We start from the raw sequence: 57671 nt of genomic DNA on the forward strand, positions 1-57671 counted from the left end.
GCGACAAACGAATAAACATCCCTCAAAATACTTTATTTACCTATCCTGACATATCGATTTATTGTAATGGATTAAAACACAGCGAAATTGATAAAGACACCTCAATTTTACCCACAGTAATTATCGAAATACTATCTCCCTCAACCAAAAGCTACGACAAAGGCAAAAAATTTAACCTCTATAAAGATATTCCTTCATTAAAAGAATACATTATGATCGATTCGGAATCGGTATCAGTGGATGCTTATCATATTGATCAGGAGAAAAAATGGCTTTTGAATCGATACGGGAAAATTTCTGATACATTAACACTTGTTTCGATGGGATTTACCTTGTGTTTAACCGATATTTATGAATATGTCCGTTTTACGAAAACGTAATCAAGCTTAATTATTAAAGAAGTCAAGTTTTTTTCTGAACCCGCCGATTAAACTTGACTTCTTTGAATTTTCCAGCGAAATTTTTAATCAAAAGAAGTCAAGTTTTTTTTCTGAACCCGCCGATTAAACTTGACTTCTTTGAATTTGCAAGCAGAATATCAGCCAGTTATTTATTTTTCTCTTTCTTTTTCCCGTATCCCCACGGACAATGCTTGCATTTATTTTTGCAACAATAGCCTCGTTTTAAATGGTAGTTTTCGGTAAAAACCATTAATCCATTTTCATTTAAATAAAAATCTTCGCCTTCTTTCATATATATACTTCAAGATCATGAAACAAGTTCAGGATAAAGGATATTCTATCTTAAAAACAATCAAACGATTTATAATTGCTAATTAAGTATTTTTACTTCAAGTTTATCTGCAAAATAATTTTTAAGCTGTTTACCGTCGCCATGCAATGTCCACACTTGTTTTGGTTTAACTTGCTCAATGGTTTCTAAAATTGCATCCCAATCGGCATGATCTGAAATGTAAAGTGAAATTCCATTTTGCTGCTGCAGGTTTTTCCATCCTGAGGCAAAAGCACGTACCACATTAATGGCCTTATGGTAACTGTGAAAAACCATCGGTGGCACAATGTAAACCTGATGCTCATGGTTATTTTTCATGACCTTTCTATCGTACATTTTGTAGTTCCCTAATTTTATACCATAATCTTCATAAATTTTAACGAAAGGCATAATGCTATGGTGAACCATAATGTTCTTGCCAGCACAATAATCATTTAATAGCTGAATAATACGCTGACTTTTCCCCAACGCATAAGCTCCTAACATGATATTTGAATTTGTTTCATTCAGTTTTCTAATCTCATCAACTGGGGAAGGATGTTTTGTGTCAGGATTTGCGAATGTACTCTCAGTGATCAGCACATCTGCTTCAACAAATTCGAAAGGCTCACAGGTAGCATCCGGCTCAATTTTATAATCACCTGTGTATAAATACCTCACTCCTTTATACTCCATTAAAATCTGTGCAGAGCCCAAAATATGCCCGGCAGCAAAAAAAGTTAGGCTAACATCTTTTATTTTAAAGGTTTCGTGGTATGTTTTTGTAAAAAAATCAACGGCTGCAAATTTACGGTAACGGTGTTTCATAAAAGTTGCTGTGGCAGCTGTACAATACACATTCTGGCTTCCGCCGATGGCATGGTCGCCATGTGCATGCGAAACCACTGCTTCTTTAACAGGTTGTTGCGGATCGAGATAAAAATCGCCATAAACACAATATAAACCTGTTGGGGTAATGGTAATAAAATCTGCTAAAATCATGATTGGATGAAAGAATTTAAAGAGAATGATTTAAGTAGATTAGGCCTGGATTCCGTTAGCTTGTCTGGCTGCAAGAAGAAATTGCTGATGTAAAGCCAAAACTTGCTCAATAATGGATTGTTGTTCGTCATTTAAGATAAAATGATTGGCTAATTTTACCTTTTCCTCATCGCTCAATTGTTTATCCATCCGGGCCTTCACTTGTTCAGCGGTAACACCATCGCGCTGCATTACGCGGTTTATTTTAACTTCATATGGGGCAGTAACCAGAATTGTGGTATCACACATTTTATACGAGCCACTTTCAAACAAGAGGGCTGCTTCCTTTAAGGTATAAGGTGTAGTGACCGGGATAGTATCTTCCCAAGCATCAAAAGCCCTAAAAACCGCAGGATGAACCAATGCATTGAGTTGAGCCAAAGCTGTTTTATTGTTAAAAACAATGCCTGCAATATGCTTGTTATTTAATTTTCCATCTTCAAAATAACTTTCTTTGCCAAAGGCAGTTTTTACACCTTCTACCAATAAAGCATCTTTACACATAATTTCCTTGGCAACAGTATCTGCATAAAATACAGGGATTCCCAACACTTCAAAAACCTTACAAGCAGTAGTTTTACCGCTTCCTATGCCACCTGTTATACCTGCTTTGTACATTATTTTTCTACAATGAAATCTATTTTGGAAGGAACTACTTTTACCAGCTTACAATAATCCGGAAATTCGGTTATTTTCACTGTGAACTGCCGGTGATGTAAATTTTGCCACTCATCTACATCAATTGTAGCGGTAATAAAACTCTCATCAACCTGATCGTAATTGCTTAATGCCACTAAAAACGAAACCTTTACCTTTTTTGGATAAAGTTTAATGCTATTGTAATTGCGGTTATTTAAAACCTTTAAAGGCACTTCGATGGTTTTCTCGGTAAACTCATCTACTGGCAATTTAACTTCTACCGACGAGGGATAAATACTTACATTTTTATGAATACTATGTTGTAAAGCAATGCGCGTAGTGCTGCTGTTCTGTATTTTATCCTGTTTGAGTGTATCGGTTGGCCAGAATTTTATTTTTGCCAATTCTTCCGTCGGGCCGGCAACCTTAATGTATTTTGGGTTGAGGATGATCTCGCTCGAAATGCCATATTGCTTTTCAAAACTCAGCTTATCAATCAGTTTTACAGGAACTTTTTTAACTACGCGCTTTGTAAAATCGAAATATAGGGTATCTGGCTTAACTGATATTACTTTCTGGGTGCTTTCTAGCTGCCTGTTAATGTTAAATAACTGATCGGAAAAAACGATAAAATCTTTGGTATTAAGCTGACTTAAATTAACCGAAACTGAAGGCGGACTAATCCGTAAACGGGCAAACAATAACTGCCAGCCGGTTCCTTCTACCTGCAAATCTATGGTATCAGACTGTAATGGATAAAATGCCCTTTTGGTTGGCGTATTTTTAAATACCAGCACTGTTTTGGCGGTGTAAATGTATTTGTTGTTTAATGCCATAAAAAGCCATGCAGCAATGGCCAGCATTAAGCAGGCCAGTAGGCTAAACACACGTCTTTTTTCAATTTTAGTTAATCTAATAAAGGGCATAACATTATGTAAATATAGTGCGTAAGGCTTTTTCTCCGATTACAACAGTTGCGTCAAATGTAGCAAAACTAAACAGCCGCTCAAAAACTTATGTGTTTAATGATAAATTAATCTTATAAATAGCAAGACTATACATATGATAACTATATTCGTAGTAGATAATTATTTAAACATGAAAAAATATATTTTAACGCTCTTTACTTTAGCTATATTTATTAATGCCTTTGCTCAAAAGAGAACCATGGTATCTTATTTTAAAAAAGATATGCTTACCGAAAACAAAAACGATTACGATTACCGTAGGGTTATTCAAGAAACCGATACTCCATCGTTATACAGGTTATTTGAATTTTATCCAGATAATAAAGAGAAAACAGTGGCTACGATTTCAAAATTTCAGCCTAAGATAGTTTACGAAGGAATTAAAGAAAGTTATAACAAAAAAGGGACACTCACTTCAAAAGTAAATTTTAAAACTGGTAATTTATTCGGGCTATGCACCTATTATTATGATGATGGTAAGCTCGAAAGCGTATTCCAGTACGATGAACAGGATGAAAATGCTAAAATTCCGGAAAAGCCCCGAAGGAGATGGATAACAGGAATAGATTCTTTGGGTAACCAATTTATTAAGGATGGCAATGGAACATTTAAAAAGGCTTCAAATAAAAATGAGGTTGAAGAAGGAAATTACCTTAACGGTTATAAAGATGGTATTTGGAGAGGAATTAGCAACAATGGCAGTTACGAAGAAATTTATAACAATGGGATATTTAAATCCGGCATTACCACATTGCCCGATGGTAAACAAATTACTTATGATAAAATGGAGGTACAACCTGTATTTAAAGGGGGAATGGCAGAATTTTATAAGTATTTGGGTAGAAACTATAAATACCCTACAGAAGCTGTGAAAAACCGGATTAGCGGGAAGTTATACGTTACATTTGTTGTTGAAAAAGATGGATCGTTAACAGATTTATCTTTAAAAAACGATCTTGGTTATGGCACAAAGGAAGAAGCATTACGGGTTTTAAATGATTGCCCTAAATGGAGCCCGGGCAAACAACATGGTATGCCGGTGAGGGTAAAATACAATATAGATATAAACCTTGCCGCACAATAAATAAAAATGCCACCCATGAGGTGGCATTTTTATTAAATTTATGTTAAATATTAAGCTTTTGCTGCTACAACTGCTTTGGTAGCATCTAAAGAAACTGCTGATTTATCGAAACGGATTTTAGCTCCGCTTTCTACTTCAATTAAGAAAGTTGTTTCGTTTAAATCAATAATTTTTCCGTGAATACCTGCAGTGGTAATTACTTTATCGCCTTTACCCAATTCTGCTACTAACTTTTTATGATCTTTGGCTTTTTTAACCTGCGGACGGATCATAAAAAAGTAGAAAACTACCATGATCAATACCATTGGTACAATTGTAGTAAGCATATTACCACCGCCTGCTGCCTGTAAAATTACTGTTGATGTCATTTCTTATTTATTTGTTTTTATGAATAGTTGATGATCTGTGCGCAATTGCAGTAAACCATCAATCAATTTATTTTTTTGCAAGTACCTCACCTACCAAATGTACTGTAGTAACTGTTGGATTTGCGTTGGAGGTAACGGTTACCACTTTATCTTGCATGCCCATTTTGCCTTCGCTATTAAAAACTACGCTAATAATACCTTCTTTACCTGGCAAAATAGGTTCGCCTGGCACCTGAGGCACAGTACAGCCGCAAGTTGCTGTTGCATTTGAAACAATCAGCGGACTTTTACCTGTATTTTTAAGTTTAAAATCGTGTTTTACTTTTTCTCCCTGTTCTATTTTACCAAAATCAAAAATATCGCGTTCAAATACAATTACCGGAGCAACTGCAGGTGCAACTTTAGCTGTTTTTGAAGTATCATTTCCTACAGATACAGTTGATGTTGTTTCTGATGTTTGATTATTTGCATTGCGGCATGCAGCAAATGAAATTGCGGCTACAGCGAGTATAAATATTTTTTTCATGTTAATCTTCGATTAATCCACGGCCAATCTTTTTAATGGTGTTGTTTTTCTTAAGATCGCCTAAAATTTTGTCTAAAATACCGTTAATAAATGAATTACTCTTCGGTGTACTGTAATCTTTTGATAACTCCAGGTATTCATTAATGGTTACTTTAACCGGAATAGATGGGAAATTTAACAATTCGCAGATCGCCATTTTCATCAAAATGGTATCCATAAGTGCAATACGTTCTGATTCCCAGTTTTTTGTTCTATCGGCAATCATTTCCTGGTACTTGGCATCGTTTTGTAAGGTATGTACAAATAAATCCTGTACAAATTTACTGTCTTCCACCCAATCTGCACTAATTTCTGTCAACTTGTTTTTAAAAGGATCTTCGAAAGTAAAGTTTTTGAGTGTTTTGGCCACCATTCCTTTCATTACTTCATGATCTACCTGCCAGTTGATAAATTTCTCTTCAAAAACCTGAATAATGGCCTGATTTTTTAAGATGATTTTTCTGAAAATGTATTTAATAATGTCTTTTGATGATTCTAAACTTTCGTTAGAATCTGCAAGATAATCAGCATATTCTTTTGATGCTTTTAAAGAATTGTAAACTGTTTTACGGATTTCTGGATCGAAACCCCAGTCTACTTTGTATTTTTTTACTGCAGAAACATATTCGGGATTCTGTTGTAGTAAAACGCTAAACTTATTGTGTAGCAATTTCATATTGGGATTGATATCCTCTGCAGTTTTGATAAACTTATTTGCGCGCTCTGCGGCGTCGTTAGCAGTAAATTCGGTAACTTCTACCATTAAAGATAGCATCCAGATATACATTTCGTATACGCTATCGATGCTTTGCATTAAGGTTTTTAAATCACCTTTAATGTCTTTTTTGTCTGCCATGTGCCAAGCAAAAATATTTTGCAAAGCTTTGATTCTTAAGTGCCTTCTGTTTAACATGAATGTAAGAACGAGTGCGGTTTTTTAAAACCTGTTTTTAATAATTATTATTTAATATGACGATTTAATTTTTTTAACATCTGCAATCCTTTTTTCGGCAATCCGGTTTGCAGCAATATTTGTTGATATATTTTCAGCTTTGCTCAATTTAATTACACTACGGGTAGCATCATAAATATTCTCTGTAAGCTGTACTGTGCGTTTTTTACCAAAACCAGTTAATTCCGAATAGCAGGAAATTAATCCACCTGCGTTGATTAAATAATCTGGTGCAAATAAAATTCCTTTTTTCAAAAGTAGCTCGCTATCTAAAACCTCATCTTTTAACTGATTGTTTGCTGAACCTGCAATAATTGCAAATTTCATTTTTTCGATGGTTCTGTTGTTTACCGTTGCGCCCATTGCACATGGGGCATATACATCGGCATCAGTTGTGAAAATTTTATCCGCGTCGATCGGTTTTGCTTTATATTTCCGGGCTACGTATGTTAATTGTTCCTGGTTAATGTCGCTGATCAGAACTTCGGCATTTTCTTTTCTCAATAAGGCTACCAGGTGTTCACCAACGTTTCCGATACCTTGTACCACAATGGTTCTACCGGCTAGCATATCTGTACCAAAAACTTCTTTTACGCTCGCTTTAATACCTAAATAAACTCCTTGAGCAGTAAATGGAGCGGGATTACCAGCACCTCCGATAGATTCGGGCACACCGGTTACATAGTTGGTTTCCATACGGATATATTCCATATCGCGTGTATTGGTACCCATTTCTTCGGCTGTAATAAATTCGCCATTCAAGTTCTTAATAAACCTGCCATAGCTGCGCATTAAAGTTTCAGTTTTGTCTTTTCTGGAATCACCAATGATTACGCCTTTACCACCGCCAAGGTTTAAACCTGTAATGGCTGCTTTGTATGTCATGCCTCTTGATAAACGTAGCGCATCTTCTAATGCTTCGCCTTCTGTAGCGTAGCTCCACATCCGTGTTCCGCCTAAAGCCGGCCCTAATGTGGTATCATGAATGGCGATAATAGCTTTTAAACCTGTATCGGGATCATTGCAAAAAACCAATTTTTTATGCCCGTAAGCACTTAATTGATCTAAAATCGATGAATCTGACGAAGAATTTGCTGGCATATTGAACGTTCGGCTAACCTGCTGCAAAATTAAAATAAAAAACCATTATTACACGTATTTAACTAAACTATAACAAAATTAATTCGATGGAGGTCCTTTTTAAGCCAAGCCTGGCAGATTTGCGAAGCGTTTAAGGCTTAATTTACAAAAATAATTAGGTTGCGATTTTAGAGGATTAATTTACAACAAATGGTTCGTGAGGACACGAACCATGGTGGAAGAAAATAGGAACTACAGCCTAAAATGGTTTATAATAAATGGTTCGTGTGGACACGAACCATGGTGGAAGAGAGCACGAACTATGGCGCTGAAGGACACTAACCATGGCGGGAAATGCTTGTGTTAAGTCCGCGTTAGGGATTGTAAGGGTTCAGTGCCGATTTTTCATCGGTACCGGAGCGCAGCGCAGCCCTGCAAAGCCCGCCCTATCCCCGATTTTTCATCGGGATGGGGAACGCCCAGATTAGTTTACAGTTACCAATTTACAGTTATTAGTTATCAATTTACAATTATCAGTTATCAGTTATCAATTTACAATTATCAGTTTACAGTTACTAGTTTACAGTTATCAGTTACAAGTTTAGAATTATCAGTTTATAGTTACTAGTTCAAAGTCACCAGTTAACAATTAATAATTAAGCCGTGAATAATAAATTATTTAATTTTTAAAATGAAAACATCATATTGAAATACGAGGCTTGATGAAGTGTCATCATTTTTTAAAGCTTAGCCTCGAATAAACAAATATACCTGATGAAATAACAAAATTAGCTAAGTTTGTGTAGCATGAAACACTTAAGCCGATTAAACAAATACTTCATTAAATATAAATGGTGGATTATCCCTGGGAGTATTTTTGTGGTAATTTCTAACATTTTTGGCGTTGTACCTGCCCAGGTAATTGGTTATGCTGTTGATTTAATTACTGAAAACATCCAGATTTTTAATCTTTTCCATGGTTTTGACCGTCAGGAAATTATTTACGATATTTTTAGCAGCAACCTTTTATATTTTGGCTTGCTTGTTATTGCACTTTACCTGTTGAGAGGACTTTTCCTGTTCTTTATGCGTCAAACTATAATTTTAATGTCGCGGCATATCGAATTCGACATGAAGAATGATATCTACCAGCATTACCAGGAACTTAGTCTTGGTTTTTACCGCAGAAACAATACCGGAGATTTAATGAACCGGGCCACAGAAGATGTTAACCGTGTAAGAATGTACGTGGGCCCGGCGATTATGTATACCATTAACACCTTCGTTTTATCAGTGTTAATTATCTGGTCGATGTTTGATGTAAACTCCAAGTTGGCCATTTACTGTTTATTGCCCCTTCCGTTTTTAGTGGTAATTATTTATTATGTAAATACATTGATTTTTAAAAAGAGTGGAAAAATCCAGGAGCGTTTATCAGATCTGTCGAGTTTTGTACAGGAACGTTTTTCGGGCATCAGAATTATTAAATCGTATGTACGCGAAGATTATACGCGGAATATGTTCGAAATTCAGAGCAACGATTACAAAAAAGATTCTATGAGTTTGGTTAAGGTTTCGGCACTTTTTTACCCAACTATGCTTTTATTAATTGGTTTGAGCACGATACTTACCATATATATAGGTGGCATACAGGTAATGAACGGCAGCATAACCGCTGGCAACATTGCCGAATTTATTATTTACATTAACCAGTTAACTTTTCCGGTAACGATGTTGGGATGGGTAACTTCGTTAATACAAAGAGCAGCAGCATCACAAAAAAGGATTAACGAATTTCTGGATATTCCATCTGATATCCAATCAAAAGAAACCGGTGAGCAGGTATTGGCGGGCAATATCAAGTTCGATCACGTTAGTTTTACTTATCCGGATACCGGAATTGAGGCTTTGAAAGATGTAAGTTTTGAAATCAATAGTGGTGAGTTTGTAGCCATAATTGGTAAAACAGGTTCAGGAAAATCGACGTTGGCCAATTTAATTATGCGCATGTACGATGTTGAAAACGGTGTTATTGATATTGATGGAAGGAATATTAAAGCATTGAACCTTAAAGATTACCGTACACAGATTGGTTTTGTGCCACAGGAGGTTTTCTTGTTTTCTGATACGATTAAGAACAATATAGCTTTTGGTTTAGACCAGGTTACTGATGATGAAGTGCATAATGCAGCGAAAAATGCTTCGGTTTACACCAATATTATCGATTTTGAAGAAAAGTTCGAAACCATGCTCGGCGAAAGGGGAATAACACTTTCTGGCGGACAAAAACAACGGGTTTCTATTGCCCGTGCATTGATTAAATCGCCTAAGATTTTAATATTTGATGATTGTCTTTCGGCTGTTGACACTAAAACGGAGGAAGAAATTTTACAAAATCTGGGCAAAATCATGGCCGGAAAAACGAGTATTTTAATTGCCCACCGAATTTCTACAATTAAAAATGCAGATAAGATTTTAGTGTTGGATAATGGCAAAATCATTGAACAAGGCACACACAATGAATTACTTAGTAAAAATGGAAGCTATACCGAGCTTTACAACAATCAACTTTTGGAGGAGGAAACGCGTACGATTTAAATTGTATTAAAATTGTATTTTGAACTTTAAATATTTGCTTTATATTTACCGAAACCAAAAACCACATCAATACCAACCATGGGAGAATTCGACAACAAGGAAAGAGAAGAAGTTTTTTCTAAGAAAGTAAGAGCAGGTAAGAGAACTTATTTCTTCGACGTGAAGGCTACTAGATCGGGTGATTATTATTTAACAGTTACCGAGAGCAAGAAAAGATTAGAAGACGGTGTATTCGTAAAACATAAAATCTTTTTATATAAAGAAGATTTCGAAAAATTTGCAGAAGGATTAAACGAAACTGTTGATTACATCAAAACTCACCAAGATGTGGTTGAAAAACGTTACGAATATTCTGAAAACGGAGAACATAGCACTAAAGCAAGCGACGATTTTACTTTTTAATTAATAATTCCAAATAAAAAAAGCCTCCTAATTTAAAATCAGGAGGCTTTTTTGTCTGCCTTATATTTTATTTTACGCCTCCGCCAGCAACTACTGCCAATAGCAATAGAAAATAACTGGCTACCAGCACAATGGTAATTATACCCCAAAATTTAAACAGCGATTTCAAATGTGATATGGCATCATTTAAATTTTCCTGATCGCCAAATAAAATACCTTGTTTACCTTTTGCAGAAAAACGAAAAAGCAATAAGCTTGGGTAGAAAAAGAACAAAGCCAATAGCAGATAAAATATAGTTACGCCTGTAGCCCCTATACTAGCCAGTGGCCCTAATTGTTTGAGCATATTAGGATTAGCGTTTACGGCAGCACCTATACCAAATGAGCCTAATGTTAAAAAAGCAGCGATCACAAAACCAACAACTGATAAAAATCTGGCCCACTTACTCATATCATAAAAGTAACTCCGCATTTCTTCTGTAACGATTAATTTTACTTCCTGCGGTACTTCTTGTTCAAAATCTTCCATTTATTTTTATCTATTTTGGGCTAAACTTAGATAAAATATAGATTTGATACAATAGCAAGGGTTTAAATAAAGGTTTTAAAAGCTTATCTTTGCGCGGAATTTGAAGCGGAAAGCGGAAAGCGGAAAGCGGAAAGCGGAAAGCGGAAAGCGGAAAGCCGAAAGCGGAAAGCCGAAAGCCGAAAGCCGAAGCCGAAAGACGAAAGCCGAAAGACGAAAGCGACATGGGACTGATTGATGGATCAAGCTTAAGAATGAAACACCAGGCTATTGGCCATAATACTATGGACCAATAACCTTAAAAATAAGAACTAAAGACTATAATATAAATGGCATTACAATGTGGTATAGTTGGTTTACCAAACGTAGGGAAATCGACTCTTTTTAACTGTTTATCAAATGCAAAAGCGCAAGCTGCAAACTTTCCTTTTTGTACTATTGAGCCGAATGTTGGCGTAATTACTGTACCTGATGATCGATTGACAAAACTTGCAGAATTGGTTAAACCGAACAAGGTTCAACCAAATACTATTGAGATTGTAGACATTGCAGGATTGGTAAAAGGTGCATCGAAAGGTGAAGGGTTGGGAAATCAGTTTTTGGGAAATATCCGCGCTACTAATGCAATTATTCACGTTTTACGTTGCTTTGATGATGGAAATGTAATCCATGTTGATGGTTCTGTTGATCCAATCCGCGATAGGGAAATTATTGATACAGAATTACAGCTTAAAGATTTGGATACTGTTGATAAACGTATTCAAAAGGTAGAAAAAATGGCTAAAACGGGTGGCGATAAAGATGCTAAACGTACCTACGAAATTTTAACGGTAGTTAAAGCGCATTTAGAAGCTGGTAAATCCATCCGTACTGCTGCATTGGCACAAGATGATTTTGATTTTATCGAAGATTTAGGATTACTTACGCAAAAACCGGTGATGTATGTATGTAATGTTGATGAGGCATCGGTTATTAACGGCAATAAATATGTTGATTTGGTTAAAGCAAATGTTGCTGATGAAAAAGCTGAGGTTTTGGTGATCTCTGCTAAAATCGAATCAGAAATTGCCGAACTGGATAGTTATGAGGAGCGTCAGGAGTTTTTAGCCGATTTAGGTTTAACTGAATCTGGCGTAAATAAATTGATCCGCGCAGCATACAAATTATTAAACCTTTACACTTACTTTACTGCGGGCGTACAAGAAGTGCGTGCCTGGACCATCACTAAAGGTTTCACAGCACCACAGGCAGCAGGTGTTATCCATACCGATTTCGAAAAAGGTTTTATCCGTGCAGAAGTGATCAAGTATAATGATTTTGTGGCTTTGGGTTCTGAAAATGCTTGTAAAGATGCTGGTAAATTGGGTGTTGAAGGAAAAACTTATGTAGTAGAAGATGGTGACATTATGCACTTTAGGTTTAATGTTTAAAGGAATTATGTTATATATAAGAGCCACTTGAAAGAGTGGCTTTTTTTATTTGAAGAGTTTTTTTTGCCACGGAGAAACAGAAAAGCACGGAGATATACTTCACTGTAACGCTGAGCGGAGCTGAAGCGCATAATAAACCACAGATGAACACGAACTAACACAGATAAGTGCTTTTCATTAAAGATCCTGAAATAAATTCAGGAAGACGTAAGGCTTGAGATGACACAGCTATCTACTTTTCTGGCACGCTGAGCGGAGTTGAAGCGCATAATTAACCACAGATGAACATAAATTAATACAGATAATCATCCTTCACTAAAGATCCTGAAATAAACTCAGGAAGACGTAAGACCGGAAAAAGCAAAGATACCAACCACCCTCACTTTCATGCTGAGCGGAGTCCAAGCGCATTGAAATGCTTAATGAACCACAGATGAACACGAATCAACACAGATAAATGGTTAATTGCTAAAGATCCTGAAATAAATTCAGGAAGACGTTAAGCTGGAGATCACACAGCTATCTACTTTTCTGGCACGCTGAGCGGAGTTGAAGCGCATAATAAACCACGGATAAACACGAATTAACACAGATAAATGGTTAATTGCTAAAGATCCTGAAATAAATTCAGGAAGACTTAAAGCTGGAGATGACACAGCTATCTACTTTTCTGGCACGCTTAGCGGAGTCCAAGCGCATTGAAATGCTTAATGAACCACAGATGAACACGAATCAACACAGATAAATGGTTAATTGCTAAAGATCCTAAAATAAATTCAGGAGGACGTAAAGCTGGAGATGACACAGCTATCTACTTTTCTGGCCGCTGATCGGAGTTGAAGCGCATAATAAACCACAGATGAACATGAATTAACACAGATAAATGGTTAATTGCTAAAGATCCTGAAATAAATTCAGGAAGACGTAAAGCTAGAGATCACACAGCTATCTACTTTTCTGGCGCGCTGAGCGGAGTCCAAGCGCATTGAAATGCTTAATGAACCACAGATGAACACGAATCAACAGAGATAAGTGATTCTTCCCTAAAGATCCTGAAATAAAATCAGGAAGACGTAAGACCGGAAAAAGCACAAAAACGCAAAACGGAAAGCTGAGTAATGAAGAAACATCTGCTAATAGCTGTTACGTTGTAAAAAATTTGCGTAAATCAGCTAAATCTGCGGGAAAAACCTCCAAATTCAATCTATAGTCCATAAAGATCCAAATTAAATCTCTAGTCCATAAGCAGCTAATTGTGCTTTCGTATCTTCATAAGTGCTGTGGTGGATGCCTTTTAACCCTAAACCCTCGGCAACTTGCACAAAAAGCATTCTATCATCTATATATAAACTGGTTGCTACATCACTTTGTGAAATATCAATGGCTACCTTAAAAATATCAGCATCGGGTTTACGAAAATGTACAAAACTTGATGATACAAAGAAATCGACAAATTCGTTCAGTTTAAATGTGTTGATGCGGTATTGATTAAGCTCCCTTCCTTCGTTGCTGATTACGGCTACTTTTAAATTGTATTTCTTTTTTAAGTCGCAGATTAATTGAATCATTTCTGGATAAGGAAGTGATTTTTTAAACATAAACTCCTTAAAATCATCGTAACTGAAACTCCGTTCTTCAAAGAAAACAATTCGCTCAAGGTATTCATCGAGCGTTAATTTACCCACTTCATAGGTATCAAACGTAAGGTGATGACGCTCTTCAAGATCTACAGAATCAAGGTTAAAAAGCACTGAAGCCTCGCCCCTGGCGTGCCTGTCCCAACCGTTTGTTAACAATACACCGCCTATATCGGTAAAAAGTGTGGTAATTTTCTTTTGCATGGTTTAAATTAAAGTAAAACGCCTTTCAAAATTAATACGGCAACACTAAAGTAAATCACAATTCCGGTTACATCCACCATGGTAGCTACAAATGGTGCGGATGAAGTGGCTGGATCTAGTTTTAATTTTTTTAAAATGATGGGCATCATAGAGCCAATTAAACTGCCCCACAATACGATACCTACGAGTGTAAAAAATATGGTAACCGCAATTAGAAAAAAGTGTGGCCCATAATTGTAAAGATGCAATTCCTGCCAGGTTACAATTCGTATAAAACCAATTGTACCCAAAATAATGCCTAATAATGCTCCTGAAACAAGCTCGCGACGCATTACACGCCACCATTCTGCTATGGTTACCTCGCCCAAAGCCATGGCCTGAATTATTAAGGTTGAAGCCTGTGAGCCACTGTTGCCCCCACTACTCATAATTAGAGGGATAAAAAGTGACAGCACCACAGCTTTTTCAAGTTCTATTTCGAAATGTTGCATGGCGGTTGCAGTTAACATTTCACCGAGGAAAAGCACAATTAACCAGCCAGCACGCTTTTTAACAAGCTTTAAAATCGGAATATCGAGGTAAGGTTCATCCAATGCCTCTGTACCCCCTATTTTGTGCATATCTTCGGTATATTCTTCATTTGCAATCCAAAGAATATCATCAACTGTTACAATACCCAACAAAATGTTGCTTTCATCTACCACCGGTAAAGCAACACGGTTATTCATCCTGAATATATTAATGGCATCCTCCTGTGGATCATTTGCCTTTAATGCAATAAATCGTTTATCAGTTAATTCGCCGATAATGGCTTCAGGATCTGCCAATAAAACCTCACGGATCCTGATATCATCCAACAATACCCCTTCTTTATCAATCACATAAACTACATCGATGGTTTCAGAATTTTTTCCGTAACGCCTGATGTGTGCCAAAACCCTTGTTATAGACCATTCGGGTTTTACAGCAATGTAATCGGGGGTCATTAACCGGCCGATACTATCTTCTTTATATCCTAAAAGTGCGAGTGACTCTTTACGTTCTTCAGGCGGTAAGAGGGTGATCATTTTTTTTACCACATCCCCTTTTAACTCACTAAAAAGTGCCGTACGATCATCTGGTGGCAAATCTTTAATGATCTGATTGAGTTTGTTGCCAGAAAGTTTTTTAATGATACGCTCCTGAGTTGGAAAATCAAGAATACGAAAAACATTTACGGCCCTGTTTAGGGATAAGGTTTCGATAAATCTAGCTGCATGCTGTGGAAGCTCATCAATCAGTTCTTCAACATCCGAAATATTCAGTTGATCGAGATATTGCTTTAAAGCTTTATCATTTTCTTTTTCAAGCAGTTCCTGAATCTCTTCCACAACCAATTCTTCCATAAACAACTATTTAATTTATTACATGCCTAAACCTCAATTAACGGTTCGCAAAAGTGCATTTTTATTTCTTAAAAGCCAACTGTGCCCGCTTTAAAATTCGGCTAAAAAGCTTTTAAATTGGAAATAAAAGGCAATAACTGCTCCAATTTGGTGCATTACTTTATGATTTAACCATTTTTTAATATAAAAGATACTTACACAGTTGACAGTTGATATAGAAATGAACTTACAAACTAAAAATAGCAGTGATTTTTTAATGAAATGATTTTGATTTTTCTATATTTGCAGCCTTGCTCCCGTAGTTCAATGGATAGAATTATGGTTTCCGGTACCATCGATATGAGTTCGAATCTCGTCGGGAGCACAAAACGAGACAAATCACTTTTTAAACGGTTTGTCTCGTTTTTTTTTTTACCGCTTTTGTTTCAGAGCTAATCTGCTTTATTGTTTATGTAATCAAATTAAGCTATTGCTAATCTGAAAAAGCATCGGTAATTAAATTCAAATAGGCAGGTTTATTAGATCGTTTAAATACAATGTTGTGGCATTGGTTAAATTGTGTAAAAGCCTTTAAAGCCTCTATAAATTTCTCAATAACTGTTGTGTTAATATCAATATCTTCAAAATGAAGGTTATGTACAATCATAAGCTTTTGCTTCCGTTCTGCTTTGGCATCCATCCGGGCAATAAAGGTGTCGCCAGCCAGTACAGGTAATGAAAAATAGCCATGCTGACGTTTAGCGGCGGGCACAAAACATTCGATCTGGTAATCAAAAGCAAAGAAATCTTTTAAACGATGGCGAAAAACATTCAGGATATCGAATGGGGAAAGGATAAATACATGATCTGATATTTCAATATCAATATCTTGTCTGCCAAGGATATACAGCGGGCCTTTAACTCCCTCTACATTAACTAAATCTACTAAACCTTCCTCTACCATTTGTAGAAGTTCAGTTTTAATCATATTTCCCTTTACCCTTCTTGCGCGCCAAGCCATTTCTTTAACTGAACAAATTCCGAGTGCTGCCAAAGTCCTTTTTATTATATACCTGGCATATTCTTGGGCTGAGGGCATGTTAAGGTTGGTTTCTTGTGGAACCAGGTTAAGGGGCAGATCGTAAAATTTATGAAATTTCCTGTCTCGGCTAATCATCAATTCCCCTTCAAAATAAAGTCTTTCCAGTGCAACTTTTGCAGGTCGCCAATCCCACCAACCGTTACTGACTGCTATCCTATCGTTTTCAAAATCACCTACCTTTACAGCACCTTCTCTTTCTACCCGATCCATAATCTGTTGCATCAGATTTTGCTCTTGTCTGCTCATTTCTTGATATTTCTGCGCAAAAGCTTGTTTTACAGGAAGCGAAAAACGAAAATCATCCATGGGAAGGTAGCCTGATTCGGAAGTAAAATATTCAAAAACGCGCCCTTCTTCGCAAAGTTCGGTAAGCCAAATTGTTTCATAATCAGGTACGCGGGCAAAAATTGCATGGTGATGTGCGCGCTCTACCACATAATTGGTATCTACCTGTACAAAACCGAGGTGATTGATAAATCTATAAACGGCTTCAATGCCGAAACCAAACTGGGCATAGCGGGCTAGACCAGCAGCATTAAGGATAATTTTCCGGGCTTGTAACTTGGTAAGATGAAGAGGTTCCATTAAACGAATTTAAATAATTTTTCCCCTCGTCATGAAGAATAACTTAAGCTGATTTACTACAAACACAATTTGATGGTATAACCAAAGCAAGGGAGTTGCGCTTATTCTACCTTGATAATCGGCAAACAAATGATGGCGATTGTACCGCGATCGTTTTCTCCCACGCGGATATTAAAACTCGCCTTAAAACCATTGTTTTGTTTGTTAATCATCTCTACCCTTTCCAAAATAGATTTAAGTCCGATTGATTTCTCTTTAATGCCTTTCGGAAGCAGCGGTTTGGTATTTTTTTGATAACCCACTCCGTTATCTTTAACGCTGATGCAAATATGGTCTGCCTTAATATCTAACGCAACAGCTAAATGTGCATCAGTTTGGAGCGATTCGATTAACCCGTGTAAGATTGCGTTTTCTATTAATGGTTGGATTAGCATGGGCGGCAATAGAAATTCTTTAAGCTCCAAAGTATCGTCCACCTTAAAAGTATAACTAAAGGCGTTATCGTAACGCATGGCCTCTAACTCGGTATAAAGTTTAATGGCTTTCCATTCCCGATCTGCAGTAACCATACTTTTGGTTGAGTTTTCCAGTATTAACCGACTTAAAGCCGCAAACTTTTGAATCAATCGTGAGGCCACTTTTTTATCGTTATCCATAATGTACGATTCTATAGAATTTAATACATTAAAGATAAAATGTGGGTTCATTTGAGATCTTATGGCCTTTAATTCGCTTTCAGACAATTGATTTTGATAACTTAATTCGCTATTGAGCTGAGCGGCCTGCTGCTGTTCCAAAGTATTTTTAAACCGAAGCTGCCTGATCCGGTATTTGTTGTATAGAAAGAGTAAAACAGAGCTTAATACCAATACAATTAATATTGCATAAAGCCAAAGTTGTTTAAGTTCGAGTTTATCCAGTTTCTGTTGTTGAGAAAGTTGTTTTACCTTAACCGATTGCAGTTTTCCGCTATTTATAGAAATCAGCAATAGTTTTTGCTTCTCTTCCTTTTGCAATTTTTCATTTTGTAGTTGTACCTGCTGCAAACTCCTTAAACGCAAACTCGCATTAAGTTGCTCTGCATTTAAAGCCAGCTGCAACCGTTGCTGTTTCATCTGCTCATCAGCAAGTGATTGTTGTTGCTGATAAGTGGCTTCTTTTTTATCAAACTCGTACTGTATCCCGAGCCTGGCTATTTCATCTCTCTTTTTACTGTTATCAACGCTATCTTTAAACATTGCATAGTTTTTATAGTAAAAAAGCGCACTATCGGGTAATTTAAGTTTCTCGTATAATTTACTTAAACCTTCACTTGCATCTCGTTGTATCTCGGGGATTTTTAAGTCTTGCCCTATCTTCAATGCCCCCAATCCGTACAGCTTTGCCTGTGCCAGGTCGCCTTTTTTTTCGTACCCTGCGGCTGCATTCTGCATGTTATAACCCATGCTTTTGGTATTGCCCAATACCTTATTTAAGGCAATTGCTTTAAGACTGTAGTTTAAACTCAGATCATACTGCCCCATTTGACTGTAATAAGATGCCATATTTCCTGTTTCACGGGCAAAACTTACTTTATCACCTAATGAATCGGCTAATTTTGCAGATTTTGCAGCATAGAAAATTGCTTTTTGATAGTTTTTTTGGCGGTTATATAAATTTCCTATATTACCGAGAGAGGGTATAATCCCCATATTGTTTTTCAATTTTTCATGTAAGGAAATTGCTTTCTCGAAATGTTCGATTGCCTTCGCATAATCTCCGATTTCGATATAAACCAACCCGATGTTACCATAAATAGCGGCCTCGTCGCGTTTTCTATCTTTATAACTGATAGGGTCGCTTTCAGGAATCTGTTCAAGAATTTTAGTAGCCTGTTGATAATAATTCAATGCCTGCGGAAAATTGGATTGGTAGATATAGATGGTAGCCAAGTTAGAAAGATCACCAGCTATTCCATATGAATTTCCCATGGCCTTATCAATAAACAATGCCTTGTTTAAAGCATTTATCGCCTCAGGGAAACGGGCAAGAATATTCAGTATAGCACCTTTTACCCTATAGCTACTTGCTACAATACCTTTTCCCTTGATGTTATTCTCAATAGAAAGTGCCTGATCAATGTAAACTAAACTTTTTTGGGGATTGGAGCTGATGAAACTTACGGCAAGAAAAAATAAGTCTCTTGCTTTTTGATCATTATTGGAAGGATTAGCGCGTACGGCTTTTTCGAGGGAATCCACTTTAGTTTGCTGTGCATAAACCATTGTTCCACCTTTGCTAATCACAATCAGGATAAGCACAATGATCCATAAAAAGCGGAAAACAACTTTCATTTTTTTAATTATTAAACTGTTAACGAAGCAATTACCCAAATTAACAGAAAATTAATTGGATAGTTATCGCTATTCCCTAAATGAAACCAGGCATCCACTCATTGAAACAACAGTTTGGTGGATTGCATTATCCTTTTTAGGTCTTTTCTATTGATGTTTTCTACAGATTTATCTGATTTCTGCTACTTTTTTGGCTTCCCCCTTCACTCACCCTACCCACCTCTTCACTCATCTATCCCGCTCCTTCAATCATTATGAAAAAATAGCATCTCCAGCAGCGCTAAACTTGTATCAGCAAAAGGAAATAAAAAATACATCGACCTAAAAATACAAGTATGAAAAAATTAACCATCGCGATTGCCTGTTGCATTTTACTCGCCATCGCCTGCAAAAAAAACAATGATGAAACTCAGGAAGTAATTAAAGGCGACCTGAAAGAAACGATTGAAACTGTAAACGGAATTACCTATAAAATTTTCACAGGAAAAGATGCCACTACTTTTAAAGGCATTTTGGTTATGGGCAGTGGTAATGATGAAAACAACCCTACCGAAGGCAGTTTGGATGGCGCCGCAGAAACAGCCATCTGTGAAAAAGCAGCTACAAACGGTTATGCCGCAGCCATTGTTAAATACCGTAAAACACCCGGCAACGCAAATGCTGATGCATGGAATACCAGCGCAAAAATGATTGGCGAAGATTACGATAAATGTATTATAGCCATAGCCGGCAAGTATAATATTGCCAAAACAAAAGCTGTGGTTGGTGGCTATTCATTCGCTTCGTACATGCTGTTCAGCGATATTTCTGTAAACAATACGCTTAGTTATTGTAAAGGCGTACTGGCTGCCTGTGGCGGAAGCGGTGCCTGGAATGCACAAAATTTCAAGATTCCAATTTTCGCCATCAATTGCAGCGGCAATAATGAAGGAGAATATTATGGGAAAAGCCTTTACGATCAGATCCCTGCCAATTCACCGATTAAAGCAAAAAGTGAAGGCATAACCGATAATGGTTTCAGCACACATTGTGGTGGCGACTGGACGGATAAAATGTACAATAAATTGACCGTTTGGTTGAATTAATATGAGCTGATCAATTCAGTGATACATTATATCATTCATGCAACAATCAAATCACCCGTTATCAAAAACCAAATTTACCATATAGCCGCAGTCTTATTTAGATTTTTTAGTGACTGTAAAAAGAAAAGATCACAAAAGATGAAATAAAGCTGCTGTGGATATTAAGGAGTATTTTATTTCAGGTACTTCCTTGCCCAAAAATTAATAGTAAACCACGCTTAAAAAACCAATTAATCAATCCTAAAATTTAAAAACCATGAAAACATTAAAACTTATGCTAAGTGTCTTGATGCTAATGGCGATTTTCACCGCCTGTAAAAAAGACAAGAATGATCCGAACGATCCGAATAACCCTGAAAATGCACAAAAGGTAAGCAAAACAGATCTTTTGCCTTATTACATCGTTGCAGAACGTAAAACCGGAGATCAGAAACTGGCCATTATGACTTTTACTCAGGATGGTGATGGTGTAAAAGGGAATCTCCACCGTCAGGGCTATTTAAGGAGTGCAGCTGTTGATGTAGTTAACAATACGCTTACTTTCGACGTAGACGGCACCGGAACTTTTGTTTACAGCTTTGTTCTGGAAAAAAATGCATCAGGGCAGGTAACGCTGAAATCCTATCAATACACCGATAAAGGTAATGCAGCTCAAGGATTTGAATATGCTGTTTTGGCAAATACCTCGACTTCACAGAATTTCGAAAACGCTGATTTTAAATCCGGAAGCCTACTATTTAGGTTCACAGGTAATAAAACAATTGACTGGGATATTAAAGAGCGCCAGATTGGCACCAAATATTATCCACCTCCAATTAACCAAACTTTACCGATAACGGCTGTAGCTCCAGAGGTATCAATACCTTATTATTCATTAACAAACGGAAGTTTTAAGGCCAACAATGATTTTATTGGTGCCGTGGTTCCAAGTTGGAAAAATACAAACACCTCTACTCTCGTGATAGAACGCAATAACATCATCTATCAGGCAAGTAAACAATAATTCATTAAGCTTAAAGACATAAAGAAATGAAAAACTTTAAAAACATCGTGAAAACGCTTATCGTATTGAGTGTTTTCTTCACCCTTGCATCGTGCAAAAAAGACAAGAAAGAAGCGGGTGGAACAGATTCGGTATCCGGCAAGTTCGAGTACCAAAATAACAGCAACAACATTAACTCCGGAGATTACAGGGCAGGAAATGGCGACGGTGCATGGCTGTATTTTCTCACACCAGAATTTAACGGCGTACAGATCCGTTTTAAAAGCCTCGGTAATTATGTAATTCCAAACGGCTCATTCACCTATAAAAATGGTGCACCATACAATAGTGCAACAAATTTTGCAGGGGGTTCGGTAACCATAAACAATGTAACTGATGAGGTTAATGGCGGTACGGTAGTGATTAGCAAAGATGGCGACAGCCACACCATTACCTTTAACCTTACCACCACCAAAGGCCCTTTAAAAGGAAGCTACACAGGTATATTGAAAAAAATATAATTCAATAGATGATGAAAACCATAAAAAAATTAGCTCCGCTTTTGTTCCTGTTATTGGCAACAGGAGCAATTATTTCCTGCAAAAAAAAGGCTAACTCTGAACCAACTGACAGTTGCGGCATACCAGAATTTCAATCTACAACAGTTGTTGATGTATCAAACCCATGCGGCCTTGCCGTATCAAAAAGTGGTAAAGTTGCTGTAACAGAGTATAAGCAACCTTACGGCACTATTGGAACTACAAAAATTTGGAACAGTTACAGTGATTTACTTGCAAAAAAAGCACCTGTACAAACGCTTCAAAGTGTGGGTGCTGAAGCCATAGCTTTCGATAATGAAGAAAACCTGTACATTACTGAAACCGAACAAAACGCCCGGATTGTAATTTATAGAATGAAAACGGTTAATGGGATAAGCAGCTATCAATATTGGAGGATCATCCAGGAAGGATTTATAAACCCACGGGGAATTGCTTTCGACAGTAAAAACCGCCTGTACCTAGCGGATGATGGTAAAGATAGGTTGCTCCGTTTTGATGATCCTTTGAACAACAGTAATTTAAGTGTGGTGGCGGCTGTATTTGGGAGTCCGAAAGGATTGGCTATTGCTAACGATACCTTGTACATAACAGGTTACAGCACCGATCGCCTTTACAAATATAGCTTAACAGCAACTGGTGGCCTTGGCAAGGGGGTAATTGTAAGTTTACCAAAACTGGTTGATGTTGCTGCTTACGGAAACATTGTGGCGGTTGCCTCGCCCGGTAATAAGCGGATTACTTTGTTAAATAGCAACCAGATCCAAACTACCGAAAGCAATTATACAGGCTGTACGAAAACACTAACAGGTACTGGAGATATTTACGGCCTAGCTTTTGTGAAAACGCCAACAGGCTATGGAATTCTTGCTTCGCACTATAACCAGAACAAAATAATATTCTACCAACCCTAACCCTACATCAATATGAAAAAGATTTTAACCATCATACTATGTGCTGTTGCCATAAACATGAGCGCACAAACAAAAAAAACACCTGCAAAAAAACCGGCTACAAAAACGGTTACTAAACCTCCTTTAAAGCCAGCCCCGGTAACCAAACCAAGTACCAAAGCGAGCAGTTACAGTACTGCTGAAAATTACAATACCGCAATTGGTATAAAGTTTTTATACGGCATATCGCTCACTGCAAAACATTTTTTAAAAGAAAAACATGCTTTAGAAGGCATCTTTACCTACAGGGGTTTTAATGGCCTTGGCACCCAAATTGGTTTGAGCGTAGCTTACGAATACCATTTGCCTATTAACGGCGTGCAAAACTTAAAATGGTATGTTGGTGGCGGCGGCCATTTCGAATATTTTTCTTTTGATAACGATCTGGTTGATCCTACCACCACGATCGGAGCCTTGGGTGTTTTAGGACTCGAATACAAATTTAAAGGCCTCCCTATAGCCATCAGTGCCGATTGGCAACCTGTATTTACTTTTAACAGTGGTGGTGGTTTTAGTGCAGAAAATGGTGGTATCGGGGTGAAATACACTTTTTAATATTTAGCCATGAAAAAAATCATCATCGTTGCCTTTCTAGGTTTAATATGCCTGGGCGGTAAAGCACAAATACAATCGCAGGTACCTATTAAAATACAAATTGCAACCAGCCGAAGCGATACAGAAAAAATTAAGATCCCCTTTCCCCAGCCCGCCACCTTGCATGATGATGGCGGCTGGGAAAAAGGACCCAGTAACTGGCAAACCTCGTCAAAATTTCCGGTAAGCTATCGAAGTGGATTGTTGTTTTTAGATCGTAAAAAGAATGGTCTAATTAAATATTTTATGGTAGAAATCCGTTTTAATAAAGCAGGTGCAATAGATTTAACCGCTAACAGTACGGCTACAAGCAAAAGTGGCAAAAACACCTGGAAAACCGTATTTGGAAAAGATAATGAGGTTTTAAAACAGACCATTATCTGTACAGAGAGCGATTTTGGAACGGAAATGTATTTATACCTTAAAAATTATAGACCATATAGGCGAACTCAGGTTAATTAAGCACGAATAAACGCCATACCTTAGGATGGATAATCATAATCGGGAAATAAATTCAGGACTGCGACCTTCTAAATAAATGTGTAAATACAATTTACAAAGCAATTTTATACCTGCTCAAAACATCAATATACCTCTCAGCTTATGGATGTAGAAAAACGCTCCATAAGTTTGGCTAAGCGGATTTAAAAACCGAATTTTATCATTAACCACATTTACCTATGTTAAAGGCAGTTATATTAGACGATGAAACCCGAGGAAGTAAATTACTTTCGCAAAAACTTCAATCTTTCGAAGATGAACTTCAGGTTGTGGGTATTTTTAACGAGCCAGCCAAGGCATTGAGTGCAATTATTGCGCTTGATCCTGATGTGCTGTTTCTTGATGTGGAAATGCCGGGAATAAATGGCTTTCAATTTCTTGAACGTTTGGGTAGCTTTAGCTTTGAAGTAATTTTTACTACAGCTTACGATAGTTATACGCTTGAGGCACTCCGCTTAAGTGCGGTAGATTACCTGATGAAACCTGTTGATGAAGACGACTTAAAAACAGCAATTACGCGCTTACGCAAACGGGTAGCAGGCAAAGTGAAACAGCGGAGCCAGAAATCAGAAGTTTTAAACGCACGATTGGCTTTACCCACTGCCGAAGGGATTTATATTATTGATAAAACCACCATTATCAGGGTGGAGGCCATGAGCAATTATAGTGTTTTCCTGCTCAGTGATCATAAAAAAATCATCGTTTCCAAAACCTTAAAAGAATATGAGGCGCAGTTGAACGATGATTTTTTTATGCGGATTAACCGCTCGGTAATTGTTAACCTGAGCTATGTAGTAAAATACCGCAAGGGCGATGGCGGCACACTGGAGCTTAGTGATGGTGCAGAAGTAGAGGTTTCGCCACAACGTAAAGAAACATTAATGCAGAGGCTGTTCTAACGGGTTACTACTTCATTTCATCTATTCTGCTTAAATATTCGCTTGGCATACAGCCATAATATTGCTTAAATGCGGTAGAAAAATAAGAAGGAGAATTAAATCCGCACATATAGGTAATTTGTGCAATGGTATACCGCTTGCTCTGCATCAGTTCTACGGCTTTGGTAAACCGGATTCTTTTAATAAAATCTGTTGCCGATTCGCCTGTTATCGCTTTAAATTTGAGATAAAGGTTTGATCGGCTCATGCCAATTTCTCTGCTAAATTTATCTACTGAGAATTCAGAATCGGCCAGATATTCTTCTACGATGGCAATGGCATGCTTTAAAAACTCTTCGTCGAGCGTATTAAAAGCAATATTTTCGGGTACCATTTCTTTACCGGCCGAATAGTATTCTTTTAAACGTTTACGCGAGCGCAGCAGATTGGCCACTTTAGCGGCCAGTAAACTGGTAGAAAAAGGTTTGGTTACATAGTCATCAGCCCCCATTTCGAGGCCCTTTATTTGCTGACTGGTTTCGTTTCTGGCCGTAAGCAGCATTACCGGGATATGTGAGGTATTGATATTCTGTTTTACACGTTTACAAAAATGCAGTCCGTCCAGTTCGGGCATCATCACATCACTGATAATGAGATCATATTGTTGTAGCTCGAGCATATCTAAGGCCATTTGCCCGTTAACAGCTACTGCCACCTGGTAGGTTTTGCTAAAATATTCCTGAAGGTAGGATAAGATTTCTTCGTTATCATCCACAATCAAAAGTTTAGTGGCCAATGTATTTCCATCCAGTTCATCCGATAATGGTTCCGGATCTACCCAGGTTGTTGTATGATCTGGTTGATTTTCTATTAAGGCTGTATTGTCTGGAACAATTGATAACTCGTACATTTTATGCGCATTGCCTAAATGGTTGCGGTAAATTTCATCCGAAGTGGGTATGGTAACGGTAAACACACTGCCCTGCCCTTTTGCACTTTGCGCAGTAATATTGCCATGGTGCAACTCTACCAATCTTTTGGTAAAGGCTAAACCTACGCCTGAGCCGAGGTTCATTTCGCGGTTATTTACCTGGTAAAAGCGATCGAATACTTTTGATAAATCCTGTGCACCGATACCTACACCTGTATCTGCTACTTTGATTAGCACGGTATCATGCTCCTTAATCAATTCAATGCTTACCTTATGGCTTGCTTCTGTATATTTAAAAGCGTTTGATAATAGGTTGAACAAAATCTTCTCCATGGCATCTTTATCAAAATAAAAGGAGAATTTGGCTTCGGTAGAGTGAAAGGTATAACTGATATTGTTTTTATCAGAAAGGGGCTTGAAAGATTCATACACTTCGTGCACAAAACTTACAATATCGCTTTTATCTACCTTAAGCTGCCGGGTTCCCATTTCTGTTTTCCTGAATTCGAAAAGCTGATCTACCAGATTGTAAAGCCTTTTTGCATTGATCAGCATCAGGTCGTATTTCTTTTTCACAATTTTATCAACCTGGGGCAACCTTAAAAGCTCTTCGAGTGGTGCCAGTATCAAGGTTAAAGGTGTTCGAAGTTCGTGTGATACATTGGTAAAAAAATCCATCTTCACCTGATTGATATCCCTAACCCGTTCTTTTTCAATCCGCTCTAGCTTTAACTGTTGCAGGGCCTTAATGCGTTCGGCTATAATTTTGTAACCCAGGTATGATGCCGCAGCCAGCACAACAAAAAGCAGCATATAAAACCAAAATGTTCGGTACCAGGGGGGCAACATGGATATTTTTAACTCCCGAACCGGGCTAACCTCGCCATTTGGTCCTACTGCTTTAATAATAAATGTATAGTTACCCGGAGGAAGGTTGTTGTAACTTACCTTAATATCGCTGGTTTTCTGCCAGATGTTATCTATCCCCTCCAGCTTATAATAGTATTGGGTACGGTTTGCCGAAATGTAATTAAAGGTATTAAACAGGATGCTGAACTGTTTAAACTCTGGTCCGAGTTCAAGTTTGCCTGCCTGATCGATGTGCCCTTGAAGAATATCTGTACCATCTCCAGAGGCAACCGTTTTATTAAATATCTCCAAACCGGTAAAGGTGAGTTTTAAACTTAACGGCTGCTGGTTTACCATTGATGGGTAGAAATAAGAGATCCCTTTTATGCCCCCAAAGAGAAGCATCCCATCTTTAGCCTTGTAAAAAGAATATTCGTTAAACTGGTTATTCTGCAGGCCGTCGCTCTCGTCAAAAGTTTGTACCAGGCCTTTATCTGAGTTAAATTTTACCAATCCGCTATTTGTCGAGATCCATAAATTGCCATTATCATCAGGCTGTATGCCATAAATGGTTCCCTTAACAAAATCTTTCCGGGCTTTAAAACTGATGAAGGTTTGCTGTGCTTCGTTGTACAAACTCAATCCTTCGCGGGTACCCATCCAAATGTTGTGTTTTTTATCTTCGGTGATGCAGTTTACAATGTCTTCGCTTTCTTTACCGTTTACAGGGGTACCGAAAAGCATATTATCAGGGTAAAAAAGCGTTACTCCGTTGGTGGTGCCAATCCATATGCGGTGCATACTATCTTCAAAAAGGAAGGTTATATCATCAGAGGTAAGGCGTTTACCTGCTTTATCAAGGTGGATATGGGTAAAAGTTTGCGTTTCGGGATGGAACTGATCTAAACCTGAGCGTGTACCAATCCAAATCCGGCCTTTATAATCTTTCAGGATACTGTACACCAAATCGCCAGCAATGCTATTGGGGTTATTCTCATTGTGGAGGTATCGTTTAACGGCACCTGTACCAGGATTAAGCACATTCAGGCCACCGTTATGTGTGCCGACCAGCACATTGCCCCTACCATCAAATTCAATAGCTTTTACGTTATTCGAACTTAAGCTGTTTACATTATTTTCCTGGTTGGAAAAGTAACTGATGGTATTGGTATTCCTGTTCCAATAGTTTATCCCTTTATCATTTGTACCAATCCAGAAATTCCCTTTATCATCTTGTTTAATCACCCCGATTACCTCATCGTTTAACGAGGTTTTACCGGTATTCTGACTAAGCAAATTAAATTTAATGTCGTTTTTATGGTAATAATTTACGCCGCCATAATACGTGCCGAGCCACATTGCCTTTTGCTTATCCTGATAAATGCACCGTACAGAATTCTGACTGATGGTATAGGGCTGAGAAATTTGATGGAAATAATTATTAAAACTAAGCTCGGTTAAATTGAGGATAGAAAGGCCTTTAAATGTGCCCAGCCACATATTACCTTCTACATCTTTGCCGATACACCTTACATTATTATCGGCAATGCTGTTTTTTCCTGCCTGATGGTTAAAAAATGTAACTTTTGCGCCCGCTGTTTCGTATTTGATCAATCCATAACCTTCCGTAGCTACCCAATAACTGTCGCCATCAATGTATACATCATTTACCGCTGGTTTATCTACGCCCAGGTTTAGCTTGGTTAAACGATGATTTTGAATGTTAAGTTTAAATAGCCCAACTTCGGTACCAATGAGCATATCCTGATTTGCAATATTGATATACGAAATCTTTTTAATACCATGCTCGAGCGCGTTAAAATTTACCTGCTTAAACTGGCTTGTACCCGCACTTAACTTAAACACACCACCCGAAATGGTAGTGGCCCAAATGTTATGCTGCGCATCTTCGGTGATGGATGATACATACCATTCGCCCAAACTGCGCGGAAGTTTATAATTAACAAACCCATCAGAAGCGTAATTATAACTGCTGATGCCCTGATTGCCTCCCACCCACATGGTGCCTTTATGATCGATAAAAAGGCTGCGTATATAGTGAGAATTGAGACCGTTTTTGTTGCCTTCAACCGGCCGGTATACCCTGAAACCTTTGCTATCGTAACGGTTTAACCCATCTTGGGTGGCCATCCAGATAAAACCAAGACTATCTTGCTTTATGGCAAAAACAGTGCTTTGCGATAGTCCTTTATCAACCGAGATATTGCGGAAATACCGATCCTGAGATTGTGCATTTGCGTTGCTAAATGTGAATAGCAAGCCGATACTGATTACAAGCGCAGTTAGGCAGCGGTAAGTACCGATTGTTATATCCGATATTTTAAAGACTGTTTTTTGAAGCATGTTTTTCAAATTTAATCATTCTAACTGAAACGCTTGGCCATTATCCTCGTTTGTAACGGGCATGCATGAAAGTGTTAAGTATGATCGTCTTTCCCGCGCAGGCGGGAATTTTAATGCAACATACAAGCTTAACCAAAGCATTGCGATTCCTTATCGGGTTAATCATGGCGATATCACATATCTATTCCCTATCATAAACTGCTACATCTGGCAGTTTATCCACAACTTCCTGTTTATTGAGTTTAGTACCATTTAGCTCCAATAAGGTTGAACTGCCAGAAAGAGCCGGTTTAAAAGTTTTGCCATTAAAAGTGATTGGTAAATCGCCGTAATTAAATAAGGATCCAACCTTTTTATCCGAAATTTGCAATGAAGCTTTTTTATTGCCATCTAACTGAGCCTGGATATCCCAATCACCCACCTGCATGTGGTAAAGTCCATTTGCTGATGAAATTGTTTTAATTACTTCTGTTTTGCCATCTTTAACCTGGATGAGTGTTAAAAACCTAAATTTTTGTGCTGGTATAGAAGTAATACCAGCATGCCATTGATCTACGAAATCTTTAATTTTTCCCTCATCGTTGGTTACCTTGTTCCAGTTTACCGCAGCCTCGTAAAACTTGTTGTGCACGTTTAACTGTAAAGCACTGTTTGCAAATACAGTTGCGTTAACATTGCCCAAATCGGTTTTTAAGGCAAAGCATTGTTGGTTGCTATTATTGTGCTGCAAGGCTTCGATAGTGTAATAAGGAGCATGGAACTGGGTAGTCCATTTTACGGGTTTATTGGCCTCAAGTTCATCATAGAGCACAATGTAGCCACCGGCTAATTGCAGCATATGCCTGCGGTAAAGGGATACGCCGCTTTCGCCATAGCCGTTGGCCTTATTTGGTATAACGTTAATTTGCTTAAATCTATCCAGCCAGAAATCGCTTTTAATTTCGCCATAAGCATTGCTTGCATCACCAAGGGCGTATTGAATGTGATTGCCAGTAATGGCCCTTGCAATCCAACCGTAACCTTCTTCTCCGATTTTTTGATTTAAACTATCGGCCAGGATGGTGTTATAAGCTTTTGATGTACGGTAATACAGTAAATTATGTTTATCGCTAAAGTTGCTGTAATAACCACTTCCACCAAATAAAACTTTTCCTTTATAATTAATGGTAAATGCATTTTGGGAGGCATGTCCATGACCTGATGAGCCAAACGGACTACTGAATAAATAACTACTTAAGCTTTTATTGGCATTTGCTAAATCTTCGTGCATGGCCACTACCCCAACATCGGCAAAATTACGGCTTTTAGGCAGTTTAGCAGGCGATAATGTGCTAACTTGCTGATTTGGTTTGTAATTGAGCAGGCGGAACAATAAATAATCGTCTGTTCCATGGAAATAATCAGGGTTATCGTTTTTAATTTTACTTACATACCAGTTGAGGTATTGGTTATTCATCTTAAAAATAAGCGCATCGGCAAACCAGGCTTCGCCCTTTACAACGGTTGGAATATTCTCCCACATATCGCCGATTGCTGTAGATGCCGAACCATTTGGATGTGTATAAAGCATATAATAGGGCAGGTTTTGCATCCATGGCAATTTAAAATAATCAACGCCGCTAAAATCGCCGAACATTTGTGAAAGGTAAATGATCGATTTAAAATTTACCCTGAAATAGCCGTTGCCTTCGTGCCAGCCGCCATCTGTTGTGCCCAAAACCGGGAAACGTGCCGACCATACTTCATACATATAGGTAAGCCATTCTTTGGCTTCGGGTACTTCATTAATTACCGATACGGTGGCAATGGCGAGGTTGCGCAAGGTGATTTGCCAAACATGATTATCACTCACATGCAATTCGAAACGATTTGGTAAATGATCATACACCCTTCTGGCCCTTATGGTAATGATGTTTTTAAACAATTCTTTTTCTTCCGCATTTAAAACAGTATAACCTGCGTCGTAAAACCATCCCAGGGCTTCCAATACTGCTCCGCTGGTAAAATCATCCCCGGTTGCCAGTCCGTTGGGATTCATTTTTGCAATATTTAATGCCCTTCGTTTAGCGTCAAGAATAAAGCGTTTATCTTTAGTCAGTTGATAAGCAATGCAAAGGTTACGCACAGGAGTACCCACTGCATCGCCAAAGCCATGGTACATCCGCTCAATAATGATTTTCTTTTCTCTATCATTTTTGCCCGTGGTATCAATTATCCTTTGCGGTTTTTCAACAGGTAAAGGCTCTTTCATTAATTTTTCTGCAAAGGCTATAAACTTTTTTGCCTCAGGATTTTGTAGGTTATTGCGGTAAAAAGCTTCGCCGTTCCGGTTCATATCCCATAACAATGGGTGTGAACCCTGATTGCGTTTTAAAACCTCACTTACCGCCGGAGATACTTTTTGGTTGGCATATTTTGCATCAACCACGAAATTGTACACTGGCGACCAGGCCCATTTGCCGGTATTTTTTAATGCATAACCATATTTCCAATACCATTTACCGGCTTTTAAAGCTTTATGTAGCGGGTATACTGCCCAACGTTGCTCGGCACTTTCTGTTAAATTATTTTTAAAATCCTTATCACTGGCCAATAAAACTTTGTAGCGTACATTGCCAATATTCGGATCTTCGGGCACCTCACTTCCACTTTCCATTGGCTTTACCATATTTTTACCATTGGTACCCGGCCAAAGCAAAGCTGGGGCATTAGTAGGCACAATAATGCCGTGGGCCGGATAAGGCCATTCGCGCACCCTCGAATGCAGTTTTTCTGCAGTTAACTTAATCACGCCTGGTTGCTGCTGGGCAAAGATGTGGAGTGAGAGTAATGATAAGGTTAGGGTGAATATTTTCTTCATCAGTTATGTGCTGCGTATATCTGTTTTCTTTGATTTTGTTTTGTTGAGCGGGTAGATGATCTTTTTTCGTTCTTTCTATTAGATTTCTAAACTACGCTGCACCCGATAGCTATCGGATCCGCTGGAAATGACGCAATACGGGATTTTCTTACAAACCAGCAGTAAACTTATCACCATTTGCTTTACACCAAAGTTTTAAATATTGGCGCATGGCAATTAATTTTATTTTATAAGTGGTATTTACGGCAAGGTTATTCATTTCACCAGGATCTTTACTTAGATCGAACAATTGCTCTTTAATATCGCCTTTATTATAAACTATATACTTAAAATTTTTGGTTATAACTGCCCGACCGCCGATACCCAATAGCGTTTCATTATCGGCAAAATCTGTTTCAATAACCAGGGTATCGCGCAGGTTTTTACCAGGCTCGGTTAATCTTTTACTAATATCAATCCCTTTAAGGTAATTCGGTTTTTGCACACCTGTTAATCCACAAATGGTTGGGATAATATCTGTTCCGTTACATACGAGCATATCATCTGTACGGCCTTTCCATGCGCCAATTTTTGAAATGATAAAAGGAACTTTAGCCGCCTCTTCGTATAAAATCTGTTTCTGGTTCCAGCTGTGCCCTGCATAACCATCGCCATGATCGGCAGTGAAAATGATAATTGTATTTTTTTCTACACCATATTTTTTCAGTGAGGCCATCACCATTTCGATGTAATGGTCTACTTTTTCTACCAAACGGTTGTAGGCCCAACGGTATTGCCGCCATTGATCAGCATTCCAGTTTACACTTGGGTAAGTGCGCAGACTTACCTTTTGCTGCTCACGCACAATTTTTGGTTCATTTGCAGGAATTTTCCAATTGGCAGGTAATGGCGGACATTGATCTGCTGGCGGTGCATCAGCTAAAATATCCATCTTTAAAGTTTCGCCTCTGGCCCACTCGCAAATATCATGAGGGTTTAAAAAAGAGGCCACCAATAAAAAAGGTTTGTCTTTATTTTCTTTTATAAAACTAGCACAATAGGCTGGCGTAGCTGCATCATTATAATCTAAGAAATTGGTATTCTGAATGTATTCAAAACCATGCTGATTTACTTTTGTAGTGGGCACTGGAAGGTGCCATTTACCAACATAACCTGTTTGATAACCCCCATTATGAAAAATTTTGCCCATCATGAGTAAACTATCCGGCCATTGTCCGTCTTTTTCCGGAGCATTACCTGTAAAACCAGTCTCGAAAGGCATTTTCCCGCTAAAAATAGCCGTGCGCGAGGGGGTGCATAAAGGCTGTGCACAATATGCTTTGGTAAACCTCACACCGTTTTTTGCAAGCTTATCCATAGCTGGGGTATGCAGGTATTGGTTACCGGCATTCCCCATTGCTTCGGCCGTTTGCTGATCGCTCATAATGATTAAAATATTGGGCTTATCTGCATTTTGTGCAATCACTTTGAAAGCGATGGCATTTAGCGTAACAAAACACAGAAAGAAATATATTTTTTTCATTTATTCAGCATTTACATTAATACCCAGGGTTTTGCACCAATTTTGAATTGTAATCCCTCTCCCTTTGCGGAATCGGATACAATTCATTTTTACCATCTTTAAAATTTGTTCCGGCAATATACGGGTAATTGGCTCTGTAAGCTTTAAGTGCAGCTTCTGTGGCGCGCAAACTCGAACCTAATATGTTCCAGCGCATCAAATCATATTTTCTTAATCCTTCGAAACAAAGTTCAAGTGCCCTTTCATTTTTAACTGCGGTAAAAAAATCAGCTTTATTTAATCCCGTGGGGATTTGTGTTTCTGTAATTTCTGCTGTTGCCGTAGCACCTGTGCCACCGCCGCCTGTAATGGTTATTGTTGGCGCAGAAGTATAGTTTGCACCAAAGTTGGTTACTTTAATGCCTACCACGGCACCTGCGGTAACTGCACCGGTAGTTGGGTTAGTGGTTGCACTGGTAATTGCTGTAGCGGTAGCACCTGTACCCCCACCACCTGTAATGGTAACTGTAGGTGTGCTGGTGTAACCACTGCCTTGTACAGCCATTTTAACGTTTATAATTTTCTTACCAAAAACGTCGGCAGTAAACGCCCTCTTTCTTACCTGGTTAATGGCATCGTAAGCGGCGGCATTTGGGCCTTCGTTTAATTCGTTTTCGGCTTCTGCACGCATTAACAACACATCGGCATAACGCAATACCACGTAATTGATATCAGTATTGTTTAAATCTTTTGGTGGCAAAGCCTGATATTCTCTACGCCATTTACCTGGCGCAAAGTTATTGTCTGCAGCGGCTGCATACTCCAGAAATTGGCCCGCAGCATTGATCTGGTAAGTTGCTATGGAAACATCCCTACGCAAATCGCCAGAGGTGTACATATTTCTAAATAACGGCGTTGTTTTTACATATGAATTGGTACGGCCGTAAGTGCTGACTGCTGCTGATAAGGGTGCATTCCACTGCCCGATAACACTCGAATTTCCTAAACCGCCTGTTATGTTATAAAAGGCAACCTCGAACATGCTTTCGAAAGGGTCGATTTTTAACTGGCACTGGTTACGGAAAAACTGCTCATAACTTGGATTTAACGAATATAAATTGGCATCCATTATTTCTTTGGTCTGCTTTTGCGCAATGGCATAATAATCTTTATAATTCGCAGGTCTTTCCATCTGGCCATTTTGTTGCAGCGCATAGCCACCCGCAAACAAAGCTACGCGGGCAAGCATTCCCTTTACGCCTAATTTACTGATGCGTTCATCACTGGTTTTACCATCAGGCAACAACTCAATAGCCTCGGTCATATCTTTAATTACCTGCGTATACACTTCTGCAGTAGTGTTTTTAGCAATGCGCAATTCATCATCGGCATGTGTTGGCGTAAGTTTAAGGGGTACCGCACCGAATAACCTGGTTAATTCTGCATAATAAAACCCACGCAGAAACTTTGCTTCGCCCAAATACCTGTTTAAAGTTTTACGCTGCGATCCATCAATATAGATAGCCATCTGCGGAATTCGCTCAATTACCAGGTTTGCCCTGTTTACACCTTCATAATAGGTTTGCCAGGTAGATTGCATGTATACGGCTTCAGCTGTAATTACATAATGTGCAATGCCTCTGAAATCGGTTGTTAATACATCCCTAATCTGTGCAATATCGTTATCATTTTCATACAAAATTGAAGCATAAAAACCCAGGGTATTGCCATTGCTCATGCTTTCGTAAGCACCAAGTGTTGCCAGGTTGGCTTCATCAGTAGTGTTAAAAAACTGAGCTGCATTGAAAACAGATTTAGGCTCTTCGGTAAGTGTTTTTTTGCAAGCGGTTAAATTACTGAGCACAATTGCTACAGCTAAACATTTAAATAAGCCTGCGATATGGTATTTTAATTTCGTTTTCATAATCGGGTATTCTTTTATAATGAAACATTTAAACCAGCCACAAAGTACCTGCTGCGCGGATAGCCACCAAAATCTACACCTGGTGTTAAGCCACCATTTTTGTTTGTGCTCACCTCCGGATCGTAGCCTGAATAGGTATCGAATACTTGCAGGTTATAACCGGTTAGGTAAATCCGTACGTTGCTCAGCTTCAGTTTCGATATCCATGTTTTTGGCAAAGTGTAGCCCAGACTTACATTATTGATTCTTATAAAAGATGCATCTTCAATCATCTGGTCGATAAGGCGGGGCGTTGTGCCGTAACCATCATACCTTGGAATTGTTCTTCCTTTGTTTGCTTCGGCGAGTACAAGCGGAGTAGTGAGCGCGTTGCCGTTGGCATCAATTGTTGTCCAGCGATCTTTAAAATAAGCAAGGGTATTTACATTGGCACTTACGTTGGTGCTCATGTGCAACCTGTTGGCATTGTATACATCTCCGCCTGTAGCCCAGTTGATAAAAATACTGAGGTCGAAACCTTTGTAAGAGAACGTGTTGTTAAAACCGCCGATAAAATCAGGAATTCCATTTCCAAGTACGGTTCTATCAAGTGGGTTAATTATACCATCTCCGTTTAAATCAACAAGCTTTAAAAAGCCTGGCTGAGCAGCATAATTTACATCAGCAGGAATGCCTGGTTTAAGGGAATAAATATTGGTGGTAGGATTGTAATTAAAATCATTTACCTGGTAAACGCCGTTAGATCTGTAACCATACATTTGGCCCAATGCACCTCCTACCTGTACCAGGTAATCATTTTGGGCTGTCCAGCTGTTGCTTAACCTAAAATCTTCTCCATTGCTTAAGGCCAAAACCTTGTTTTTATTTACCGACATGGAAAGGGTACTGTTCCATAAAAAATTAGTGGTTCTTACATTTACAGTGTTTAATGTAAGTTCTAAACCTTTGTTGGATGTAGCTCCTATGTTTAAAAACTGACTGGCAAAACCACTGGTGTAAGGTATTTGAGTATTTAACAATAAATCTTTGGTACGGTTATCATAGGCTTCAATGGTAAGGGCAATTCTTTGTTTAAAGAAACCCAGATCTAAACCAATGTTAAAAGATTTGGTTGTTTCCCACTTTAAATCTTCGTTTTCGATATTGTTTGGATAAACGGTAATGTTGTTGAGGTTATTTAAGGGATAGTTACCTGTAGCAAGCTGACTAAGCATTAAATAATTGGGGATGCGGTTATTCCCCGATGTACCATAACTAAGGCGAACCTTTGCATCCGAAAGAAATTTAATATCCTTTAAAAAAGGTTCATTAATGGCTCTCCAGGCAAATGCCGCAGAAGGAAAATATCCCCACTTGTTGTTATCACCAAATTTTGAAGAACCATCTGCCCTTACGGTAGCATTAAAAAGGTATTTATCTTTGTAGGCATAACTTACACGCGAAAAGAAAGAAAGCATGCTTTCTGCTTCAGATATAGAAGTTGGAATACCGGGCGTTGTGCCCAAAGAAATATTATCCAAGCCCAAATTTACAACCGGAAACCGGCTGTTGCTGGCACTAAATGCTTCTCTGCTTGTATACAATTGCTCCTGACCAACCAATACGGAAACCTTATGGTTTTTATTAAACGTATTGTCATAAGTAACTGTGTTGCTATAGTTCCAACCGTTAATATCGGTTTGCGTTAATGAACCAAAGGCTCCCCCGCTTCTTTTGGCAAGTACCGAACGTGCATCGCTGAACAATTTATCTTTAGTTCCTGAAATACGGCCTGATACTAAGCCACGGTACGTAAAATGATCAGCAAAGTTGTAATCAATAGTTGTATTGAGGTTTAAAGTACGGTTAAAAGATTCCTTTTGTGTTGATTCTGCACTTGTTTTCGGGTTTTGCAGCGGAACGGCACTAACATCAACCGTGGGGTCGTTATCAAGCGTTGCGAAATCTTCATCGCTTAAACCAATGCCACCTGTAGGCCTGTACTGAAAAAAGCTGATCAGGGTATTAAAACGGTCGCTACCATCGCGTGTACCAAAACCAGTTGTTTTTTGGTCGCTGTAATTCACAATGGCACTTAGTTTTATTTTTTTATTGATATTGTGTAAAAGACTCAATTTGGCAACATTTTTTGTAGAACCACCTGGTTGTACAATGCCCTGATCGTTGTTATTGGAATAAAATAAATTAAACCGGGTTTCGCCCTGTCCGCCGGCAATACTAATTTTATGGTATTGTGTATTTACCCAATCGCCAAATATAATTTTCTGCCAGTTATTACCTGCTCGGTTATCGTAATTTGAATGGTAATTAGAAAATTTACCAAATGTGTTTTCTACCCCGGTTAAAAGTGCTGGGTTATTGAGAAACCGCTCGTACACGAGGATGTTAAAATCGTATGGATTAAGTACAGGGATAAATTTATTGGCCTTTTTTGCACCATAATACATATCGTACCCAATGGTTAACTTGCCTGGCTTTAATTGTTTGGTGGTAACTAAAATTACGCCATTTGCCCCTCTTGCTCCATAAATTGCGGTTGCAGAGGCATCTTTTAAAACATCGATGCTTTCTACATCACCAGGATCTAAAAAGTTTATTCCATCAGTTTGCGGCACCCCATCTATCACATAAAGCGGTTCGTTACTTTGCGTAATAGAGCCCCCGCCACGTAAGGTAATTGATGGACTCCCACCGGGCGAGCCATCATCAGCAGCAACCTGTAAACCGGCAACACGGCCAACCAGTGCCGAAGCTACGTTTTGCACAGGGCTTTTTGCAAGTTCTGCCCCCTTAACAGATGAAATGGCACCGGTAAGGTCTGACCTTTTTTGTGTACCATAACCCACCACTACAACTTCGTTAAGGTTATTCTCATCATCAACGAGTTTGATATCAATGGTGGTACGGTTTTTCACCAATTGTTCTACAGATTTAGAACCGAGGTAGGAAAACACGAGTGTTGCGTTCGATTTTACTTTAATCTGGTAGCTACCGTTGTTTGCTGATACTACTTTATTGGCTGTTCCTTTTTCAGTAATGGTTGTACCTGGCATGGGCTGGTTTCCACCATCGCGTACTACACCGTTTACTGTGATCACTTCTTGTGCATAAAGCATTTTGACAGTGAGAAACAATAAAAATATGAGTATGGTTCGTTTCATAATTCTTTATTTAAAGGGTTGCTACCTATATTATTTTAATTGAAATGCTGTTTTGATAAATATGTTGGCAGCTGTTTTTACGGTTGCAGTTAAAAGATATTCGTCAAAAGCCTCTGATGCGGCACCTGCTGTTAAACTGGTATTTCCGCTAATGCCTATAAGTTCAATCCCTGCTTGTATGGTTTTGGTTTCCCTGTTTACCAACCCGGTATCAATATCATATATTGGGTTTAGTGCGGCTATCATCGAGTCGTTGCCTGTTATTGGCAGTATATCTGTTCCATCGGCATCGTTTCTTCTAATACTTACCCATGGGCGCAGGTATTTAAGTGTAGCAATCTGCAATTTATTCACCATTATGCGCAGTTGTGCGGCATGACGGGCCTCTACCGTTTGTATCCTGGCTGCAGTAGCCAAATGAGCAGTGCCCATCAAGGTAATTAATTGGCCTTTGTAAGCACGTTCGCCCAAATCTTCCATTGCAACAGCTGTGCGTAAAAATGTGCTATAATTTGTAGTTACGTTTACATTGATCTTCGTATAATCAAAATTGGCATAAGGCATTAGCGCTCTTGGCGTGCCACCCAAATCGGTAACCGCTTTAGTTAAAACATTAATGTGTGCCTGTTCCTGATCGCGCAGGGTGGTTATGATCGGTTTATCGGTTGCGGGAATTAAAGTTGGCGTAGTAGTGAGTGCATTGTTGTAAAACTGAAATTGCATGTAGGCCAGCGCTAAAACCAGGTTGAGCGAATCAACCGTAGCAGTATTTGGGGTAGTTTGGCTATATGCTTTCTGAAAGGCGGTACCCATTGTTAAAGGCAGTACTGCTAAGGATACTTTTTTTCCGATATTGAAAAAGTGCTGCAATGCATTACGCCTTGGGCTCAATCTTTCATAAAGCTCACCTTCTACTTTTTCTATCTCGTTAAGGATATTTAAAACATTCATGTTGATTGTGATTTAAAGATTGATGATGGTCAATTTTGTTTTAATGTATTTTAATGCCTGCTCTAAAACTTTGCCTGGTGCTAAACTCACATCAAGGGCACTGCCTGCATCTGCACCAAGCGGGGCCAGTTCATTTAAATCAGCAAAACTCAATGCATCAATCTGGCTGCGTACATAAGCCGCATGGCGTGCTTCTACGGTAGCAATCTGACTTAAAATAAAGAGGTTATAATCATTTTTACATCTGCTAATGGCATCATTATAGGCTGCAACGCCTAAATCTTCGAAAGTTTTTGCTGTGTTGAGTACAGCTGTAGCATCGGCAAAATTAATACTCGAAAAATCTACAGTTAAATTTCCTATTGCAGTTGTGCCCAAAATTCTTTTGAAGAACTCACGATGTGCAATTTCGTGCAGTTTAATATCATTAAAGAATAAGATCTGTGTGGCAGTAAAGGAAGTTGGCAAACTTTCGGCGGCTTTAACATAAAATGCAGCTTCTAACTGTTCGAGTGCATAAATGTAATTTAGCAAACCTGCATCATCCTTAAAATCGATTGTATTATCGGTATTTACATAAGCTGCTTCAAATTCGGCAGGCTTATCTTTTTTACAGCCAATTAATCCAACTGCAATTGCAGATGCCCCTGTAAACTGTAAAAACTGCCTTCGCCGCATGCTTGCCGAAAAAGAATCTTTTTCAGCATTCGCTTCAGAATTACTTTTAGTCATTTTGTTAGTTGATTTATTATTTCGGTTATCTGCAAAATATCGAAGCCGGGTTTGGTTATTACCCTTAATCGATCGGTATTATTTGGTTATATCTGCAAAAGCTTTTCAGGTTTTGCCTAATGTGTGATGATTGTATAAGTATGGAGAGGAAAACTATCTCTACCATGTTTGTTCCACATCATTTAACGGAAACGAATTTAGCGTAAGCCAAATAAAAAGAGTTTTAAATTTGTTTAAAATACTATCAAATTTGAGTAAAACATCGATTTTATAGTTAATCGGCCATATTTTGACTAACAAAAAGAATTTTTATCACTTTATGATTAGTCCAAAAATATAGCATGATAAATAATACAATTTTAATATTAATGATATTTGGTAGGATAATTTATGGGTGATTAACAGCCTCAAACTGATATATCATTATTACTTACCTGGAAATAATACAGTTTTCAAATTTAAGATACAGCAAAAAAAAAGGTTGCTCATTTAAAATGAACAACCTTTTGATTATGTAAACGGTCTCTTGCTTTATAATAATTGTTTAACCAAAAAATTATTTTGCGACATAGTCAAATGCCTTAAATTTTTGAAAAACATTAGCAGCGCAGCCCAACAAACCTGCTTTGTTACCCAGGTTAGCTGCAACCACCAAACCACTGGCCAATGATATGGGTACAGCCAGGGTTTTAATCCTTCTTTCTATTTCCCTTACATAAAAAGCACCCGATTCGCTTATACCGCCACCAATTACAATTTTTTGCGGACTAAAAATATTCACAAAACTGATAATTCCTGTTGCAAGGTAATCGAAATGCGATTCCATTGCTTCTACAGCATGTTCTTCCCTGGCGTGATATTTTTCTACCATGTATTTACCATCAATTTCTTCTGGTGGGTTGGGGTGAATGGATTTATAATGGTTAAGTAAGGCCGTAACCGAGGCATAAGCTTCTAAACAGCCGCGGCCACCACAGGCACAAGCTACACCTTTATGCTCTACCACAATATGGCCAAGCTCGGTCCCTCTGTTTCTAAATCCGCCATAAAGTTTATTATCAATCATTACGGCACCGCCAATTCCTGTACCCACGGTAAGAAAAACAACATCGCTACAATTTTTCGCGGCACCATAGGTCATTTCGCCAAGTCCCATTAAATTGGCATCGTTATCCATTACAATATTATACCGTGTTACTTCCTGCAAAATTTCGCCTAAAGCCAATTGTTTAAAGCCAGGTAGATTATCTGCTCCGGCAATAATTTTATTGTTGTAGATAATTCCGGGGAAACCGATGCCTACACCTAGAATAGGGTTTTTAAACTTTTTAGCACAGGTATTAATTGCTTCTACAATAAGGGCAATGATTGCGCCCTGTGTTTTCGCATTTTTTAGCGATACAATAATGGAATATAAAATTTCGCCATTTTGGTTTACCACTCCACATTTTAGTGAAGAGCCACCAACATCAATTCCGATTGCATATGATTGTTCCACGTTGAAATTATTTAAATTAACCATATACCGAACCTAGTTTAAATGTTTTTTGCATTGCTTTAAAAGGATGTGTTTGTTTTGTATGAATTTAGCATCTAAATATAAGCTAAAAATAGTACCTCTGATGTGTTTGAGCCTTAGATTTCAGCCTAAAACCTTTAAATATTGATTAATAATTAAAATCAAAGCGGAATAATGACATCTTATTAGTTTTTCACCACAGATTTACAGTTTAGTTTGCCATGGAGACACGGAAAGCACGGAGAATTACATCGTCCTCGTTTGTAACGAGGATGTACGAGTAAAGCGATTTTATCGCTCTTAAAGGAATTATTTTCGCATTGCAAATGCGTACCTAAAAAATCCTAAGTTTCAGATATAAGTTTATCATCCTGAGGGATAATTTATTATATAAAATCAATATGAGTAACATGATTTTAAAGGATATCCTATGGCTATCGTCATTGCGAGAAGGCTTTTTCAGCCGACGAAGCAATCTTTTTGGCAAGGCTCACTAGCATGAAAGATTGCTTCGTACCTAGCAATGACGACCGCTTTATTGAAGCCTTTTAATTGTAGCTGAGTCGAAGGACCTTCACCACAGATTTACAGCTAAGTTTGCCACGGAAACTCGGAAAGCACGGAGAACTACATCGTCCTCGTTTGTAACGAGGATGTACGAGTAAAGCGATTTTATCGCTCTTAAAGGAATTATTTTCGCATTGCAAATGCGTACCTAAAAAATCCGGATATATGTTTGTCATCCTGAGGGATAATTTATTGTATAAAGCCAATATGAATAACATGATCTTAAGGGATATTCTATGGCTATCGTCATTGCTGTAAGGGTTTAGTAATTCGGTAACAGAATTACTAAACCCTTACAATTGCGAGAAAGCTTTTTTCAGCCGACGAAGCAATCTTCATGGCAAAGCAGTCAAACATGTAATAAACTTTCTCATTGGAGATAAGTTTGCGTGAGGGATAGCAGCGGAAAGCCCGCATCCCGATCCCTTCATCGGGAGAGGACTTGCAGCGAATAGCCCGACCCTTGCGCAGCATGGGGCACGCCCAAATTATAACCATCACATAAGGCGTACACATAATTGATCCACCTGCTATAAATCTGAAATACCAGCTTTAAAACAATCCATTAACCAAATTCAAAATATTTCTGATAATAATCAAAAGTGTTTCTGTTTCTCCCCCACTAACTTCACTCCACAAAACAATTATCGAAAGAACCTAACGAACACATGATGAAAAAAGCTTTTTGCTTAGTTTGGCTCACGGCCGCGATGATACTAAACTGTTATGCCTGGCCGATACCACAAAACCCAGCCCCGCAATGGCTCAAAAATGCAACGGATGTAATTGAATTTCAGCTAAATAAGGCTGCCAATACTTATAAACCCGGACAAAACCCACGTTCTATTAATCCAAATGGTACAGTAAGGACAGCCGGTGTAACCGATTGGACAACCGGGTTTTTTCCGGGCAGTTTATGGTATGGATATGAGCTTACGGGCGATAAAAACCTTGCCCAACAAGCCAGGAAATTTACCCTAGCGCTTGATACCGTGCGTAACATTACCAGCTCACATGATTTAGGTTTTATGCTTTACTGTTCGTATGGCAATGCCTTTAGAATAACCGCAGATAAAAACTATTTGCCAGCGTTGGCCGATGGTGCACAACATTTATACAACCGATTTAACCCAAAGGTTGGGGTAATAAAATCGTGGGATTTTTCGTGGTGGCATTACCCTGTAATTATTGACAATATGATGAACCTCGAATATTTGTATTGGGCGGGTAAAGAATTTAAAAAGCCAGATTATATTATTGCGGCGAGTACGCATGCCAGCACAACGATGAAAAACCATTTCAGGCCTGATTTTAGCTCGTACCATGTGGTTGATTACGACCCTAACACTGGTAAGGTACTGGCTAAAAGAACCCATCAGGGGGTTACAGACGAATCGGCCTGGGCCCGTGGGCAAGGCTGGGGATTGTATGGCTATACCATGTGTTATGCCAATACTAAAAACACCGCATTTTTAACCCAGGCAGAAAATATTGCCAAATTTATTATGAACCACCCACGCATGCCAAAAGATAAAATTCCGGTGTGGGATTTCGACGTACATAATGCAATGGACACCGCAGAACGCGCGCCAAGAGATGCCTCTGCAGCAGCAGTAATTGCATCGGCCCTGCTGGATTTAAGCACACAGGTTAAAGACGGTAAAAAATATGTTGATTATGCGGAAGAAATACTTAAATCACTTTCTTCTGAAGCGTATTTAGCCAAACAGGGTGAAAATAAATATTTTTTACTGAAACACAGTGTAGGTGCATTTTTATACAATTCGGAGATTGATACGCCGTTAGATTATGCCGACTATTATTACCTGGAAGCCTTAAAACGTTATGTAGCCATTAAAAAAATAGATTTAAAAGATTTAGCTAAATCTTAATTTTTTAATCTTGCAGAGTTAAATCTGAAGCTTACCATAACATATTACACAGAAGAAATTAAACGAAATTTAAAACACAATAAATGAGCTTTAAAAAAAATATATTGCTTTACATGTTGATGTGCATTTCATTATTTGCCACAGCACAAGATATACCGATTACAAAAGCAAGTTTTGACGCAATTAATTTGGCTTACCCGGGTTTGGAAAAAGTAAACAAACTCTTTAACGCCGGCGAATATAACGATGCGGCCAATGCTCTTTTAACCTATTACCGTAACCGGAAAAATATTAAACACCCTGATTTTAATGTAGGTGATGAAGCGCGTTTTAGAGGAAAAGATATTGGTAAAGCCAACCAGGTAAAAGCAGATAACGCGTTGGAACATAAATTTCAGCCACAAAAAGGTTATGGGTATTACGATTACGGGAAGGATATAAACTGGGATTTTTGGCCTGTGAAAGACAATGAAGTACGCTGGCAGTTGCACCGTGTTACCTGGTGGCAACCAATGGGCATGGCCTACCGCAGCAGTGCTGATGAAAAATATGCCAAAGAATGGATTTTTCAGTTCAGAGATTGGGCAAATAAAAACCCGTTGGGTAAATCAAAAGATAACGACAGTTTTGCCTGGCGCCCTCTAGAAGTTTCGGAAAGGATACAAAGCTTACCCGGTACCTTTAATTTATTTGTAAGCTCGCCCAACTTTACCCCTTCATTTTTATTGGAATTTTTAAACCTGTTTAACCAGCAGACTGATTACATCCCTAAAAACTACAGTACCGAGGGCAATCATTTATTGTTTGAGGCACAAAGGGTTTTAGGATCGGGCAGTATTTTTCCGGAACTTAAACAGGCTGCGGCATGGCGTAAAAGTGGTATTGAAGTGCTTAACCGCGAAATTAAAAAGCAGGTTTATCCGGATGGTATGCAGTGGGAACTTTCGCCAACTTACCATGTTGCCACCATCGATATTTTTCTTAAAGCTTACAACGCTGCTAAACTGGCCGGCGCAGAAAAAGAATTTCCGGAGAGTTATATTAAAACAGTAGAAAACATGGTAATAGCGACAGCAAATATCTCTTTTCCTGATTATAACAACCCAATGTTCGGCGATTCGTGGCCGGTTGAAAAATCATCAAGAATTAAGGCATTTGCTGCATGGGCAAAAACTTTCCCACAAAATGAAGAGATTAAATACTTTGCAACAGATGGCGCAGCAGGCGCTTTGCCGAATTATTTATCGCATGGATTAACCTCTTCTGGTTTTTACACTTTTAGAAACGGTTGGAACGATAAATCAACTGTAATGATTTTAAAAGCAAGTCAGCCTGGAGAGTTTCATGCCCAACCCGATAACGGCACTTTTGAGCTTTGGGTAAAAGGCAGAAATTTTACACCTGATGCCGGCTGTTATTTATACAGCGGTGATGCAGAAGTAACCAAGAAAAGGAATTGGTACCGCCAAAGCCGCGTGCACAGTACACTTACCCTTGATAACCAAAATATGGTGATTACAAAAGCACAACAAAATAAATGGTTTACCGCTTTAAACAAACCCTCAAACAATGGAGAAGGCGCAGGGAAAATGGATATTTTAACCTATACCAATCCAAGTTACCAGGATTTAAATCATCAGCGCAGCGTGTTATTTATTGATCAGAAATATTTTCTCATCATCGATCAGGCTATTGGGAAAGCTACCGGTAACCTGGGCGTTCACTTCCAATTGAAGGAAGACAGTAAACCTGTTTTTGATAAGGCTAAAAACAAGGTTTACAGTACCTATAGCGACGGAAATAACTTATTGATTCAATCGCTGAATGCGGATAAAATTACCCTGAACGAAGAAGAAGGCAAAGTTTCTTATATCTACAACCAGGAAATTCCACGACCGGCTTTTGTATTTGAAAAACCTAAGCGCGACAACAAAACGCAAAATTTTATATCGATAGTTTATCCTTTTGAGGGTAGTAAAGCACCAGAAGTTGCTATTACAGAAAATACAGGCAACAGTTTAGAAAAAGGCGAAATTAACCTTACCCTCACCATCGATGGCATTAAGCGTGCTGTAAAAACATCTTTAATTAAATAGCATAAAAACCAATTTAGTTTCCCTACAGATTTTGATCTTTTGCAAGAGAGATCAAAACCTGTTGTGCTGCAATTTAAGAAAATAATTTGCGCGGTATTAGCCTGCTTAGCTTTATGGCAATCGCTGGCGTGAGGGATAATAGCGTAAGCCCACAGCAAGGAAGCATGACGAAGCGAGGACTTGTAGCGGATAGCCCGCCCCCTTGCGCAGCTTGGAGACACGCACAAATAAATGAATGAGTAAATGATTGTTAACAAAAATATAACCAACATGAAATAGCAAAACAACCACCAACTAACCAAAAAACAACATGAAAAAAAAGTCAGTTTACCTACAAAAGTATTTGGCAATAGCCTTATTATTTTTGGCAAGTGCTTGCAGTAAAATTCAAAATGGTGTAACCAGCCAAACTGAAGATCAAAAATTTACTGTTCCGAAAATGGCTTCAGGGCCACAGGCAAACCTAAATTACGGCGATACCATTTTAAATGTTACTTACGAAAATGGCACACTAAATTCGGGAATTTCGGCCATTAACCCAACCAATGCCACCGCCACAGATGCTGCTTACCTGGTATCGCCGGGCGCTACAACACCAAATTATGCAATAGCACACAAGGTTGTGTATGGCGATTCGGGCTATAACTCTGACGGCAACTGGAGAAGTGAGAGTGATGCCCAACAGGTTATTGCAGCACGTTATTTCCCCGGCGATGAGCGGCGTTACGAGTTTAGCGTTTTGTTAAAAGACTGGCCGGTTTGGAACCAGGGCGACCCAACTAATGAAAGCAATCTTTTTCAGTTAAAAGTATCAGGCGGAGAAAATGTTCCATTGATGATCCGGGCGCAAAGAAATGCGGTTAGAATCAGGTATCAGGATGTTTCGACAAAGGACATCGTTAGCAACCTACAACCCTATGTAAATCAATGGATTAAATTTAGAATTGATGTACTATGGACCACCACCACAACCGGATACATGAGAACCTACATGAAATTACCCGGACAGAATGATTTTGTGTTGGTAGACGAAAAAACAAATTATGCAACCTTTACGGGCGATGTTAATGCAGGGAATATTGGTTACATTAAATGGGGGTTATATGTGGTACCGCCAAATAGCACGCGCATTGTTTACCATGATGATATCCGCATTATTAACCTTAACCAAGCCCCTACTACAACAGGCTTAATTTGGGGCAACAGTATTCCTGATGCTAACCCGGCCTATTTGGATGGTCCGTATACATTAACTTCCAATATTACCAATCCTACCGCATATAACAATACCAGCCACATTTATATCCACCCGAACATAAAATACCAGGCCGCGCAAAACATTGTATATGTGAACAGCACCAACCCTGCACCAAACCCGGCAGATAATGTGATCGGTACCCCTCGATCTGATTTCTCGCGTGCTACATTAACAGCCGCAGGCTTATCAAGCGGTACACCTGGCCCTGCTGCACGGTATTTAGTTGGCGGATGGGTAAATGCGGTATCGGCAGGAACACCTTCAGTATTTGATCCTACAGCATATTATGAATTTAATATGGAACCTAAAACTGGTTATTATTTTAATTTTAGCGACCTTAAATTTACCGTATTAAGGGGTGGTACAACGCATCCCAATACTTTTGTGCTCCGATCAAGCTTGGATAATTTTGCTGCAAATATTTCTGCTCCGGTAACAATTAGCGGTACAACTACCCCAACGCCGATCTCCTTTAATGCATCATCATTAACCAATATTAATACTGCTATTACCTTCAGACTTTATGCTTACGGCGCAACTACAACAAGCGGAACAACGATTGTTGGTTTAAATGACTTCCAGATAAGTGGACAGGTTTTGCCTACTCCTTAAATAATAGAATAAGCGGATATATCTTTTAACGCGATTAGATCATAAAAAAGAAACTGCCCTAAAAAAGGGCAGTTTCCTTTTAAATAATTATAAATATTTTTTTAAGCGCCGATTAAGCTGTTAATATAAATCAGTTCCGGATAATTTAATCTGATAAGGCCACTGACCAATTAAATCGGGTTTTCTAGGCAATTTAGTATGTACTTTTGGCGCAGCACTTACCACCAACCATAAATAAGCTGTTTTGCTAGGCACTTTAAAAGTACAAATTCCATCTTTCGTAGAATACATTTTGCCATACACACGATCGCCATTTTCTTTAACAGCCAAAAAACCATATCTCCAGCCAGCATTTTCAGGGTTAATTACCTGGAAACCTTCTACATCTGTCAATCCTTTAAAATGGAGCTTAATGGTGTTGCTAACCGGTAACTTAAGTCGAATGCCGTTATAACCATAACTTTGCAGACAGTCTTTTTTACTAATTGTATACCAGTCATTTACCAAAGGATTAAATATCGTTTTATGCTTATTGGCATATTTACCGGCTACCTCATTCACACGTTTTAAATCCCAGGTAATAAACTTACGTGAGGCATCAAAAATCTCGTCGTTAAACTTTTCCTGGTCAATATTGTTGAGGCGTTTATAAGTCATCACCGGATCTTCGCCCGGATTTAAACCATTTAGCAACTTTCCGTAAAAATCTAGTCCATGTTTTTCTGACCAATACTCCAGTAAAAATGGCGAATGGTATTGGTTATCTGGATGAAGAAAAGCAAGGTTAGTCTGTTTTAAGAATGCCATTAAATGGAAATTTTCAAAATCTACCCAGTTAGGATAAACCTGCCATAATAGATATTGACTTCCCATTTCATCTACAGCTCCATGAAAAGAAGTACCCCGATCTTTATTTGCCATATATTGAAAGGTGTGTCCAAGCTCATGTGCCAAAACACCATAGGGGAATTGGTGTACACGAACCGCAGGCGTCCATAAAATCGCTACGCTATCTTGTCCACCTCCATAAGCCGTACCCTCGTTTCCGCCATAAATAAAAACGAGTGCTTTATATCTGTCAGAAACAGAGTGGCCTTTTTTTAATACCTTTAATTTATCTATATAATAATTGTAAAAACGTTCGGTTTCCAATAGCGATCTTTTCACATCAAAACGTTTTGCAGTATCTGTATTCTGCATTGGATCATCTCCAAGTTCTTTCGACCAAAAAATAACCACATTAGCTGATTCAACCCGTCGTTTATTGCTAAAAACACTATTATTATCTTCAAAATTGTTGTTTTCAGGAACTTTGTTTACATTTTTAGGAATAAACACCTTTTTTGCAATTTCCTTTTTTTGGGCATTTCCAATTAAAGGCAAAACAAAAAGCAAAAATGCAAGCGTTGGGCTGATTGTATGCTTAAGTTTATATAACATTTATATCAAATGATTACTTAAATATATTTTTAGGTACTGTTCCCGTCCAGGATTCGGGCAGTTTAGTTACCCCAAAAATTTTCGCCAGTACTAAACTTGTATTTTTATTGCTGTTAAATGAAGTGATTAAACCACCTTTTTTAATCTGCGGACCGGTAATGGCCCAAGGCACCTGCATTTCTGCCATCGAAATACCTCCGTGGCCGGTGTTGATTCCGCCATGATCGGTAATTAATAAAATGTGGGTGTCTTTATAAATCCCATCTGCCTGTAATTTTCCGATCAGTACTCCTATAGCACTGTCTGCCTGCTCAATAGCCGCAATATATTCCGGTTTCATCCAGCCAAACCCATGCCCTGCGTGGTCGGTGTGTACACTATACAGGAAAGTTAACGTAGGATTTTGCTTGTTTTTTACCATAAAATCGTAAGCCTTCTGGTAGTTGTCTTTGTATTGATCTTTTTCTTCAAAAGATACCTCATCAAGATATTTTTTATTGATGGGATTAATCAACTCTTTCCAGTTATAATAGTAAGCAGTTTTAACCGCAGGGATCGCATCCTTCAACACTTTAAATATAGACGGATAATAACCATCCTGATCTGTTTCTAATGGTTGCAGGGTATGTTTTTCCAATGTCCAGTCGTTGGCAGTTATACCATGTTCCTCAGGTCCTGAACCCGTCATATGGCTCGTCCAGTTTGGAAGCGTAACCGATGGCATTACCGGGCGGGTGGTTAATGATAGCACGCCGTCAGCAAATAACTTATCCAGGTTGGGGTGTTTAGCAGTTTTATACCCTTCTGCACTAAAGCCATCAAGGCCTAAAATTAAAACATGTGCTTTACGCTGGGCCATGGCCGATAATGACAGTAGGGAAAGCACCATCATTTGTAAAAAAACTTTTTTCATAATTAACTAAGGTTCGTATTAAATGCTGCAATAAAAAATTTTAAATAATCCATTATAACTTACGTGATAGATAAACTCATTAAGCTCAAAATTCAGCAATGGTAATAAAGATTATTCTATTCCGCATAATTACTAAACAAAAGTTTAACAATACTAAACATTAAAGTAACAAAACTGTTATTGATGTTTAGAAATCGAATTTCCCTATAATTAATGCTTTTGATATTAACTGTTGTTTTACAGTAACAAATTATCTTTTACTTTAAGATTGTCCAAATTACTAAATAAAACAAAATATATGCTTATTAATAAGCAACTTAGCCATCCAAAAGTTTGAAGTGCATTTGATATTGTCATACTTGTTTTCTTTAAAATCAAATCCTTAATTTTAGCATTTAAAGCGCAGTAACCACAGGGATTTATACTTATACATCCATTTACTACAAAATAATTATCAAAAAACCAGAAAACCAATTGCTATAATGACCAAAACCCATTTTACACTATATTTTTTATTGATTGCGAGTACAGTAACCTGTTTTGCTCAAAAAACGATTGAAATTGCCACAAAAAACAATGTATTAATACTGGAAACCGATAAGGATAATGCTTTATTATCGACATACATTGGCAAAAGGCTCCAAAGCACTGAAGAATACCCTAATATACAAGCACTTGATAAATACAAACCGGGATCGGATGATCTTTTAAATAAGCGTGAAGCATACATTGCTTCTGGCTCACTGAATTTGATGGAACCAGCACTTAGCGTTACGCATAGCGATGGCAATAAATCTACTGTGTTAAGCTTTTCGGAGGTTAAAACGGAACAGATCGATCAGAATAGAAAACTCACCAGCATTGTATTAAAAGATTTTAAATACAACTTTAAAGTGACTTTAAAATACCTGGCTTATTTTAACGAAGATGTAATTGAGCAATGGGCAGAGATTGAACACCATGAGAAAAAGAGCATTGTATTAAATAAATATGCATCCGCAAACCTTACATTGAGTGGCCGAAAATTCTTTTTAAAAAACCAATACAGTGGTGCCACAAGAGAAATGAGATCAGAAGAACAACAGTTATTGCATGGAATTAAAACCATCGATTCGAAACTTGGTACCAGAACAAACCTGCTTCATTCTTCTTCATTTATGGTTTCGATTGATCAGCCTGCAAACGAAGACCTCGGCGAAGTGATAGCGGGTTCATTGGCCTGGACAGGGAACTTTAAGCTGGATTTTGAAACTTTTGATGAATATTATTTAAGGATTACTGCCGGAATCAATAATTTTTCATCTAACTATACCCTTAAAGCAGGCGAAAATTTTGTAACCCCACGTTTTATCTATACCTATTCATCAGAAGGAAAAGGTTTGGCCAGTAGAAACCTGCAAAATTGGGCAAGGAACTACCAGATATTAGATGGAAAAGGGGAAAGATCTACCATTTTAAACAATTGGGAAACCACTTATTTCGATTTTAACGATGAAAAATTAAACGAACTTACCAAGGATACAAAAAAATTAGGTGTAGATGTGTTCTTATTGGATGATGGTTGGTTCGGAAACAAATATCCACGTAATGGCTCAACTTCAGGTCTTGGCGATTGGCAATATAACCGGCAAAAGCTTAAAAATGGCATCAGTACTTTGGGTAAAGAGGCCACCGCAAGTGGTGTAAAATTTGGCATCTGGATAGAACCGGAAATGGTGAATCCAAAAAGCGAACTTTATGAAAATCATCCGGATTGGATTCTCAGACAACCAGAAAGGAAAGAATATTATATGCGCAATCAATTGGTGCTTGATTTAACCAACCCGAAAGTGCAGGATTTTATTTTCAATACCGTTAATGATATTTTTAAAGAAGTGCCCGAACTTGCTTTTATTAAATGGGATTGCAATTCGCTGATTTATAATGCCAACTCCCCTACTTTAAAAAATCAGGATCATTTTTATATTGAATACATCAGGGGTTTAAACAATGTACTGGAAAGAATTAGAAAAAAATACCCTAAAACACCGATGATGCTTTGTGCAGGCGGAGGTTCGAGGGTAGATTATGCAGCACTTAAATACTTTACTGAATTTTGGCCAAGTGATAATACAAATCCCTACGACCGCATTTTTATCCAGTGGGAATATTCTTATTATTTCCCTTCGGTTGCTGTTGATAACCACATTACCGACATGGGTAAACAACCGATTAAATTTAAAACAGATGTAGCCATGATGGGCAAACTGGGTTATGATGTACGCGTAAATGAGCTGAGCAGTAATGATTTGCTTTTTAGTAAGAACGCTGTTAAAACCTATAACAACTTTAAAGAAATTGTTTGGCACGGCCAACAATACCGCTTGCAGGATCCTTACGAAAATAAAATTGCTTCAATTGCCTATATAAACGATGCGAAGGATCAAGCCATTGTTTTTAATTATTATGTGGCCACACTTTTTACCAATGGTGTAATATTGCCGATTAAACTAAAAGGATTGGATCCTGCTAAAAAATACAAAATAGAAGAAATTAATTTGTACCCAGGCACAAAATCTCCAATTGATGCTACCAAGGTTTACTCTGGCGACTTTTTAATGAAAGTGGGCTTTAATCCAGAGGCAAACAGTTACAGAACAAGCGTAGTTTTAAAGGTACAGGCAATTTAATTCTGTTTTAAACAGTAAACCATACTGGCTTTGATAACCACCAAACCTCAGCGTTAAGGTTTGGTGGTATTATTTGTGCTTTGTTATATTCGTTTTAGCAGAAATTAATCAGATGATAAAATTTCAACGTTGAATGCAATTTATCCTTTATTAGAATTAATATAAGCCCAGTTCAGCCAATGCTGCATTTTGGGTTCCATCCCATGAGTTGCTGGCAATAATTTTGAAATACCGAAAGGTTTTTGGCGAACTAAAGCCAAAATACTGAACACCATCTCCATTAGCGGCCTGCTTACTGAAAACACTGGTAAATGTTGTTCCATCATTACTGATCAGTAATTCAAAATCTTTGATCGCTCTGCTGGCATTTTCCCTTTGAGTGAGTGATAACCCGCCATTTACTGTTTTAACAGAACCTAAATCAACAGTAATAAAGTGCGGATAAGTAGCTGCATTAGATGACCATCTCGAGTGCCAGAAGGTTGAAGGTAAACCATCAATTGCATCAACAGCTTTACCCGCAGCAGCGGTTTCCTGTGAGCTAAAACCAGCAATAGTCCACCCCGTTTTCGACAACTCCGGTCTGGTTGAAAAATCGAGTACAGGAATTCCGTTATTAAAAGTATAAGGGTATATCGTTTCGTTTATAACGCCATTGTTGTGTACCAATTTAACCTTAAGTTCGTAGGGTATACCATTGGTTTTAACGGCCAACTCTGCAATTGGCATTACCACCCTAAAACTATCTGTACCAATCACACTGGAAGCCCAGGTAATGGCATTGTAATCTTTATTTGTACCTGTTCCCTCGTTATTTACATTAGGATCGTTATAATACAGTACTTTGTTTACTGTACCGGTACTGGTAAATTTACCCGATACCACAATTGCGCCCAGGCCGGAATCGTAGTTGGCGTAAATTTTATTTATTTTGGAAGTTACCGCTCCATAATAGGTTTTAGTATCATTATTAAATACTTCGCAGGCGTTAAAAATAGCTGCTTCTGCATCGGTTACAAAAGTTGGCCTTACTTCCAGGTAATAATTACTAAGTGCCATTATTGGTTCTTTATAATTGGTATTTGTGCCATTTGCATAAATATTTTGCGATGCCCATTGCCTATCGTGTGGGGCGTTAAAGGCATGGCCAAGCTCATGCATCATTCCTCCAACCCATTTGGCAAAATTGTTTCGGCCAGGGTTCAGCACCCCTTTTAAGGCCATATCCATATAAGGGTTATCGTTTGCAAAACAATATTTTCCATATCCATAAAAAGGCTGTACACCTTCTAAAGGTTGCGGGCCCTCGGTGGTATTGTTGTCATAACCGAATGCGGGTACCAAAATCAATACGTGGTTACTGGTTTTAAGTGTAGGGTGTGCTGCAAAATATGCATTAATCTCAGTAGTGTAGGCCGAGCCATTTGTTCCGTAACTGGCTTTTGGGTTTGCAGCCCTAATGAGTACAATTTCTGCATTGCCAGTGGTTCCATCTTGTTTTAAACCAAATGTTTTGGGCCCGTATCCAGCATTGTTCATTGCGTTACTGTACCAGCCCTGGGCATAAATCATTACATCACTCAAACGTTTTTTCCAATTTGGGAGGGTATCTAAATCAGAAGGAATAAAGTAAACAATGGCCAGATTTCTGGTTTGAGTAATAATGCTATTTGTGGTAGCCAGTTTAGTTGGTTTTTTAGTATTTCCATCATCAGTACTGCCTTCGGTGGCAAGTTCTGCCTTTTTGCACGATGATGCAAACAGAATAATGGTACAAAATAATGTAAATAGGGTTACAGTTTTTTTCATATCAGGCGATTATGGTAAAATTTTTATAAAACTTAATTGTTGATTTTGATTAAAATATTTTAGAGAAAGCCTCTGCCAATGGGCAGTTTTAATTGTAGATGCTATGGTGAAATTATATGTAACCCTAAGTTAACCTCGATGTAAATTTTAAGGATATAGTTATACGTACAAAAAACAGACAAAACCATGGATGTATAAAATTTTGACAAACAACACGTTAGCCAACAAACACCTAAAGAATGGATAAACAAAAAAAATAGAAATTACAATTGGCGAGATTTGTCTCACCAACTTATGATCAGAAAACTTCTTTTGTGGATAAATCCTGCAACTTAGGTGAGATTACCTTCCCTATTCCGCTGAATAAAACTTTAACACCCATCACCTTTCCTATCGATTGTTTATAGCTGGTAGACAATGCTTTTTTTCCATTAAGTATTATCGAAACTTTTTTGTTTTCAACTCTGATTTCTACAACTCCGCCATTTAGGGGATCAAAGGCAAGGCCGCCTAAAAACTGGTCAGAGCCTATCACTCTTTTTTCTGAAAATTTATATTGCGAAAACGCAACACAACTGCCGCGGTTGAGGGTAAGCAAATGGCGGTGTTTTTCTCCAAGAATAATAAAAGTTGTTTCTACGCACTGAGTACCCGGCCTGCTTTGTTCAGAAAATACCTTACAAGTAAAAGAAAAATTATCGCCGCTAATATTTGATGGCTTAATGTTACTAAAACCTACCAAAAATGGTTTACTTGTAGATAAACCAGCAGAATCGAGCTGTTTTTTTGATACATAAATATTATTCGGATTTAATGGTTTTAAGCCCGCTATAGGATAGGCCCGTGAGGTATCGTTACCCGAATTGGCTACCCAACCCTTTGTGCGCATGTATACAGCCACTGTATCAATAGGTTTATCGTGGTATAAAAGTGTTGCGTAAACCACACCTGGATTTCTAAAAAACTTTGCCACTTCTTTTTTGCCACTGATAGTTGATTGCAAGGCCTCATCCATAAAATCGATCTTGTACGCTTCATTATCATTTATCGGCCTACTGGATTTTAGCTTAAAAACTGCTGTATGGGGTACATAGCCATACGGATTTTCGCAAACTAATTTAACATCTGCAGGATGTTGCCTATAGCTAGAAAAAAACAAAACGCTGAGTAAAATCAATACCGGAACGGCGCTTAAAACAATGTAGAGTGGTTTTTTGGGTTTTATTTTATTTTCTGGTAAAGTTTGGATATCATCTTCAGCTTCAATACTGGCTTGAGCTTTTACCGCAGCCAATTCTGTAGCCATATGCACAAGTTCAAACTCCTGCCAATCGCGGTAGCCGATAAATTGGGCCAATGCATCTCTTGTAGCTTTTTGCGGGAAATACCGTTGTGGCGTTTTCAACTGGCCAAACAGTCTTTTTAATGTATTTATACTTAAATAAACTTTAGTTTGTTTTCCAAGCTGACTGCTAAGGCTATTGTAATCACATGCCCGCCACTCTTCAATTGCCCTGCCGCCCATTTTTTGTATCAGCTGTTGGCAACAAATATCCATAGCTACAACTGAGCGCTGATGAGGTGAATGTAAAACACTAGTATCCATTCGGCGGTTTTTTCTATTAAAAGGAGATAAGTTAATGTAAAACGGGATAAATATTAACCCTACAAAAGTTAACAAATACTAAACTTTGTTTTACAAACATATGAATTTCAAAGACTTTTTTACATTACTTTATTGTTAATATCAAACATTTTTAAAGATGGATGGAAAACGCATTATCTGTTAAACCTTATTAATACCGATGATGAGTAAATAAACAACGGCTTTAACGCTTATAAGAAAGATAAAGTTTGAGTTATAGAATTAACTATTTTAAAGAGAAAGAGCGCAAAAATCGCCCATTTTTAAATGATTTTTTTGTAATAAGAATAAAAAAGAGGCATGCCATTTTACTGACAATGCCTCTTGGTTAATCAAACTAGTAAATTTAAAAAACAATGCGGATACACTTATTTCATTGTTTTACTAAAAATACCATTTCGAATTATTCACTTTATAGGGATGATCTATTGAAATGTTTATATCATTTAGTTTGTAAAGTCCAGAAAAACAATAACATAAAACAAAGTTAATTTATACTAAACAGTTAAATAGCTAATAATTAACTGATAGTAACAGGATTTTAGCAGGTAAATGCTGTGTTAAACTGACGATGAATTTGGATGTACTATATAGTAAAAACTTTAAATAATCACCATTTATCGTCGTTGATCTTCGTATTCAGTATTTTAGCGTGTATGAACATTACCTACAAATTAGACGTGATTCCAAGTCCTGAAGAAGTGATTGAATTATTCATTCAAGCTGGACTTAAAAGACCAACCGAACCTGAAAGAATTGCTTTAATGTTAAAAAATGCTGATTTACTGGTTACGGCCTGGCAGGAAGATAAGCTTGTTGGGATTTGCAGAACCATTACA

42 protein-coding genes and 1 tRNA gene (2 of these 43 cut by a window edge) are annotated in these 57671 nt (G+C 38.1%); 18 read left to right on the forward strand and 25 right to left on the reverse strand.

Annotated elements, in window-relative coordinates:
- On the forward strand, window positions 1–380 hold the 3' portion of the coding sequence (locus ASE74_RS06640) for a Uma2 family endonuclease (RefSeq protein WP_055906013.1). It extends 223 nt beyond the left edge of the window; only the last 380 of its 603 coding nucleotides appear in the window; the start codon falls outside the window, past its left edge; the stop codon is at window positions 378–380.
- A 166-nt stretch (window positions 381–546) separates the two neighbouring features.
- On the opposite strand, the gene ASE74_RS24890 is transcribed toward ASE74_RS06640, so the two are convergent.
- The 4 genes from ASE74_RS24890 to ASE74_RS06655 form a co-directional block, all read right to left on the reverse strand.
- Window positions 547–693: a DUF5522 domain-containing protein gene (locus tag ASE74_RS24890; RefSeq protein ID WP_162235797.1), complete on the reverse strand. Its 147-nt coding sequence runs from the start codon at window positions 691–693 to the stop codon at window positions 547–549.
- A 78-nt stretch (window positions 694–771) separates the two neighbouring features.
- Complete coding sequence (locus tag ASE74_RS06645) at window positions 772–1713, reverse strand: exonuclease (RefSeq protein WP_055906016.1); 942 nt, start codon at window positions 1711–1713, stop codon at window positions 772–774.
- A 39-nt stretch (window positions 1714–1752) separates the two neighbouring features.
- On the reverse strand, window positions 1753–2370 hold the full coding sequence (gene coaE, locus ASE74_RS06650) for a dephospho-CoA kinase (RefSeq protein WP_055906018.1): 618 nt from the start codon (window positions 2368–2370) through the stop codon (window positions 1753–1755).
- Window positions 2370–3317 (reverse strand): hypothetical protein, encoded by a 948-nt coding sequence (locus tag ASE74_RS06655; RefSeq protein WP_055906021.1) that lies wholly within the window; start codon window positions 3315–3317, stop codon window positions 2370–2372. Before ASE74_RS06655 ends, coaE begins: the two co-directional genes overlap by 1 nt.
- Before the next feature lie 172 nt (window positions 3318–3489).
- On the opposite strand from ASE74_RS06655, the gene ASE74_RS06660 reads away from it, so the two are divergent.
- Window positions 3490–4443 (forward strand): energy transducer TonB, encoded by a 954-nt coding sequence (locus ASE74_RS06660; RefSeq protein WP_055906023.1) that lies wholly within the window; start codon window positions 3490–3492, stop codon window positions 4441–4443.
- Window positions 4444–4493: 50 nt separating this feature from the next.
- Here the strand turns inward: ASE74_RS06660 and yajC are convergent, their stop codons facing one another.
- From yajC to ASE74_RS06680, 4 genes are all read right to left on the reverse strand, one after another.
- The gene (gene yajC / locus ASE74_RS06665) at window positions 4494–4811 is read right to left on the reverse strand and encodes a preprotein translocase subunit YajC (protein WP_055906026.1); all 318 of its coding nucleotides are present in this window, start codon (window positions 4809–4811) and stop codon (window positions 4494–4496) included.
- 67 nt (window positions 4812–4878) lie between these two features.
- A complete protein-coding gene (locus tag ASE74_RS06670; protein ID WP_055906029.1) occupies window positions 4879–5337 on the reverse strand; it encodes a DUF1573 domain-containing protein in 459 nt (152 codons plus the stop codon).
- A gap of 1 nt (window position 5338) precedes the next feature.
- Window positions 5339–6289: a transcription antitermination factor NusB gene (nusB, locus tag ASE74_RS06675; RefSeq protein WP_055906033.1), complete on the reverse strand. Its 951-nt coding sequence runs from the start codon at window positions 6287–6289 to the stop codon at window positions 5339–5341.
- A gap of 51 nt (window positions 6290–6340) precedes the next feature.
- Window positions 6341–7429 carry a Glu/Leu/Phe/Val dehydrogenase gene (locus tag ASE74_RS06680; protein WP_055906037.1) on the reverse strand — a complete coding sequence of 363 codons (1089 nt, stop codon included), beginning with the start codon at window positions 7427–7429 and terminating at the stop codon, window positions 6341–6343.
- A gap of 786 nt (window positions 7430–8215) precedes the next feature.
- Here ASE74_RS06680 and ASE74_RS06685 point away from each other — a divergent pair.
- Together ASE74_RS06685 and ASE74_RS06690 are read left to right on the forward strand one after the other, a co-directional pair.
- The gene (locus ASE74_RS06685; protein WP_055906040.1) at window positions 8216–10006 is read left to right on the forward strand and encodes an ABC transporter ATP-binding protein; all 1791 of its coding nucleotides are present in this window, start codon (window positions 8216–8218) and stop codon (window positions 10004–10006) included.
- A 78-nt stretch (window positions 10007–10084) separates the two neighbouring features.
- The gene (locus ASE74_RS06690; RefSeq protein ID WP_029275977.1) at window positions 10085–10408 is read left to right on the forward strand and encodes a DUF3276 family protein; all 324 of its coding nucleotides are present in this window, start codon (window positions 10085–10087) and stop codon (window positions 10406–10408) included.
- 67 nt (window positions 10409–10475) lie between these two features.
- On the opposite strand, the gene ASE74_RS06695 is transcribed toward ASE74_RS06690, so the two are convergent.
- On the reverse strand, window positions 10476–10937 hold the full coding sequence (locus ASE74_RS06695; RefSeq protein WP_055906043.1) for a hypothetical protein: 462 nt from the start codon (window positions 10935–10937) through the stop codon (window positions 10476–10478).
- A gap of 326 nt (window positions 10938–11263) precedes the next feature.
- Between ASE74_RS06695 and ychF the strand changes: the two genes are divergently transcribed.
- Window positions 11264–12364 (forward strand): redox-regulated ATPase YchF, encoded by a 1101-nt coding sequence (gene ychF / locus ASE74_RS06700; protein WP_055906046.1) that lies wholly within the window; start codon window positions 11264–11266, stop codon window positions 12362–12364.
- A gap of 1226 nt (window positions 12365–13590) precedes the next feature.
- Here the strand turns inward: ychF and ASE74_RS06705 are convergent.
- Window positions 13591–14205 carry an HAD hydrolase-like protein gene (locus tag ASE74_RS06705; RefSeq protein ID WP_055906049.1) on the reverse strand — a complete coding sequence of 205 codons (615 nt, stop codon included), beginning with the start codon at window positions 14203–14205 and terminating at the stop codon, window positions 13591–13593.
- An 8-nt stretch (window positions 14206–14213) separates the two neighbouring features.
- Window positions 14214–15590, reverse strand: coding sequence for a magnesium transporter (gene mgtE, locus ASE74_RS06710; protein ID WP_055906054.1), 1377 nt, complete (start codon window positions 15588–15590; stop codon window positions 14214–14216).
- Between the two features lie 292 nt (window positions 15591–15882).
- Between mgtE and ASE74_RS06715 the strand changes: the two genes are divergently transcribed.
- Window positions 15883–15954: transfer RNA gene (locus ASE74_RS06715), tRNA-Arg, on the forward strand.
- Window positions 15955–16062: 108 nt separating this feature from the next.
- Here ASE74_RS06715 and ASE74_RS06720 read toward each other — a convergent pair.
- Window positions 16063–17256, reverse strand: a complete 1194-nt coding sequence (locus ASE74_RS06720) for a winged helix-turn-helix domain-containing protein (protein WP_055906057.1) — start codon at window positions 17254–17256, stop codon at window positions 16063–16065.
- A gap of 101 nt (window positions 17257–17357) precedes the next feature.
- Window positions 17358–19589 carry a tetratricopeptide repeat protein gene (locus ASE74_RS06725; protein WP_055906060.1) on the reverse strand — a complete coding sequence of 744 codons (2232 nt, stop codon included), beginning with the start codon at window positions 19587–19589 and terminating at the stop codon, window positions 17358–17360.
- Between the two features lie 335 nt (window positions 19590–19924).
- Here ASE74_RS06725 and ASE74_RS06730 point away from each other — a divergent pair, with 335 nt between their 5' ends.
- From ASE74_RS06730 to ASE74_RS06760, 7 genes are all read left to right on the forward strand, one after another.
- The gene (locus tag ASE74_RS06730; RefSeq protein WP_055906063.1) at window positions 19925–20674 is read left to right on the forward strand and encodes a hypothetical protein; all 750 of its coding nucleotides are present in this window, start codon (window positions 19925–19927) and stop codon (window positions 20672–20674) included.
- Between the two features lie 256 nt (window positions 20675–20930).
- A complete protein-coding gene (locus tag ASE74_RS06735) occupies window positions 20931–21677 on the forward strand; it encodes a hypothetical protein (RefSeq protein WP_055906066.1) in 747 nt (248 codons plus the stop codon).
- Window positions 21678–21703: 26 nt separating this feature from the next.
- The gene (locus ASE74_RS06740) at window positions 21704–22177 is read left to right on the forward strand and encodes a hypothetical protein (protein ID WP_055906068.1); all 474 of its coding nucleotides are present in this window, start codon (window positions 21704–21706) and stop codon (window positions 22175–22177) included.
- Between the two features lie 8 nt (window positions 22178–22185).
- The gene (locus ASE74_RS06745) at window positions 22186–23127 is read left to right on the forward strand and encodes a hypothetical protein (RefSeq protein WP_157255362.1); all 942 of its coding nucleotides are present in this window, start codon (window positions 22186–22188) and stop codon (window positions 23125–23127) included.
- A 12-nt stretch (window positions 23128–23139) separates the two neighbouring features.
- Entirely contained in the window at window positions 23140–23721 is a 582-nt protein-coding gene (locus ASE74_RS06750) for a hypothetical protein (protein ID WP_157255363.1), read from the forward strand.
- A 9-nt stretch (window positions 23722–23730) separates the two neighbouring features.
- Window positions 23731–24222 carry a hypothetical protein gene (locus ASE74_RS06755; RefSeq protein ID WP_055906077.1) on the forward strand — a complete coding sequence of 164 codons (492 nt, stop codon included), beginning with the start codon at window positions 23731–23733 and terminating at the stop codon, window positions 24220–24222.
- A gap of 218 nt (window positions 24223–24440) precedes the next feature.
- Window positions 24441–25160, forward strand: a complete 720-nt coding sequence (locus tag ASE74_RS06760) for a LytTR family DNA-binding domain-containing protein (RefSeq protein ID WP_055906081.1) — start codon at window positions 24441–24443, stop codon at window positions 25158–25160.
- A gap of 7 nt (window positions 25161–25167) precedes the next feature.
- Here ASE74_RS06760 and ASE74_RS06765 read toward each other — a convergent pair whose 3' ends face one another.
- The 8 genes from ASE74_RS06765 to ASE74_RS06800 form a co-directional block, all read right to left on the reverse strand.
- Window positions 25168–29283 carry a hybrid sensor histidine kinase/response regulator transcription factor gene (locus ASE74_RS06765; protein WP_082458673.1) on the reverse strand — a complete coding sequence of 1372 codons (4116 nt, stop codon included), beginning with the start codon at window positions 29281–29283 and terminating at the stop codon, window positions 25168–25170.
- A 181-nt stretch (window positions 29284–29464) separates the two neighbouring features.
- Entirely contained in the window at window positions 29465–32143 is a 2679-nt protein-coding gene (locus tag ASE74_RS06770; RefSeq protein ID WP_055906084.1) for a DUF4962 domain-containing protein, read from the reverse strand.
- A 148-nt stretch (window positions 32144–32291) separates the two neighbouring features.
- Window positions 32292–33665, reverse strand: a complete 1374-nt coding sequence (locus tag ASE74_RS06775; RefSeq protein ID WP_055906087.1) for a sulfatase — start codon at window positions 33663–33665, stop codon at window positions 32292–32294.
- A 16-nt stretch (window positions 33666–33681) separates the two neighbouring features.
- Window positions 33682–35568 carry a RagB/SusD family nutrient uptake outer membrane protein gene (locus tag ASE74_RS06780; RefSeq protein ID WP_055906090.1) on the reverse strand — a complete coding sequence of 629 codons (1887 nt, stop codon included), beginning with the start codon at window positions 35566–35568 and terminating at the stop codon, window positions 33682–33684.
- A 14-nt stretch (window positions 35569–35582) separates the two neighbouring features.
- Window positions 35583–38729 (reverse strand): TonB-dependent receptor, encoded by a 3147-nt coding sequence (locus ASE74_RS06785; RefSeq protein ID WP_055906093.1) that lies wholly within the window; start codon window positions 38727–38729, stop codon window positions 35583–35585.
- 30 nt (window positions 38730–38759) lie between these two features.
- Window positions 38760–39680 (reverse strand): ferritin-like domain-containing protein, encoded by a 921-nt coding sequence (locus tag ASE74_RS06790; protein WP_055906097.1) that lies wholly within the window; start codon window positions 39678–39680, stop codon window positions 38760–38762.
- Between the two features lie 12 nt (window positions 39681–39692).
- The gene (locus ASE74_RS06795; RefSeq protein WP_055906101.1) at window positions 39693–40412 is read right to left on the reverse strand and encodes a ferritin-like domain-containing protein; all 720 of its coding nucleotides are present in this window, start codon (window positions 40410–40412) and stop codon (window positions 39693–39695) included.
- Window positions 40413–40968: 556 nt separating this feature from the next.
- On the reverse strand, window positions 40969–41910 hold the full coding sequence (locus tag ASE74_RS06800) for an ROK family protein (protein ID WP_235526022.1): 942 nt from the start codon (window positions 41908–41910) through the stop codon (window positions 40969–40971).
- A 1256-nt stretch (window positions 41911–43166) separates the two neighbouring features.
- Between ASE74_RS06800 and ASE74_RS06805 the strand changes: the two genes are divergently transcribed.
- The 3 genes from ASE74_RS06805 to ASE74_RS06815 all read left to right on the forward strand — a co-directional run bounded on the left by ASE74_RS06805 (window position 43167) and on the right by ASE74_RS06815 (window position 48356).
- Complete coding sequence (locus ASE74_RS06805; protein WP_369800135.1) at window positions 43167–44390, forward strand: glycoside hydrolase family 88 protein; 1224 nt, start codon at window positions 43167–43169, stop codon at window positions 44388–44390.
- Between the two features lie 83 nt (window positions 44391–44473).
- The gene (gene hepC, locus ASE74_RS06810) at window positions 44474–46486 is read left to right on the forward strand and encodes a heparin-sulfate lyase HepC (protein WP_055906110.1); all 2013 of its coding nucleotides are present in this window, start codon (window positions 44474–44476) and stop codon (window positions 46484–46486) included.
- A gap of 310 nt (window positions 46487–46796) precedes the next feature.
- Window positions 46797–48356, forward strand: coding sequence for a heparin lyase I family protein (locus tag ASE74_RS06815; protein WP_055906111.1), 1560 nt, complete (start codon window positions 46797–46799; stop codon window positions 48354–48356).
- A 120-nt stretch (window positions 48357–48476) separates the two neighbouring features.
- Here the strand turns inward: ASE74_RS06815 and ASE74_RS06820 are convergent, their stop codons facing one another.
- Both ASE74_RS06820 and ASE74_RS06825 read right to left on the reverse strand, forming a co-directional pair.
- Complete coding sequence (locus ASE74_RS06820) at window positions 48477–49796, reverse strand: DUF6055 domain-containing protein (RefSeq protein WP_055906114.1); 1320 nt, start codon at window positions 49794–49796, stop codon at window positions 48477–48479.
- 13 nt (window positions 49797–49809) lie between these two features.
- Window positions 49810–50709, reverse strand: a complete 900-nt coding sequence (locus tag ASE74_RS06825) for an alkaline phosphatase family protein (protein ID WP_055906117.1) — start codon at window positions 50707–50709, stop codon at window positions 49810–49812.
- A 482-nt stretch (window positions 50710–51191) separates the two neighbouring features.
- On the opposite strand from ASE74_RS06825, the gene ASE74_RS06830 reads away from it, so the two are divergent.
- Entirely contained in the window at window positions 51192–53378 is a 2187-nt protein-coding gene (locus tag ASE74_RS06830; RefSeq protein WP_055906120.1) for an alpha-galactosidase, read from the forward strand.
- A 156-nt stretch (window positions 53379–53534) separates the two neighbouring features.
- Here the strand turns inward: ASE74_RS06830 and ASE74_RS06835 are convergent, their stop codons facing one another.
- Entirely contained in the window at window positions 53535–55187 is a 1653-nt protein-coding gene (locus tag ASE74_RS06835) for a discoidin domain-containing protein (protein WP_055906123.1), read from the reverse strand.
- A gap of 298 nt (window positions 55188–55485) precedes the next feature.
- Window positions 55486–56793 (reverse strand): hypothetical protein, encoded by a 1308-nt coding sequence (locus ASE74_RS06840; protein WP_157255364.1) that lies wholly within the window; start codon window positions 56791–56793, stop codon window positions 55486–55488.
- A 695-nt stretch (window positions 56794–57488) separates the two neighbouring features.
- Here ASE74_RS06840 and ASE74_RS06845 point away from each other — a divergent pair.
- Window positions 57489–57671 carry the beginning of a GNAT family N-acetyltransferase gene (locus tag ASE74_RS06845; RefSeq protein WP_055906129.1) on the forward strand. The gene runs 213 nt beyond the window's last position, so the window shows 183 of its 396 coding nt (coding positions 1–183); its start codon is at window positions 57489–57491; its stop codon lies off the right edge, out of view.

This window comes from Pedobacter sp. Leaf216, from assembly GCF_001421515.1.
In the GTDB taxonomy this organism is placed as follows: domain Bacteria; phylum Bacteroidota; class Bacteroidia; order Sphingobacteriales; family Sphingobacteriaceae; genus Pedobacter.

Bases quoted from the DNA above. Each gene is read 5' to 3' on its own strand.
- ASE74_RS24890 (WP_162235797.1), bottom strand. From the start codon at position 693: ATGAAAGAAGGCGAAGATTTTTATTTAAATGAAAATGGATTAATGGTT.
- ASE74_RS06645 (WP_055906016.1), bottom strand. From the start codon at position 1,713: ATGATTTTAGCAGATTTTATTACCATTACCCCAACAGGTTTATATTGT.
- coaE (WP_055906018.1), bottom strand. From the start codon at position 2,370: ATGTACAAAGCAGGTATAACAGGTGGCATAGGAAGCGGTAAAACTACT.
- ASE74_RS06655 (WP_055906021.1), bottom strand. From the start codon at position 3,317: ATGCCCTTTATTAGATTAACTAAAATTGAAAAAAGACGTGTGTTTAGC.
- ASE74_RS06660 (WP_055906023.1), top strand. From the start codon at position 3,490: ATGAAAAAATATATTTTAACGCTCTTTACTTTAGCTATATTTATTAAT.
- yajC (WP_055906026.1), bottom strand. From the start codon at position 4,811: ATGACATCAACAGTAATTTTACAGGCAGCAGGCGGTGGTAATATGCTT.
- ASE74_RS06670 (WP_055906029.1), bottom strand. From the start codon at position 5,337: ATGAAAAAAATATTTATACTCGCTGTAGCCGCAATTTCATTTGCTGCA.
- nusB (WP_055906033.1), bottom strand. From the start codon at position 6,289: ATGTTAAACAGAAGGCACTTAAGAATCAAAGCTTTGCAAAATATTTTT.
- ASE74_RS06680 (WP_055906037.1), bottom strand. From the start codon at position 7,429: ATGCCAGCAAATTCTTCGTCAGATTCATCGATTTTAGATCAATTAAGT.
- ASE74_RS06685 (WP_055906040.1), top strand. From the start codon at position 8,216: ATGAAACACTTAAGCCGATTAAACAAATACTTCATTAAATATAAATGG.
- ASE74_RS06690 (WP_029275977.1), top strand. From the start codon at position 10,085: ATGGGAGAATTCGACAACAAGGAAAGAGAAGAAGTTTTTTCTAAGAAA.
- ASE74_RS06695 (WP_055906043.1), bottom strand. From the start codon at position 10,937: ATGGAAGATTTTGAACAAGAAGTACCGCAGGAAGTAAAATTAATCGTT.
- ychF (WP_055906046.1), top strand. From the start codon at position 11,264: ATGGCATTACAATGTGGTATAGTTGGTTTACCAAACGTAGGGAAATCG.
- ASE74_RS06705 (WP_055906049.1), bottom strand. From the start codon at position 14,205: ATGCAAAAGAAAATTACCACACTTTTTACCGATATAGGCGGTGTATTG.
- mgtE (WP_055906054.1), bottom strand. From the start codon at position 15,590: ATGGAAGAATTGGTTGTGGAAGAGATTCAGGAACTGCTTGAAAAAGAA.
- ASE74_RS06720 (WP_055906057.1), bottom strand. From the start codon at position 17,256: ATGGAACCTCTTCATCTTACCAAGTTACAAGCCCGGAAAATTATCCTT.
- ASE74_RS06725 (WP_055906060.1), bottom strand. From the start codon at position 19,589: ATGAAAGTTGTTTTCCGCTTTTTATGGATCATTGTGCTTATCCTGATT.
- ASE74_RS06730 (WP_055906063.1), top strand. From the start codon at position 19,925: ATGAAAAAATTAACCATCGCGATTGCCTGTTGCATTTTACTCGCCATC.
- ASE74_RS06735 (WP_055906066.1), top strand. From the start codon at position 20,931: ATGAAAACATTAAAACTTATGCTAAGTGTCTTGATGCTAATGGCGATT.
- ASE74_RS06740 (WP_055906068.1), top strand. From the start codon at position 21,704: ATGAAAAACTTTAAAAACATCGTGAAAACGCTTATCGTATTGAGTGTT.
- ASE74_RS06745 (WP_157255362.1), top strand. From the start codon at position 22,186: ATGATGAAAACCATAAAAAAATTAGCTCCGCTTTTGTTCCTGTTATTG.
- ASE74_RS06750 (WP_157255363.1), top strand. From the start codon at position 23,140: ATGAAAAAGATTTTAACCATCATACTATGTGCTGTTGCCATAAACATG.
- ASE74_RS06755 (WP_055906077.1), top strand. From the start codon at position 23,731: ATGAAAAAAATCATCATCGTTGCCTTTCTAGGTTTAATATGCCTGGGC.
- ASE74_RS06760 (WP_055906081.1), top strand. From the start codon at position 24,441: ATGTTAAAGGCAGTTATATTAGACGATGAAACCCGAGGAAGTAAATTA.
- ASE74_RS06765 (WP_082458673.1), bottom strand. From the start codon at position 29,283: ATGCTTCAAAAAACAGTCTTTAAAATATCGGATATAACAATCGGTACT.
- ASE74_RS06770 (WP_055906084.1), bottom strand. From the start codon at position 32,143: ATGAAGAAAATATTCACCCTAACCTTATCATTACTCTCACTCCACATC.
- ASE74_RS06775 (WP_055906087.1), bottom strand. From the start codon at position 33,665: ATGAAAAAAATATATTTCTTTCTGTGTTTTGTTACGCTAAATGCCATC.
- ASE74_RS06780 (WP_055906090.1), bottom strand. From the start codon at position 35,568: ATGAAAACGAAATTAAAATACCATATCGCAGGCTTATTTAAATGTTTA.
- ASE74_RS06785 (WP_055906093.1), bottom strand. From the start codon at position 38,729: ATGAAACGAACCATACTCATATTTTTATTGTTTCTCACTGTCAAAATG.
- ASE74_RS06790 (WP_055906097.1), bottom strand. From the start codon at position 39,680: ATGAATGTTTTAAATATCCTTAACGAGATAGAAAAAGTAGAAGGTGAG.
- ASE74_RS06795 (WP_055906101.1), bottom strand. From the start codon at position 40,412: ATGACTAAAAGTAATTCTGAAGCGAATGCTGAAAAAGATTCTTTTTCG.
- ASE74_RS06805 (WP_369800135.1), top strand. From the start codon at position 43,167: ATGATGAAAAAAGCTTTTTGCTTAGTTTGGCTCACGGCCGCGATGATA.
- hepC (WP_055906110.1), top strand. From the start codon at position 44,474: ATGAGCTTTAAAAAAAATATATTGCTTTACATGTTGATGTGCATTTCA.
- ASE74_RS06815 (WP_055906111.1), top strand. From the start codon at position 46,797: ATGAAAAAAAAGTCAGTTTACCTACAAAAGTATTTGGCAATAGCCTTA.
- ASE74_RS06820 (WP_055906114.1), bottom strand. From the start codon at position 49,796: ATGTTATATAAACTTAAGCATACAATCAGCCCAACGCTTGCATTTTTG.
- ASE74_RS06825 (WP_055906117.1), bottom strand. From the start codon at position 50,709: ATGAAAAAAGTTTTTTTACAAATGATGGTGCTTTCCCTACTGTCATTA.
- ASE74_RS06830 (WP_055906120.1), top strand. From the start codon at position 51,192: ATGACCAAAACCCATTTTACACTATATTTTTTATTGATTGCGAGTACA.
- ASE74_RS06835 (WP_055906123.1), bottom strand. From the start codon at position 55,187: ATGAAAAAAACTGTAACCCTATTTACATTATTTTGTACCATTATTCTG.
- ASE74_RS06840 (WP_157255364.1), bottom strand. From the start codon at position 56,793: ATGGATACTAGTGTTTTACATTCACCTCATCAGCGCTCAGTTGTAGCT.